This window comes from Streptomyces sp. NPDC005955, assembly GCF_042871255.1.
Classification (GTDB): Bacteria; Actinomycetota; Actinomycetes; order Streptomycetales; family Streptomycetaceae; genus Streptomyces.
In genome coordinates this window covers 1-57,671 of record NZ_JBIAIF010000001.1, presented here as the reverse complement: position 1 = coordinate 57,671, position 57,671 = coordinate 1, and the positions used below count along the sequence as shown (strand labels likewise).

Annotated in this window: 34 protein-coding genes and 1 pseudogene (1 of these 35 running past the window's edge); 20 read left to right on the top strand and 15 right to left on the bottom strand. The window is 70.8% G+C overall.

Features of this window, described 5'->3' with window-relative positions; translation table 11 throughout:
- Positions 1 to 622, top strand: partial view of a Ku protein gene (locus ACFYOU_RS00175; RefSeq protein ID WP_391302291.1) — the 3' portion only. 401 nt of this gene lie to the left of the window's left edge; the window shows 622 of its 1,023 coding nt (coding positions 402–1,023); its start codon lies beyond the left edge, outside the window; it ends in the stop codon at positions 620 to 622.
- Positions 623 to 645: 23 nt separating this feature from the next.
- Here the strand turns inward: ACFYOU_RS00175 and ACFYOU_RS00170 are convergent, their stop codons facing one another.
- Together ACFYOU_RS00170 and ACFYOU_RS00165 are read right to left on the bottom strand one after the other, a co-directional pair.
- The gene (locus tag ACFYOU_RS00170) at positions 646 to 1,209 is read right to left on the bottom strand and encodes a TetR family transcriptional regulator (RefSeq protein ID WP_391302289.1); all 564 of its coding nucleotides are present in this window, start codon (positions 1,207 to 1,209) and stop codon (positions 646 to 648) included.
- Between the two features lie 9 nt (positions 1,210 to 1,218).
- Positions 1,219 to 1,674 carry an SgcJ/EcaC family oxidoreductase gene (locus tag ACFYOU_RS00165; protein ID WP_391302287.1) on the bottom strand — a complete coding sequence of 152 codons (456 nt, stop codon included), beginning with the start codon at positions 1,672 to 1,674 and terminating at the stop codon, positions 1,219 to 1,221.
- 117 nt (positions 1,675 to 1,791) lie between these two features.
- On the opposite strand from ACFYOU_RS00165, the gene ACFYOU_RS00160 reads away from it, so the two are divergent.
- Positions 1,792 to 3,507 carry a glycosyltransferase gene (locus tag ACFYOU_RS00160; protein ID WP_391302285.1) on the top strand — a complete coding sequence of 572 codons (1,716 nt, stop codon included), beginning with the start codon at positions 1,792 to 1,794 and terminating at the stop codon, positions 3,505 to 3,507.
- On the opposite strand, the gene ACFYOU_RS00155 is transcribed toward ACFYOU_RS00160, so the two are convergent.
- The 5 genes from ACFYOU_RS00155 to ACFYOU_RS00135 form a co-directional block, all read right to left on the bottom strand.
- On the bottom strand, positions 3,466 to 4,722 hold the full coding sequence (locus ACFYOU_RS00155) for a hypothetical protein (protein ID WP_391302283.1): 1,257 nt from the start codon (positions 4,720 to 4,722) through the stop codon (positions 3,466 to 3,468). The genes ACFYOU_RS00160 and ACFYOU_RS00155 overlap by 42 nt on opposite strands.
- Positions 4,723 to 4,856: 134 nt before the next feature.
- Positions 4,857 to 4,982: a hypothetical protein gene (locus tag ACFYOU_RS00150; protein WP_389772498.1), complete on the bottom strand. Its 126-nt coding sequence runs from the start codon at positions 4,980 to 4,982 to the stop codon at positions 4,857 to 4,859.
- Positions 4,979 to 5,650 carry an ATP-binding cassette domain-containing protein gene (locus ACFYOU_RS00145; RefSeq protein WP_391302281.1) on the bottom strand — a complete coding sequence of 224 codons (672 nt, stop codon included), beginning with the start codon at positions 5,648 to 5,650 and terminating at the stop codon, positions 4,979 to 4,981. The genes ACFYOU_RS00150 and ACFYOU_RS00145 overlap by 4 nt, the downstream gene beginning before the upstream one ends.
- Positions 5,651 to 5,696: 46 nt before the next feature.
- A complete protein-coding gene (locus ACFYOU_RS00140; protein WP_391302278.1) occupies positions 5,697 to 7,787 on the bottom strand; it encodes a hypothetical protein in 2,091 nt (696 codons plus the stop codon).
- Positions 7,788 to 7,953: 166 nt separating this feature from the next.
- On the bottom strand, positions 7,954 to 8,241 hold the full coding sequence (locus tag ACFYOU_RS00135) for a lactococcin 972 family bacteriocin (protein WP_391302276.1): 288 nt from the start codon (positions 8,239 to 8,241) through the stop codon (positions 7,954 to 7,956).
- Here ACFYOU_RS00135 and ACFYOU_RS00130 point away from each other — a divergent pair.
- Entirely contained in the window at positions 8,240 to 8,368 is a 129-nt protein-coding gene (locus tag ACFYOU_RS00130) for a hypothetical protein (protein ID WP_391302274.1), read from the top strand. The two genes, ACFYOU_RS00135 and ACFYOU_RS00130, sit on opposite strands and share 2 nt — an antisense overlap.
- 339 nt (positions 8,369 to 8,707) lie before the next feature.
- On the opposite strand, the gene ACFYOU_RS00125 is transcribed toward ACFYOU_RS00130, so the two are convergent.
- The 6 genes from ACFYOU_RS00125 to ACFYOU_RS00100 all read right to left on the bottom strand — a co-directional run bounded on the left by ACFYOU_RS00125 (position 8,708) and on the right by ACFYOU_RS00100 (position 15,845).
- Complete coding sequence (locus tag ACFYOU_RS00125; protein WP_391302272.1) at positions 8,708 to 9,319, bottom strand: hypothetical protein; 612 nt, start codon at positions 9,317 to 9,319, stop codon at positions 8,708 to 8,710.
- On the bottom strand, positions 9,316 to 11,376 hold the full coding sequence (locus ACFYOU_RS00120; protein ID WP_391303747.1) for a SulP family inorganic anion transporter: 2,061 nt from the start codon (positions 11,374 to 11,376) through the stop codon (positions 9,316 to 9,318). The genes ACFYOU_RS00125 and ACFYOU_RS00120 overlap by 4 nt, the downstream gene beginning before the upstream one ends.
- 531 nt (positions 11,377 to 11,907) lie before the next feature.
- Positions 11,908 to 12,510, bottom strand: coding sequence for a carbonic anhydrase (locus ACFYOU_RS00115; protein ID WP_389772514.1), 603 nt, complete (start codon positions 12,508 to 12,510; stop codon positions 11,908 to 11,910).
- Between the two features lie 647 nt (positions 12,511 to 13,157).
- Positions 13,158 to 13,817, bottom strand: coding sequence for a response regulator transcription factor (locus tag ACFYOU_RS00110; protein WP_385492005.1), 660 nt, complete (start codon positions 13,815 to 13,817; stop codon positions 13,158 to 13,160).
- On the bottom strand, positions 13,720 to 15,309 hold the full coding sequence (locus ACFYOU_RS00105) for an ATP-binding protein (protein ID WP_391303746.1): 1,590 nt from the start codon (positions 15,307 to 15,309) through the stop codon (positions 13,720 to 13,722). The genes ACFYOU_RS00110 and ACFYOU_RS00105 overlap by 98 nt, the downstream gene beginning before the upstream one ends.
- A gap of 47 nt (positions 15,310 to 15,356) precedes the next feature.
- Positions 15,357 to 15,845: a hypothetical protein gene (locus ACFYOU_RS00100; RefSeq protein ID WP_391302269.1), complete on the bottom strand. Its 489-nt coding sequence runs from the start codon at positions 15,843 to 15,845 to the stop codon at positions 15,357 to 15,359.
- A gap of 537 nt (positions 15,846 to 16,382) precedes the next feature.
- Here ACFYOU_RS00100 and ACFYOU_RS00095 point away from each other — a divergent pair.
- The 9 genes from ACFYOU_RS00095 (at position 16,383) to ACFYOU_RS00055 (ending at position 27,508) form a co-directional block, all read left to right on the top strand.
- Positions 16,383 to 17,402, top strand: a complete 1,020-nt coding sequence (locus ACFYOU_RS00095; protein ID WP_391302267.1) for a DUF5954 family protein — start codon at positions 16,383 to 16,385, stop codon at positions 17,400 to 17,402.
- 384 nt (positions 17,403 to 17,786) lie between these two features.
- Positions 17,787 to 18,638 (top strand): helix-turn-helix domain-containing protein, encoded by an 852-nt coding sequence (locus ACFYOU_RS00090; RefSeq protein ID WP_391302265.1) that lies wholly within the window; start codon positions 17,787 to 17,789, stop codon positions 18,636 to 18,638.
- A 209-nt stretch (positions 18,639 to 18,847) separates the two neighbouring features.
- Positions 18,848 to 19,996, top strand: coding sequence for an ABC transporter substrate-binding protein (locus ACFYOU_RS00085; protein WP_391302263.1), 1,149 nt, complete (start codon positions 18,848 to 18,850; stop codon positions 19,994 to 19,996).
- A 35-nt stretch (positions 19,997 to 20,031) separates the two neighbouring features.
- Positions 20,032 to 21,135, top strand: coding sequence for an iron chelate uptake ABC transporter family permease subunit (locus tag ACFYOU_RS00080; RefSeq protein ID WP_391302261.1), 1,104 nt, complete (start codon positions 20,032 to 20,034; stop codon positions 21,133 to 21,135).
- Between the two features lie 50 nt (positions 21,136 to 21,185).
- Positions 21,186 to 22,256 (top strand): iron chelate uptake ABC transporter family permease subunit, encoded by a 1,071-nt coding sequence (locus tag ACFYOU_RS00075; protein ID WP_391303745.1) that lies wholly within the window; start codon positions 21,186 to 21,188, stop codon positions 22,254 to 22,256.
- Between the two features lie 46 nt (positions 22,257 to 22,302).
- Entirely contained in the window at positions 22,303 to 23,157 is an 855-nt protein-coding gene (locus ACFYOU_RS00070; protein ID WP_391302259.1) for an ATP-binding cassette domain-containing protein, read from the top strand.
- Positions 23,154 to 24,824: an ABC transporter transmembrane domain-containing protein gene (locus tag ACFYOU_RS00065; RefSeq protein WP_391302257.1), complete on the top strand. Its 1,671-nt coding sequence runs from the start codon at positions 23,154 to 23,156 to the stop codon at positions 24,822 to 24,824. Before ACFYOU_RS00070 ends, ACFYOU_RS00065 begins: the two co-directional genes overlap by 4 nt.
- A complete protein-coding gene (locus ACFYOU_RS00060) occupies positions 24,821 to 26,614 on the top strand; it encodes an ABC transporter transmembrane domain-containing protein (RefSeq protein ID WP_391302255.1) in 1,794 nt (597 codons plus the stop codon). Before ACFYOU_RS00065 ends, ACFYOU_RS00060 begins: the two co-directional genes overlap by 4 nt.
- Before the next feature lie 3 nt (positions 26,615 to 26,617).
- Positions 26,618 to 27,508, top strand: a complete 891-nt coding sequence (locus ACFYOU_RS00055) for a siderophore-interacting protein (protein ID WP_391302253.1) — start codon at positions 26,618 to 26,620, stop codon at positions 27,506 to 27,508.
- A 116-nt stretch (positions 27,509 to 27,624) separates the two neighbouring features.
- Here ACFYOU_RS00055 and ACFYOU_RS00050 read toward each other — a convergent pair whose 3' ends face one another.
- Both ACFYOU_RS00050 and ACFYOU_RS00045 read right to left on the bottom strand, forming a co-directional pair.
- A complete protein-coding gene (locus ACFYOU_RS00050) occupies positions 27,625 to 28,107 on the bottom strand; it encodes a hypothetical protein (RefSeq protein WP_391302251.1) in 483 nt (160 codons plus the stop codon).
- Positions 28,108 to 28,202: 95 nt separating this feature from the next.
- Positions 28,203 to 28,814: a GNAT family N-acetyltransferase gene (locus ACFYOU_RS00045; RefSeq protein WP_391302249.1), complete on the bottom strand. Its 612-nt coding sequence runs from the start codon at positions 28,812 to 28,814 to the stop codon at positions 28,203 to 28,205.
- Positions 28,815 to 29,111: 297 nt separating this feature from the next.
- Between ACFYOU_RS00045 and ACFYOU_RS00040 the strand changes: the two genes are divergently transcribed.
- The 8 genes and pseudogenes from ACFYOU_RS00040 to ACFYOU_RS00005 all read left to right on the top strand — a co-directional run.
- Complete coding sequence (locus ACFYOU_RS00040; RefSeq protein ID WP_391302247.1) at positions 29,112 to 30,332, top strand: cysteine desulfurase-like protein; 1,221 nt, start codon at positions 29,112 to 29,114, stop codon at positions 30,330 to 30,332.
- Positions 30,333 to 30,459: 127 nt separating this feature from the next.
- Positions 30,460 to 31,215: an alpha/beta fold hydrolase gene (locus ACFYOU_RS00035; RefSeq protein WP_391302245.1), complete on the top strand. Its 756-nt coding sequence runs from the start codon at positions 30,460 to 30,462 to the stop codon at positions 31,213 to 31,215.
- Between the two features lie 202 nt (positions 31,216 to 31,417).
- Positions 31,418 to 37,015 (top strand): SDR family NAD(P)-dependent oxidoreductase, encoded by a 5,598-nt coding sequence (locus ACFYOU_RS00030; protein WP_391302243.1) that lies wholly within the window; start codon positions 31,418 to 31,420, stop codon positions 37,013 to 37,015.
- A gap of 70 nt (positions 37,016 to 37,085) precedes the next feature.
- Positions 37,086 to 45,881: pseudogene (locus tag ACFYOU_RS00025) on the top strand (amino acid adenylation domain-containing protein); the annotation flags it as partial.
- A gap of 478 nt (positions 45,882 to 46,359) precedes the next feature.
- A complete protein-coding gene (locus tag ACFYOU_RS00020; RefSeq protein WP_391302241.1) occupies positions 46,360 to 46,689 on the top strand; it encodes a helix-turn-helix domain-containing protein in 330 nt (109 codons plus the stop codon).
- Between the two features lie 154 nt (positions 46,690 to 46,843).
- Positions 46,844 to 52,384 (top strand): SDR family NAD(P)-dependent oxidoreductase, encoded by a 5,541-nt coding sequence (locus ACFYOU_RS00015; RefSeq protein ID WP_391302239.1) that lies wholly within the window; start codon positions 46,844 to 46,846, stop codon positions 52,382 to 52,384.
- Positions 52,385 to 52,520: 136 nt separating this feature from the next.
- The gene (locus ACFYOU_RS00010) at positions 52,521 to 53,681 is read left to right on the top strand and encodes an FkbO/Hyg5 family chorismatase (protein ID WP_391302237.1); all 1,161 of its coding nucleotides are present in this window, start codon (positions 52,521 to 52,523) and stop codon (positions 53,679 to 53,681) included.
- 76 nt (positions 53,682 to 53,757) lie between these two features.
- Positions 53,758 to 57,671: beta-ketoacyl synthase N-terminal-like domain-containing protein (locus ACFYOU_RS00005; protein WP_391302235.1), on the top strand; the 3,914-nt coding region annotated here is incomplete at its 3' end.

Genomic DNA, 57,671 nt, shown 5'->3' with positions numbered 1-57,671 from the left:
GAACGTCGCCCTGACGAAGTTCGCCCTGCGGGGCCGCGAGCGGTTGGCGATGCTCCGGGTCGTGGGCGAGGTGCTGTGTCTGCACGCGCTGCTGTGGCCCGACGAGATCCGCTCCACGGACCACGTCGCACCCGAGGGCCGGGTCACCGTCAAGGACGCCGAACTGGACCTCGCGGACGCCCTGATGGACACGCTGGGCGAGATCGACCCGGACTCCGTCCACGACGAGTACCGCACCGCGCTGGACGAGCTGATCACCGCGAAGCTCGCCGGTGAACTCCCCGCGTCGAGCCGGCCGCAGGAGCCGGCGGGGGCGGACGTCATCGATCTCGCGGCGATCCTGGAACGCTCGGTCGAAGCGGCCCGGAAGAAGCCCGGGGCCACACCCCGCAAGGCGTCCGCGAAGAAGTCGACCGGCCCGGCCGCGAAGAAGACCACCGGTCCGGCGGCGAAGGGGGCGTCCGGTCCGGCAGCGAAGAAGGCAGCCAAGAAGGCCCCGAAGAAGGAGACGAAGACCGCCGCGAAGACCGCCGCGAAGGCGAAGAAGGGGACGGCCACGGCTGCGAAGACCGGTGCGGCGACCGGCAAGAAGTCCGCCGCGCCCCGCAAGCGCAGCGCGTAGGCCGTCCGCTGCGGGACGGCTGACTAGCCCGCGGAGTCAGGCCGCTCCGCGGGCAGCAGGGCCGCGGCGATGGTCCGGGCCCGGTGCGCGGCGCGGGCGTCGCGTTCGCGTTGTGCCGTCACTATCGCCCCGTCGACCAGCAGCAGGAACTGGTCGGCGAGTTCGGCGGGACGGGGGGCGCCCGCCGCGGTGAGCAGTCCGGCCAGGTAGCGGGCCACGTCGTCCTTGTGGGCGGCGGCCACCCGGTGCGCGGCGCTCTCCGGGTCCGCGCTCTCGATGATCGTGTTGATCGCCGCGCACCCCCGGTAGTCGTCCCGTGCGAAGCGGTCGGCCAGCGCGTCGAAGACGGCCAGCGGGTGGCCGCCGCGGGCCGCGACGTCCCGGGAGAGCGAGTCGAGGAACCGGACGCCGTACCCCTGGACCACGGCGACGACCAGTTCGTCCTTGCCCGCGAAGTGCCGGTAGAAGGAGGCCCGTCCCACGCCGGAGGCGGAGAGGAGCCGCTCGACCCCGACCGCGCGGACGCCCTCCGCGTAGAACAGCTCTTCGGCGGCGGCCAGGAGGCGGGCGCGTGCGTGCGTCGGCATGCCCCGACTCTAGCCCCGCGGGTGCGCCAGGACGGGTCCGGCCGCCCCGCCCGGGTCGAGCCCGTCCTGGCGCGTGTTGTGGGCCGCGCGGATCAGCCACCTGCCGGTCCGCTGCCTCACCAGGACCAGGGTGACCAGCCCCCGCCGGTCCTCGGGCGCGTCAGCGGACGGTAGGCGCAGGCCCGGCCAGGTCCAGGCCGTGTGCACCAGGGCGACGTCCGGGGTGATGCTCCGGATGCTGACGACCTCCTGCGCGTAGTTCTCTTTCTGGGCGAGGACGACCTCGGGGACGTCCTGGTGCCCCACCACGTTCTGCTGCCGCGAGGTCCACCGGATGCCGCGGTGGGTGATGAAGTCCGACTCCTCGGTGAAGAGTTCGCCCCATTCCTCCATCCTGTGCCGGATCCAGAGCTCGGTGTACTCGGCAAGCAGCCTTCTGACGTCCCGCTCGTCCGTCTCGTCCATGCCGGCAGTCTCGAACCTCAACTCCGGTTGATGTCAAGGCTCTACGCCCCGGGCCGTACGCTCGTGGGTTCGAGCGGACCCCGTGACCGACGCCGACCTGCCAGGAGGACCGCCCCGATGCGTGCGACCCCCCGCTCACCGTTCACCCCGCAACGCCCGTGGGCCTGGCGGGCCGGGCTGCTCCTGGCCGCCGTCGCCGTACTGCAACAGCTCGCCATCGCCGCCGGTGCCGGTGGCTGGTTGCCGGGCTGGCAGCCCTGGCCGTTCCTGCTGCTCGCCGGGCCCCTGCTGTGGTGGGGCGGCCGACCGTCGCGCCGACCGCCCGCCGATCCGGCGGACCCGGGGCCCTGCGCTGCCCCGCGGGTTCCGTCCGGCGCCCTCCTCGCGGGACTGCTGGTCCTCACCGCGGGCGCCTGGGCGGTGCTCCAGGACCACGAATCCCTGATCGGCCACGAGGAGTCCGTCTACGGGAACCGGGCGCGTTCCTGGTCGGGCGCCGGCACGCCCGCCGCCGGCTGGGGTCCCTACCGGCCGCCGTTGCTCCCGCTCCTCGGCAGCTTCGCCCTGCGCGTCCACGAGGACGTGGGGGCGCTGCGGGTCGTCGGGCTGCTGCTGGCCCTGGCGACCGTCACGGTGACGTACCTGGTCGTCGCCCACTGGACCTCTCCCCGACAGTCGGCGCTCGTGGTGCTCCTGCTGCTGGGCGGGCTCGGCTTCCTGCGGCGGTTGCCCCAGTACCTCACCGACATAGGGGCGACGGGGCTGCTCGTCGTGGTCGTGTGGATCCTCGTCCGGGTCCAGGAGAAGCCCGGCTCGCGTGCCCTGTGGGCGCTGCCCCCGGTCGTGCTGGCGGCCTTCTACCTGCGCTACGGGGTGGTGGGCAACCTGCTCGCCATCGCCCTGGGCGCCCTGTTCGCCTACGGTCCGCGCGCCTGGGCGGCGCAGGGCCGCCGGCTCGCAGTCGTCGGTGCGCTCGTCCTGCTCGGCACCGTGCCGCACCTCGTCCAGGCCGTCCGGCTCACCGGCTCCCCCCTGGGGCTGCTCACCTGGGCCACCGAGCAGGCGGAGCGGACGTTCATCGGCGACGGTCTGGTGTACTACCTCGCCATCCTCCCGTACCGGCTGGCCGGTGACCTCGGCGGTCTCTTCCTCGGCATCGGACTGGTCGCACTGGTCGCGGCCGTGCGCCGGACCAGGGCCGGCGACCCCGCCGACCGCGACCGACGCACCGTGTTCCTGGGCTCCGCGTCCGCCCTGACGTTCCTGGTGCTCGGCCTGGCCACCGACGGCGAACCCCGCTTCGTCTACCTGCCGGTGGTGCTGCTCACCGTGCTGGGGGTGCAGACCCTCAGGGGCGCCCTCGCGGTCCGGGCCGTGCCCGTGCTGACGGCCACCGCCGGCATGGCGCTGCTCACCCTGCTCGGCACGGTCCACGTGGTGGCCCACGGAGCCGTGCCCGGGCCGATGGACCAGCACCGTTCCACCGTGCCAGTGGCCCGTGCACTGGCCGCCGCGCCGGGCGAACGGTGTCTGCTGGTCACCGCGTACGAGCCGGAGAACGGCTGGTACGCGCGGTGCGACGCCGTCACCTACGGGCAGTACCGGCGACTGGACCCGGCGCCCGGCACCCGGGTGAGCTTCATACGCTTCACCCGGGGCCGGGAGCAGCCGACCGCCGAGGGGGTGCGCCGACTGGCCGGCGACCACCCGGTCCGCACCCGGCGCATACCCACCGGGGGCTCGCTGGGCACGGCCACCGTCGTCACCCTGGTCGTGCCCGGGGCGTCCGCATCAGGGGGCGGCCCCGTCGAAGGCGCGGACCACCTGCGGTAGGGCGCTGCGCACGCTGCCGTTGTGGTCGCCCGCCACCTCCACGACCTCGTGCTCGACGCCGTTCGCGGTCAACTGGCCGCTACAGTGCCCCGCGTTGGTGAAGGCGACGTCCGCGTCGTCGGGGGAGTGGAAGATGCGTACGGGCACGGCGGGGCGCCAGTCGCAGGTGGTGTCCAGGGCCCGCAGTTGCCGCCGCAGTTCCCCGGTGGGGTGGCGGACCCGGTCCAGGAACTCCGGGGTGAACAGTTCCCTCGACGTCGCCGGGAGCGCGGCGGCCACCTCCGACGACCGGTGGTGGCCGTCGAACAGGGTCTCCACCACCGTGTCGTACGGGGCGCGGAACACCTCGCTCGGCGTGCCGTACAGCCCGTACATCCGCTGCCACGCGGTGGCGAAGTAGGCGAGGTAGAGCGAGGAGCGCACGACCCGGTCGTCCGCGGCGGCGGCCTCGAAGCCGCTGAGGTCGAACGGCCCGCCCACCGGGGCCAGCGCGCCGGGCCGGAAGTAGCGGTCGGCGCCCCGGTGCAGGGCCCGGCCGAGCATCATCGTGGCCGGACCGCCCTGGGAGAAACCGCTGATGAGGACCCGGCGTTCGAGGTCACGGCCGTCCCGCCGGACGAAGGACCGGGTCGCTCGGAGCGCGTCCACCGCGGCGCTGACGGTCCCCTCGGGATGCCCGTACGGGTGGAAGCCGGGGCCCTCGCCCAGGCCCAGGTAGTCCGGCGCGGACACGGCGTGGCCCGCACCGGCGAACAGGAAGGCGGCGGCCCGGTCCGTGGACCGTTCGTTCATCGAGGCCACGTCCCCGCGGAACACCGTGGTGCCGTGCAGCCAGGACACCACGGGCAGGTCGCGCACGCCGTTGGTGGGGACCACGACCAGCTGACTGGCGGTGGTGGGCCGCCCCGTGACGTCGATCGTGCGGTACACGATCCGATGGGCCCGCACCCCGTGGCGGACCTGGTCGGCCTCGATGTGCGCCTGCGCCAGGTGCGCCCTGACCCGGTCGGCGTCCCACTGCGCCACCAGCGTCGCCGAGACCACCGAACCGCGTCCGGCGTGGTGGGGGTGCCCGGCCGTTGCCGCGGCCGCGGCGGCGGGCGGCGCGGCGGCGGCGGAGGCGGCGTGCGCGGTCCCGCCGAGTAAGGACACGGCGCAGGTCAGGGCGATCGTGCTGGAGACGAGGGGTCTTCCGCGGAGCCGTTGGGAGATCATGACGGGAACACTGTCAGTGCGGGTGCCCGTCCCGCAGTATGGTGCGCCCGCCCATCCGGCAGGGGGTTCTCCCCAGGCCCGGACGGGTGGGGCCTGGGGGGAAACGCCGCCCGGCAGGGGGACCTGACGGTGGATCAGAAGATCGCGAGGCCGATCCTGCCGAGGATGATGCCGGTCCGTTCACCGAAGACGGCGAAGACCGCGAGGGTGGCCAGGGCCAGGGTTCCTACGATGACGAACCAGGTACGGCGGGCTTTCACGATGAGGACTGCCTCTCTCTCACTGGTGAGGGACGGACGGCGGAACCGACCGTGAGAACGGTGTCACAGCGGTCGCGCACCGCGTCGTCGTGGGTGGCGATGACGACCGCACAGCCGCCTTCGCTCATGGTGCGTAGGATGTCGACGACCAGCGTGGTGTTGTCCTGGTCGAGGGCGCCCGTCGGCTCGTCCGCGAGGACCAGGGCGGGCTGCTTGACGAGGAGTCGGGCCAGCGCCACCCGTTGTTGCTCCCCGCCGCTGAGGCGGTGCACCTGCTCCTTCTCCCGTCCGCCGAGGCCCACCCGTGCCAACGCCTCCGCGGTGGTGGGGGCCTTGGCACGGGTGCGGCGCGGGCGCACGGCCACGTCGAGGTTGGCGGCGACGGTGGCGTTCTCGATCAACGCGTAGTTCTGGAAGAGGTAGCCGAGGACGTCCCGCCGGTAGTGCCGGGTGGCGCGCGGGCCGAAGCCCGTGATGTCGCGTCCCTCGTGGCGGACGGCGCCGGACGTGGGTCGGTCGAGCAGGCCGAGGCAGTTGAGCAGGGTCGACTTGCCGGAGCCGCTCGGGCCCACCAGGGCCAGCATCTCGCCGCGCGCCACGGTGAAACCGAGGTCGGACCAGAGGGTGCGCGGACCGTGGGACTTGGACAGGAGCTCGATGTCGATCACGGGGCGTCTCCAGCACGGCGGGGGCTTGCAACAGAACGGCGGGGGGTCACGACCCGGTCGCTCCTTCCTTGACGATGCGGCGGTGGAAGACGACCAGGGCCAGCAGGACGGCGGCGACCTCGATCGCGACGAGTCCCCCGGTGACGCCCAGATCGAGTGCGGTGACCTCGGCGGGCGGACGGGGCGAGGGGATGCCCATCGCCGCGTACCGTTCGAGGTCCTGGTTGCGCTGCCACACCTGGAGGGGGAACCAGACGGCCAGCAGCGCCGCCAGGGCCGCCTCGACGACCAGGATCGGGCGGTGGGTGGCGGCGAACGTCCAGCCGTTGATGTGCCGGGCGAAGATCCGCTGGGAGTTCTTCCGGGAGTGCACGATGCAGACCCCCACCCCGGTGATCAGCAACACCGCGACGGCGACGCCCAGGTTGAACAGCTGGAGTCGGAACTCCCCGACCAGCTCCCGCAGTTTGAGCGCGGCGTTCTCCCCGACGGGACTCATCTCGGTGACGTACGCCTCCAGCCCGTGGCGCTCGACGCCGACCGTGACGTCCTGCGGGTCGTGGAAGACGACACTCCGCTGGGAGGCGTAGGCGGTGTAGCTCTTGTCGCTCAGGTACGGCGACCCGTTCGGGAAGACGACCAGGACGGGGTCCGTGACGAACGACTCGTCGGCGCCCGGGTTCTCGTCGGCGTGCGACTGGCCGCGCGGGTTGTAGGTGAACACGCGCTGGTCGGCTCCGGAGCGCACGGTGTCCAGTCGCGCCCGGGCGACCTTGTCCGGATCGCGCGGGTTCAGCAGGCCGGGGACCAGGGCGGCGAGGTCATCGGCGCGCCGGTCGAGCCCTTCGGGAACGATCAGGCGCACCCGGTCGCGTTCCCCGGTGATCGCCTCGATGGGCCGGCCCCCGGTGTCGCGGACGGGCTGTTCGGCGAGGAAGGACTCGTTGACGAGCAGGATGTCCCCGCGCGGCATCCCGCCCCGGGGCGCCGACCGCTGGAGGTCCCGGTGCCCGACCACGAGGAGCTGGCCGTCCCGGTCGGCCCGGCGCAGCCAACTGCCGACCTCCCGGTCGAGGGTCTCCAGCGCCTCCTCGCTGCCGAGGCTTCCGTTGAGACCGAGCGAGGTGGTGTCGCCGATCCGTGCGTACGCCTTGCTGCTGTCCTGCCGGTCGAGGACGTCCTGCCCGGCGACGGCGACGGAACTGGCGATGCCGAGGGCGAGGACCAGGGCGGGCACGCGCACCAGATAGGCCGTGACGGTGGCGGCGCGGGACGGGATCTCGCCCCTGAGCGCCCGTAGGACGTCGGTCTGGGAGGTCAGCCACAGCATGGCGGCGTGGGCGGCGAGGGCGACGGCGCTCAGGGCCGCCGCCACTGCCGCGGTGATCAGGGCGAACCGGCCGGCCCAGGCCAGGCCGTTGTAGAGGCCGAGCAGGGCCAGGGCGACGGCGGTGACCACGGCGAGCGCCGGGACCCAGAACCGTGCCAGTTGCCGTAGGTCGCGCAGCAGGAGGGCGCCGAACGACAGGCCCTGGAGCCGCAGCACCCCGTACGACTTGGCGTTGAGCAGGACACCGGCGCCGGTCATCGTGATCACGGCGAGGGCGACCACCAGGAAGGAGCGCTGGAGTGCGGTGTCCGCGTGGGTGGCGTTCAACTCCGCGACGGAGTGCGGTTGGTGGACCGTGGAGCGCAGTCCCAGCTCGCTGAACGTCCGGGCGAGCGAGGCGGCGGTGTCCTCCGAGCCGAACACGTAGTAGAAGCCGCGCGGATCGCGCTGGCCCAACTCCGCGAAGGGGTGGGTCTCGGTGACGTAGCCGCGGTTGAACGCGGGGTACCCGTCGGCCAGCCAGTCGGTGCGGGGGCCGTCGCCGGTGAGGTACAGGTGCCGGCGCTCGTACGGTTCCTTGAGGTCGGGGACCTCGCGTCCGACGGTCGCGCGGTGCGTCGCGGAGAACTCCCGCACGGTGCGGTTGACGTCCGCCGCGGCGGTCGAGTCCGGGGCGTCGGTCACCCAGACGACGGCGTCGTGGCCCAACACCCAGTCCTCGTCCATGCTGCGCAGGACCAGGAAGGAGAGGACCGCGGAGAACGCCAGCACGGCGGCGTGGACGAACTTGATACCTCGGTGCAGCATCGATGGCCTAGGTCGGCGCGCTGCGGGAGCGCGCGGGGGTGAGGGGGGTGCGCGGGTCGGTGTGCGGGCAGAGGTGCCGCCCGGGGGGCGGCCGCGGCGGAACGGTCCGGTGCCCCCGGGCGGACGTACTGCGCGTGGGGCCGGGTGCCCGGCCCGGCCCCACGGATCAGCAGGTGGTGCGGTAGTAGGTCTGGTTGCCGCTGAGCTTGGCCTGGACCTGGGTCATGGACCAGGTGCCCTTGGCGGCCTCGTCGCTCTGGATCGTCTTGCCCACGGACGTGGAGCCGTGACACTTGTCCTTGTGGTAATAGTCCGACCAGACGTTGGCGGTGCCCGCGCCGTGGTCCCATATGCCTCCGCCGATGTTCTGCACGACGGCGAACGCGGGGGTGGCGGTGGCGGCGACGAGCGCTCCGGCGGCCACGGCGACCTTGATCCGACGCTTGATGGACATGGTGAACCTCCTGATGACACGTGAAACTGCGGTGATCGCCACGGAGAATCGCAAGATCGTCATTGAGCTGTCAACGAGATGGTTGAGCGAAGACGCGCCAAAATGGCTGGTTCGCTTATTGGCGTGACCGTCATGGGCATGACTTTCCTGGTGAGCCCCAAGGGGGGCGCCGCACGGGCCGTTCGTCAGGCTTGGCCGAAAGTTGACCATGATTCAGCCCGGCGGCCTGACCTGCTGAACCCCAGGTCAGGCCGGGTGTGGCGGGTCGCACGGGGGGGCACGGGAAAACCCCTCCACCAGTCAGCGGGGAGGGGAACCCGCCAACCCGGGGTCGGGGAAGACCCGGCGATGGGGGGACACAGAGGGGCGCCGGAGCCCCCATGGGCCAAGGGGGGCTCCGGCGCGGGCCGGTCGGTCGGCGGTGTCCGACCGGCAGGGATGGGCACGTGAGCGGAGGAGGGTCCGCTCAACCCCCGCGTGCCGCTTTGGCTTCGGCTTCCGCCGCTGCCCTGCGGGCCTCCAACCGGGCGGTGGCGCCGGCGCGGTCCCGGGTCGGCAACCCGGTCGCACCGTGTTCGCCGGCCCGGCCGACCGAGCCGGTGGGCGCCGGCTCGGTTGCCGCCGGACCGGTGGCGGCCGGTCCGGCGGCGGTCTCGGTGAGGAACCGCTCCGCGCCCGTGGGGTGCGCAGCGTCCTCGCCCGGGGCCGCCGGCACGGCGGTGGGCCGAACGGCCCCGGGGGTGGAGTGGTGCGCACCACGGGCACAGTGCGGGTGTCCCCCCGGGGCGGTCGCCCCGTGGTGGGGGTGCGCCGAGCGGGCCGACTGGTCCCGGTCCGGATCGGCGGGGTGGGCGGGCACCGGGTGGGGGGTGGTGGAACGGGTGTACGCGTGGGAGTGCGTCGTGCGGTCAGCGGGGGACGGAATGCCGTTCAGCAGGGTGCGGGACGAGCCCTCGGCCTTCAGGTCGGGCCGTAGCTCCGGGCAGTCCTCGTCCTGACAGGCGGTCAGGAAGGTGTGCAGGGAACGGAGCAGCTGGAACAGGCCGTCTTCTTCGTCGGCCGTCAGCCTCGGTTTCATCGCCGGCTCCCCTCGCCGTGGGTCGGGGCGGCCCACTCGCCGTTCGGGTCCCAGTAGGCGCCCGGAGCGGGCTCCGGGTAGACCGGCTGCTGGCCGGTGGTGTCGTGCGGCTGGTACTGCGGACCGGCCGGGTACGGCTGCTGCGGGTAGGCCTGCTGCGGGTACGGGTACGGCTGGTAGTGCGGGGGCGAGTAGTGCAGGTGGTGGTGCACCTGCCCCGGGTGCGTGGCGTACGGCTGGGTCTGCGTGGGGTGCGCCTGCCCCGGGTGGTACTGCGGGTGGTGTCCGGGGTGGGTGTGCTGGGGGTGCGGGCGGGCGTATCCGCCGGCGTGCGTGGGGTGGGCGTGCGGCTGGCCCTGGGCGGTGGAGTGCTGGTACGCGGCCTCCTGGTAGGGCCGGGAGCGCTCGTGCGTCGGGGGCAGGGTGTCCGTGAAGTCCGAGGCGGACGGTGCCGGGTGGGTCCCCGGGTGGGCGCCCGGTCCGACGTTCTCGCCCACGCCGGCTCCGACCCCGTTCCCGCTTCCGGGCAGCTCCGCGGTGACCTCCACCGGGGTCTGCTGGTCGGGGGTCCCGCTCAGCTCGGGCTCGTCGAGCCCGCTGGTCGCGTCGACGTCCTCGGCGTCTTTGGCGCCCTTGGCGTCGGGCAACCGCACGTCCACGTGCAGGGCGCCCGCCTTCTTGCGCTGCTCGCCCCACTCCTCGATCTGACTGCGGCAGGCGAGGTCCAGGTGCGACAGCTTGGTGGCGTCGACGTGCACCCGCGGCAGGTGGGAGATGGCCTCCAGCGCCTCGATCAGCCGGGGCAGGCGCAGGAAGGTCGCGTTGCCGCGCAGCTCCAGCCGGCCGGTGTCACCCTTGATGGTCTCCTTGATGCTCATGTGCGACATCCGCAGCGCCACCAGGACCACGGCGACCGCGAGACCGGCGAGCACGCCCTCCAGCAGGTTGGCGAAGAAGATGGCGGCCGTCGTGATGATCATGACGATGCCCTCGCCGCGGTCCGTCTTCCACATCTTGACGAACGCGGGCGGGTTGAAGAGCTTCCAGCCCGCGTGCAGCAGCACACCGGCGAGCACGGCGATCGGGATGAGGCCCAGCAGACCGGGCAGCAGCAGACCGAAGCCGAGCAGCCAGACACCGTGCAGGATGCGGGAGAGCTTGGTCTTGGCGCCCGCGTTCACGTTGGCCGCGCTGCGCACGATCACCGCGGTCAGCGGCATGGCGCCGACCAGGCCGGAGGCCGCGTTGCCGACGCCCTGGGCGAACAGTTCCTGGTTGTACTTGGTCCGCGGGCCGGTGTGCATCCGGTCCACGGCCGCCGCACTGAACAGCGACTCCGCCGAGGCGATCACCGTGAAGGTGATGATCATGATGAGGACGTCGGGGGCGAAGAGGTGGCCGAGCGCATCGGGGGTGGGGAAGGAGATGGCCTCGATCATGTTGCCGAACTCGACCTTCTTGACGTCGAATCCGGGCATCACGCCCACGACGCAGCCCAGGACCACCGCGATCAGCGGGGCCGGGACCTTGTTCAGCGGGGCGGGCATCTTGTACCAGACGAAGCACAGCACGATGGCCATCAGGCCCAGCACCAGCGCCGCGACCTTCTGCGGGTTGCCCGCGACGGCCGTGGCCAGGTCGCCGAGGCCGCCCACGTTCTTCAACGGGGTGCCGAGCTGCTTGGAGTCCACCAGCGCGTAGATCTGGCTGAGGATCAGCGGCAGGCCGATGCCGGCGAGCATGCCCTGGACCACCGAGAGGGAGATGGACTGGAACAGTCCGCCCGCCTTCAGCACGCCCAGCGCCATCTGGATGAGGCCGCTCATGAGCACCACCGGGCCGAGCAGCTCGACGCCGTGTTCGGTGGTGAACTCCAGGACCAGGACCGCCAGGCCCGCCGCGGGGCCGGACACCTGGAGGGAACTGCCGGGCAGGAAGCCCACGATCAGACCACCGATGATGCCGGTGATGATGCCGAGGGCGGGTGCGACGCCCGATGCCGCCGCGACACCGATGCAGAGGGGGAGCGCGACGAGGAAGACGACGATCGACGCCATGATGTCGGTGCCGAGCGCGTCCTTCATGGAAGGCTCCGCGTTCGACATCTTGGGACCGCTACCGCTGCTCTCGGTGGAGCCGGGGTTGGAGTCGGGACTCCGTCGCGCGTGGCGTCCCGTACTTCCTGCGCGTATTCGGTCAGTTGACACAGCGATCGTTCCTTTCACCGCATCCGGCCGGCCGGTCCGGTGCGCCATGGGGGAGCGCGGGGCCGACGACCAGGTGCGTCCGTGGGGGGTTGGGGTGAGGGAACGGGACCCTGGGGGAGGGGTCCCGGGGACCGGCTCTCGGGCCGGTTCACGAGGTGCCCGTGCGAGGGGTTGTCGCAGGTGTCCGGTACGGGACGGCGCGTCCGCACGTGAGTGCTGTCCGGGCCGTCCGCGCGGGGCGTGGTCCGTCCCGTACCGGTGCGGGGCGCGGGAGCCCCGCCGGAGCCGAGCCGCATCCGGGGTCCTGACGGGCGGACGGGGGGCCTGAGCCCTGGCCCCGCGCCGCGTCCGCCGGGCCCCTGGACCGGCCCGGCTCCGAGCTCAGTGACGGTGGAAGGCGCCGTCGTTCTCGTCGAGTTCGTGGATCTCGGCGGTGTCCACGCGGTAGAACCAGCCGTGCAGCCTCAGCCGCCCGTCCGCCACGGCCGTGTGCACCTCGGGGTAGCCGCGCAGGGTCTCCAGCTGGGAGACGACGTGGGTCTGCACGAAGGTCGACAGCGTCGGGTCCTCGGGCGGGCTGCCGAGGATCGGGGCCAGTCCGGGACGGGCGAAGGACACCCACTCCGCCACGCTCGGCAGGGCGGTGAGGTCCTGCTCCTGGGCGACCGCGGCGATGGCGCCGCAGTGCGAGTGCCCGCAGACGATGATGTCCTGCACCCGCAGCACGTCGATCGCGTACTGGACGGTGGCAGCCTCGCCGGACTGCCGCCCGGGCCGGTACGGGGGGATGATGTTGCCCGCGTTGCGCAGTTCGAAGACCTCGCCCGGCGCGGAGCCCATGATGAGCGAGGGCACGATCCGCGAGTCGGAACAGGTGATGAAGAGGGTCCCGGGACTCTGACCGGCGGCGAACTGCCGGTACATCTCGCTCTCCGGCGCGACACGCTGTTGGAAGGTGCGTGCGTTGTCGAGAAGTTTCTTCATGGGGTGCTCCTGGCTGAACCAGTGGTCGCAGCCTGTGAAAGGCTATGGCCACTGCGGGAGTTGGGACATCCGGGGGTGGATGTCTTGGCCCGGAAGCATGCGGGTAGGTGATGAGTCACCCGTGAGATCGCCGTGAGAGACCTCTCACCGGGCCGACAACGTTGTCAGAGCGGGTGTCCGCCCAGGTGAGTGGGCACGGACATGGGCTGTCCGATGCTGTGCGGTGACGGTGGTTTCGGGGCGGTCCACGGGCCGGGACGCGGTGTTCACGGGGGTCGCGGTGCTCACCGGGGGCCCGGGGGCCGCGGTGCTCACGGGGGCCGCGGGGGGCGAACGTCCCTCGGGGCGCGCGTGGGCGGGCCGGTGCGGGCCGGGGGCGGTGCTTCGGGGGTGCGTCGGCGGACGGGGCCCCTGCCGGGGTCTCCGGGAGGGGCCGCTCCGGTCCGCCGTGACGTGACGGGGAATCACGTTCCGGTGGTGCGAGGGGCACCGGACCCGGACGGTGCCGGGTCCCGGTGGCGTGAGGGGACGGGCCCTTCGGGGGTGGGGTTCGGGCCCTGGTGGGGGTGGAGGTACAGGGGGGTGGTGCAGGGGGGTGAGGGGGTGCGTCGGGACGGGCCCGGCGCGGGGCGGTGGCCCGGGTCCGGTCAGGCCCGCAACCGGTAGCCGACGCCGCGTACCGTCTCCACCCGGTCGGGACCGAGCTTGCGGCGCACGTAGCGTACGTACACGTCGACGATGTTGGACCCGGGGTCGTAGTCGAACCCCCAGACCCGGCTGAGGAGTTGTTCCCGGGTGAGGACCTGGTCCGGGTTGCGCATGAACACCTCCGTCAGCGCGAACTCCCGGGCGGACAGCTCCGCGACCCGTCCGTTCACATGGACCCGTCGGGTGCGCAGGTCCAGGACGAGGTCGCCGGCCCGCAGCAGCGAACCCTCCGGTCCGCCCTCGGCCCGCAGCCGCAGCCGCACCCGGGCGAGCAGCTCCTCGAAGGCGAACGGCTTGGAGACGTAGTCGTCGGCGCCGCCCTCCAGTCCCGCGACGACGTCGGAGACGCTGTCGCGGGCGGTGAGGATCACCACGGGCAGGGTCACCCGTAGTTCGCGCAGCTTCCGCAGCACGGTCAGACCGTCCACCGCGGGCAGCCCGAGGTCCAGGATCATCAGGTCGCAGTTGCCCGCCCTGGCCTGTTCGTAGGCGGACAGTCCGTCACCCACCACGGAGGTAGCGAACCCATATCCCCTTAAGCCTCTTTCCACGAAAGAGGCGATTCCCGCCTCGTCCTCCGCTATGAGAATCCGGTGCATGGTGTCCTTCCTCCCAGGGGTAGTAGGCCGGCAGATCCAGCACGAAGCGGGCGCCGCCGGTCTGGGCGTCCTCCACCCAGGCGGTGCCGCCGTGTGCTTCGGCGATCTCCCGGACGATGGCGAGCCCGAGCCCGATGCCCGTGCCCGCCCGACCGGAACCCGACTTGCCCGCCGCGCCGATCAGATTGGCCTGGGCGAACCTGTTGAAGATCCGTTCCTTGTCCATCGGTCCGACGCCCGGTCCGGTGTCCCGGACCCACAACAGCACCCGGTCGTCCCGGATGGTGGACCCCATTTCGATGAGATCGCCGTCCAGAGTGTGCCGTACGGCGTTCGCGGCCAGTTGGATCAGGGCCTGGGTGAGCCGCTGACCGTCCACCAGCACGGTCTCCTCGGAGACCGCGGCGACCCGCCAGTGGCGGCTGCCGAGCGCCCGGGCCTTGGCGACGACGTCCACGATGAGATCGGTGAGGTTGGTCTCACCCATCGTGAGGAAGTCGGGTCGTTCCGCCTTGGCGAGGGTGAGGAGGTCGTCCACGATCCGGCTCATCCGGTCGAGTTCGTCCAGCACCAGGGCCCGGGTGGCGGCCCGGTCCTCCGGCCCGAGTTCGCGGGGGCCGCCGTTCCAGGGTGACCAGGCGTCGAGCACCGGCACCTGGCCCTCCCAGACGGTTCCGCCGCGGACGCCGCCCGCGGTGACGCCGTCCATCAGTTCCAGGTGTCCGCGCACCACCGTGATGGGGGTGCGCAGTTCGTGGCCGACCTCGTCGAGGAACCGGCGTTGCGCGGTGAACGCCTGCTCCAGTCGGTCCAGCATCCGGTTGAAGGTGTGGGCGAGGGCGGCGACGTCGTCGTGCCCGGCCACGTTCAGCCGCTGGGTGAGGTCGGACTCGCTGATCCGCGCGGCGGTCTGGCGGACCAACCGGACCGGTGCGAGCACCCGTCCGGCGACCAGCCAACTGGCCAGCCCCGCGAAGACGAGTGCCCCGAGCCCGGTGGCCAACAGCATCTTCGCCAGCCGTCGTTGCTCGGACAGCTGCCGGTCGCGGAATTCGAGCAGGACGAGCCGGATGTCCCGGGTGTCCCCGGCGACCCGGACCGGCACCACGCCGTAGCGGACCCGGCCCTTCGAGGTGTCCAGCCAGCCCGTCTGGGTCTTGGCCCCGCTGAGCGAGGCCAGTTTGCTGACCACCTCCGGCTTGTTGTCCAACCGCAGGGGCGGGTCCTTCGGGCTGCGGCGATCGGCCCGGCCGTCGACGATGCTGAAGAACGTCTCGTCCCGGTTGGGCAGGTTGACCGTCATGAACCGCATCAGCAGCACCGAACCGTCGGTGTACTTCTGGCCGTTCTGGTCGCGTTGCTTCGCGAAGTGACGGAGGTTCTCGACCTCGCGCTGCAACTGGTCGTCGAGCTTCGCGTCGAGCTGGGCCTGCCAGACGACGATGAGGCCGACGGTGGGTGCCGCGATCGCGGCACCCACCAGGAGCATCATCCAGCCCACGATCCTCGACCGGGCGCTGGCGGTGTGCCTACGCACTCCTAGTCGTCGCCTCCTTCCTCTCTCTCGCCGATGCTCACGTCATCGTTCTCGTCGCTGTCGCCACGGCCCTCGTCCTCGTCGTCCTCGCTCCGGTCATCGTCGGGGAAGGGGGGTCTGTTGGCGCTGTGCGGTGGAGTGGGGGTGGGTACGGGGCGGCCACCGGGCGGTCCGGTGGCCGAGGGGCTCGATCCGGCACGGTGCCCCGGGGGGAACGGCACCGCCGTCGGGAGCGAGGACGCGCTGGGGGTGGCCCTCACCCCCGTACTACTGGGGTCGGGTAGGGGGGTCTTCGGGCCCTGGGGCGATATGGGGGGCGGCGAGACCGTCTGCGAAGGGGCGACATCGCTGGCTTCGGGTCCACTCACGTCGATCACGGGCCCCAGGTCAAGGGGCTCGTTTCCGTCGACGAGGGCCCGCCCGGCCACCATGCCGGCACCCGCGAGGGCTGCCACCACCGTGATCGCCAGATTGGCCTTCCTGAGTCTCATAGGGAGAGTGTCCAGTCCAATCAAACAGGTGACGGAAAAGAGGAGAGGATTCTCATGTCGTATGCGGCTGAAGTGGACTTTGGGTCATCCGGGAGTTGAGTTTCGGTCGTTGTCGGCAAGGTTTTCGGCTCCGCAACTCCCGGGCGCACGACCTGTGCTGCCAGGAGATACGTGGTGAGCGAGGTATCTGTTCAGTAGGGGCGCGTAGGGGCGCGCGGGGGGTGCAAGGGGCGGACGTGGACCGTGTCCACCTGGGAGGACGGGGGGAGTCGGGCGGGGAATTTGCCGGGAATCAGGGGGTTCTCGGGGTCCGGTGTGAGAGAGGGCTCACCCATTGTTCGAGCCCCACATGAGAGCGCGTCCGGGGCCTCGGGGCGGCCGCGCTCCGGGCGTTCCCGCGCGCCACCCCCCGTGCGCCGGAGCGGGGGTTCGGCCCGCGCCCCCGGGCTGACGTGCGCAGACGAGCACGAGGCGAACAAGTCCGGTCAGTTGCGCCGATATGGTCGGTGGGCCCGCCGACCTCACCACAATGTGCGCATGGGTGACGACTGGAAGCGACAGCTCGACCGGGTGCACGAGGGCCTGGTCCAACGGGACGACCCCGCCGAGTGGGTCACCGAGGCGGATGCGGTGGAGGCGTCCTACCGCTATCCGCACCTGCTCCTGCGGGGGCCGGTCTTCGGGCTCGCCGTGCAGGAACCCGACGGCGAGCGGCGGTGGAGCGTGCTCACGCCGGTGGTCGCGGGCCGCCCGCAGGAGGCCCGGGACTCGCTCAACTCCCATCTGTGGTTCAAGGCCAAGGACGACACCGATGACCCCGCCGCCCGGCGTGAACTCCTCGCCGCGGTCGCGGTGCTGGAACGCGAGCCGGTCAACGAGGTGGCGGCGCTGGGGCGTCGCTACCGGGTCGTCCGCGGGGACGAGTTCGCCCGGGGCGGCGCCGAAGGGCTGGAGCCCCCGCGGTCCACCGACCCCGAACCCGCGGACCGTTCCTGGGAGTTCCCGAAGGACGGCACCCCGCTGCCCGAGGTGGGCACCGCACTCGACCCCGCGGGGGAGCGGGGGCTCATGGCCGAGGCCCTGAAGCTGGCCCTGCGGGACTTCTGCTACCAGGGGACGTCCTTCTCCCGGGGGATGCGCGAGGACAGCGCCCGGGCCGTGCGGACCCATCCCGAGGTGGCGCTGCTCCCGGTCGGGTTCTGCGTGGCCGAGCGGCAGGGCGAGCGGTGGCGGCCCCGGGGTGCGCTGGCGCCGACCCCGCACGATGCGCGTCGGCTCCTGTTCGACGCGCTGCGGGACTTCTGGCCGCGGGCGCTGGGGCTCGACGCGCGGCGGACGGCGGCTTATGCGCGGGCCGCGGAGCGGTTCCGGGCGGCGGCCCGGGCGGACGAGGTGCGGGTCGGGGGGGAGCACTTCCGGGTGTGCCGGATCGAGCGGATGGTGCGGTGGGGGGTGGACGGGCCCGAGGGGCCCCGGGCCTCTGACGTCGATGCGTACGGGCCCGAGCGGATGCATCCTCGGATGGACGAGGACGGGACCGTCCACTTTGACGAGTAGCTGTTGCTGTTGCTGGCGTCGCGCGGTGCGTTGTCCCGTGCGGGTGCGCTGTGGTTGCTCGCGCCGTTCCCCGCGCCCCTTGGGGGTGCCTCCTGCGGTGGGTGCTCGGCTGCGGGTGCGCTGTGGTCGCTCGCGCCGTTCCCCGCGCCCCTTTGGGTGCGTTCACCTGGCGGTGTGTGGTCCTGGGCGGGTGCGCGGTTGCTTTGCGCCGTTCCCCGCGCCCCTGTCGGGGCGCCGCGTCTCGGGGGTGGGGGGAGTGCCCCGAAAGGGGCGCGGGGAACTGCGCAACAGTGGAGCGCACCTGTGCTGGACAACGGAGGCCCACGAACAAGGGCAGCGCACCCGTGGCGGAATCCGTACGGTTACTTAGGTTAACCTAAGTTCATGCCGGTTGCTGCAATCTCAGGACGTCCGTGGGGCGAACCGCCCCCGAGCACCCCGCTCCGCTGGTCCGACCCAGCGATCGGCGGCGCCGAGGTGCCGCCGCCCTACCTCCTGACCACCGCCGTGTTCGACGGGACCGAGCCGAACGGCGCGGCCCGCCCCGGCGTGCACACGCACACCGACGCCCTCCTCGTCTGGCCGCACAGCGGCTCGATGACCCTGTGGACCCCCGCCACCGTGCGCCGGCTCGTGCCCGGCCAAGGCGTCTGGGTGCCGCCCGGCACCCCGCACGCCGCCGCCTCCGACCCCGGCAGCGTCGCCTGCTACACGTACGTGACCCGGTCCGCCGCACCCCGCGACTGGTCGGCGCCGCGCGCCCTGCGGGTCGGGCGGGCGCTCCAGGAGATGCTGCTCCACCTCGACGCCACCGCCATGGACGACGACCTGCGGCTGCGCACCCAACGGGTCGTACTGGAACACCTCCAGGACGACCCGCTGCCCGCCCTCGACGTACCGGTGCCCGAGGACTGGCGCATACGGTCCCTCGCCCACGACGTGCTGGGCGACCCGGACAGCGATCTGTCGCTGGAGGACCTCGCCGCCCGCCACGGGCTGAGCGTGCGGACGGTCACCCGGGCCTTCGCCCAGGACATCGGGATGCCGTTCACCCGCTGGCGCGCCCTGGTGCGGATGTCCGCCGCGATCACCCTGCTCAGCCAGGGCCAGCCGGTGAACCTCGTCGCGCACCGCTGCGGCTACTCCACCACCAGCGCCTTCAGCGCCGCCTTCCGGCGGGTCATCGGGAGCAGCCCCACCGAGTACCTGCGGGCCCTGCCCGCCTCCGCCTCCTGACCCCCCGATCGGCGGGTGGCCGATTCGCGACGCACCCTGGCCGTTGCGCGACGCCCGACGACCGTCCGGTTCCCTAGCGTGGAGCGAAGTGAGGGTTGCCTAACTTGAGGTGCGCGCAGCCGTAGGCACGCGTGTCGCACCGCGGCGTTCGGCTTTCACCATCCGCCCGTCGTCGTGCCGCACCGCGGTGCGCAGTACCGAGGAGAAGCATGTCCCTGCCCACGGCCGCACCGAAGGCCGCCCCCGCCGCCCGCCGACGCGGGGCGTGGACCCGCGTCGCGGGGCTGGCGTTCGCCGCCGCGCTCGTCCTGACCGGGTGCGGAGGCGGTACGACGGATTCCGGCGGCACCGACGGGGAGGCCGGGAAGAAGGACAAGACCGCCGCGGGCTCCGCCGCCTTCCCGGTGACCATCAAGCACGCCCACGGCAGCACCGAGATCACCGAGAAGCCCCAGCGGGTCGTCGCCCTGAGCTGGATGTCCCCGGACGTCGTCGCCGCGCTCGGCGTCGTCCCCGTCGGCGTCGACGAGCAGTGGGGCGGGGACAAGGAAGGCCACACCCCCTGGTTCCGCACCCAGGTCGAGAAGCTCGGCGGGAAGATGCCCGAGGTCCTCAAGCAGGGCGACTCGGGCGAACTCGACTTCGAGCAGATCCTCTCCCTCGAACCCGACCTGATCGTCGGCCTCTACTCGGGCCTCAGCGACGTCGACTACAAGCGCCTGGGCGAGATCGCGCCCACCCTCCCGTACCTGAAGAAGCCCTGGGACGGCGGCACCTGGCAGAGCATGACCCAGACCATCGGCAAGGCCCTCGGCGAGAACGAGAAGGCCGAGGAACTCGTCACCGACGTGGAGGGGCAGCTCGCCGACGTCGCCCGGGACAACCCGGAGTTCAAGGACACCACCTTCGCCTACGGGCTCGGCCTGGCCCCCGGCTCCACCGAACTGGGCCTGTACCTGAACTACGACCCGCGGGTCCGGCTGCTCACCGAGATGGGCTTCAAGAACACCCCCTCGATGCAGCAGATCGCCGACACCGCCAAGGGCACCAACTGGTACGGCGGCGTCAGCCTGGAGAAGCTGGACACCATCGAGGCCGACGTCTTCGTGGCCTGGGCCAACGGCGACGGCGAGGTCAAGCACAGCCTCAAGGACCCGCTGTTCACCCGCTGGGAGCCGATCGAGGCGGGGCGCTACGCCTTCGTCCAGGACCCGACCCTCGGCATGGCGACCAGCGGTCCGAGCGTGCTGTCCATCCCCTGGGCCATCGAGCGCTACGTGCCGATGCTGGCCGACGCGGTCGCCGGCAAGGGAGTGAAGGGCGTTCCCGAGAAGGCCCCCGCCGGCAACGGTTCCTGACCCGCACCCCGCCCCCACCCACGAGGACCCACCCCGTGACGATCACCTCACCCCCCGGTGGGACGGCCCCCGCCCGCGCGGGGGCGGCGTCGGGCCCGCACTCCGGTGCGGGCCCGGCGGCACGCCACCGCCGTCGTCTGCCGGTCCTGCTGGCCGCCGTCGTCCTGCTGCTCGCGACGGCCCTGCTCAGCCTCATGGTCGGCGCCCGCGCCATCGACCCCGCGACCGTCTGGGACGCGCTGGTCGGCGTGGCCCGGGGCGTCGACCCGGCGACGCTGTCCGACGAACACGTCATGGTCCGCGAGGGGCGGCTGCCCCGCACGGTGATCGGACTGGTCGTCGGCGCCGCCCTCGGACTGTGCGGTGCGCTCATCCAGGCGTTCACCCGCAACCCCCTGGCCGACCCCGGAATCCTCGGCGTCAACGCGGGCGCCGGCTTCGCCGTGACCTTCGCCGTCGGCGTGCTCGGCTTCACCGACCCCGCCGTCTTCGTCTGGTTCGCGCTCGCCGGGGCGTTCGCCCTGACCGTGCTCGTCTACGTCCTCGGCTCGCTCGGCCTGCACGGGGCCACCCCCGTCAAGCTCACCCTCGCCGGAGTCGCCCTCACCGCGGTCTTCGGCGGATTCACCTCCGCACTGACCCTCAAGGACACCACCACCTTCGACGCCGTGCGCTTCTGGGACGTCGGCGCCCTCGGCGGACGGTCCCTCGACGTCTTCTCCGTCGCCGGACCCCTGCTGGCCGTCGGCGCGGTCCTCGGACTGATGTGCGCCCGGCCGCTCAACGCCCTCGCCCTCGGCGACGACGCCGCCAAGTCCCTGGGCGCCCGGATCGGCCTGACCCGGGTGAGCGTCGTCCTCGCGGTGACGCTGCTCGCCGGGACCGCCGTCGCCGTCGCCGGACCCATCTCGTTCGTCGGACTGATGGTGCCGCACATCGTGCGCTGGGTCACCGGCCCCGACCAGCGCTGGATCCTGCCGCTCACCGTGCTCGTCGCACCCTCCTTCCTGCTCGCCGCGGACATCGTGGCGCGGGTGGTGCTGCCGTCCGGGGAACTGCGGGTCGGCCTCGTCACCGCCCTGGTCGGCGCGCCCGTCCTCGTCGTCCTCGTCCGGCGCCGGAGGGCGAGCGGCCTGTGACCACCGAACCCGCCCCGTCGCCCGCCGCCGCCCAGGAACCCGAACCCGCCATGACCCGCACCCGCACCGCGCCCCCCACCACCGTGGACCTCGGCCGCGCCAGCTGGACCTGGCGCCGGCTGGGCCTCGCGTACCTCATCGACCGGCGCACCGTGCTGGTCTGCTGCGCGCTGCTCGCCGCCGTGCTCGCCCTCGGCGTCCTGACCCTGGGCACCGGCTCCCGCTCGCTGACCGCGGGGCAGGTGCTGACCGCGCTGTTCGACCCGGACTCCGACCCCCGCAACCGGCTCGTCGTCGTCACCTGGCGACTGCCCCGGCTGCTGCTCGCCCTGCTGTGCGGGGCCGCCCTCGCGATCAGCGGCGCGATCTTCCAGTCCCTCACCAAGAACCCGCTCGGCTCCCCGGACGTGATCGGCTTCTCCGCCGGCTCCTACGCGGGCGCCACCGTCGTCCTGGTGCTGATCGGCGCCACCGACTACCTGTCCGTGGCGACCGGTTCGCTGATCGGCGGGGCGATCACCGCGTTCGTCGTGTACGTGCTCGCCTACCGCGACGGGCTGCAACCGTTCCGACTCATCATCGTCGGCATCGCCGTGGGCGCCGGGCTCGGCTCCCTCACCTCCATGCTGCTGCTGTCCGTCAACGCCAAGCAGGCCATGCTCGCCGCGAGTTGGGCCGCCGGCTCGCTCAGCGGGCTGGGCTTCGAACAGTTCCGACCGGCCGCCGTGGTGTTCGCCCTGCTGCTGGTGTGCGCCGTCTTCGTGGTGCGGCCCCTGACCCATCTGGAGATGGGCGACGACACCGCCCTCGCCCTCGGCGTACGGGGCGGGCGCACCCGGCTCGCCGCGACCGTCGTCGGCGTCGCGCTCACCGCCCTGGTGACCGCCGCCGTCGGCCCCATCGCCTTCGTCGCCCTGGCCGCCCCGCAGATCGCCCAGCGACTCACCCGCAGCGCCACCACGCTGCGCCTTGCGCCGGTCGCGCTCACCGGGGCACTGGTCCTGGTCGCCGCCGACTACGCGGCCCAACGCATCGACCTGCCCGTCGGCGTGGTCACCGTCTCCGTCGGCGGGCTCTACCTCGCCTGGCTGCTCGCCGGCCAGTACGCCCGCCGCCGCTGACCGCGCCCCGACGCCCCCCGTCCCGCCCCCGCTCCGAGGAAGCCGCATGCCCCCGACGACCGACCGCACACCCACCGCCGAGCCGGCGGCCCCCGCCCCCGAGGCACCCGCGGCCCGCCTGGAAGTACGGGACGTGACCCTCGGCTACGCCCGCCACCCGGTCGCCGAACACCTCGACCTGACCATCCCGGACGGCTCCTTCACCGTCATCATCGGACCCAACGCCTGCGGCAAGTCCACCCTGCTGCGAGCGCTGTCCCGACTCCTCGCCCCCGCAGCCGGGCAGGTCGTCCTCGACGGCCGCCCGATCGCCGCCTACCGGGCCAAGGAGGTCGCCCGCCGCCTCGGACTGCTCCCGCAGACCTCCCTCGCCCCGGACGGCATCACCGTCGCCGAACTCGTCGCCCGCGGGCGCTACCCGCACCAGAAGCTCACCCGCCAGTGGACCGCCGACGACGAGCGGGCCGTCGCCGAAGCGATGGACGCCACCGCCGTCACCGACCTGTCCGGCCGGCTCGTCGACGAACTCTCCGGCGGCCAGCGCCAGCGCGTGTGGGTGGCCATGGTGCTCGCCCAACGGACCCCGATCCTGCTGCTCGACGAACCGACGACGTTCCTCGACATCGCCCACCAGATCGACCTGCTGGAACTCTTCACCGACCTGCACCGCGCCGGCCGTACCCTCGTCGCGGTCCTCCACGACCTCAACCACGCCGCCCGCTACGCCACCCACCTGATCGCCCTGCGCGACGGCCGGGTGGTCGCCGAGGGGCCGCCCGCGGACGTGATGACCGCGGAACTGGTGCAGGAGGTGTTCGACCTGCCGTGCCGGGTGGTGCCCGACCCGGAGACCGGCACCCCCCTGGTCGTGCCGCTGGCCCGCCGCCGGGACCCCGCGTGAACCACCCGCCCCACGACGCCCCGGCCCCGGCCCCGCACGACGCAGCCGCCACCCCCGGCGGGCTCTTCCGGCTCGTCCTGCTGCACGGCGGGCGCGGCGTCCGGCTCGCCCTCACCACCCTCGGCTTCATGGCGCACCAACTGTGCGAGGCGCTCGTCCCCATCGTCGTCGGCCTGGTCATCGACCGGGCGATCGCCCCCGGCGACCCGTCTGCACTGCTGCGCTGGCTGACCGTGCTCGCCGGCGTGTTCGTCGTCCTGTCGCTGTCCTACCAGCGTGCCGCGGCGTCCATGGTCACCGTCTACGGGTACGCCGAACACGAGCTGCGCCAGGCCACCGTGACCCGGCTCCTCGACCCGCGCGGGCTGCGCCGCCGCCCGGGCCCCGGCGAGGCGCTGGCCCACGTCACCTCCGACACCTACCGGGTCGCCGGCGTGTCCTGGAGCGTCGTCGAACAGGCGGCCACCCTCACCGCGATCCTCACCGCCTCCGTCGCGCTGCTGCTGATCTCCGTGCCGCTGGGCATCGGCGTGATCGTCAGCACCGTCCTCGTCCTCGTCCTGATGCGTCGGCTGTCGATGCCGCTGGAAGCGCGCGGTCACGCCGAACAGGGCTCCGCGGCCCGGGCGGGCGAGGTCGCCACCGACATGATCACCGGGCTGCGGGTCCTCGTCGGGATGAACGCCCGCGCCGAGGCCGCCGCCCGCTACCGGACCGCCAGCGACTCCTCGCGCCGGGGCGCGGTCGCCGCCGCCCGGGCCGTCCTCGCGTACACCGGGCTGAGCGTGGCGCTGTCCGGAGTGTTCCTCGCCGCCCTGGCCACCGCCGCCGGACTGCTCGCCCTCGACGGGCATCTGACGGTGGGTCAGCTCGTCACCGTGCTCGGGCTCGCCCAGTTCCTCCAGGGCTCCCTGGCCCATGTGGGGACGTTCGCCGCGAACTGGTCCCACAAGCGCGCCTCCGCCCGCCGCCTCGCCGACCTCCTCAACGAACCCCCGGCCGCCCCCGGCCCGGACACCCCCGTCCCCGGCCCGGACGCCCCCGCCGACCTGGTCTGGCACCCGCCCGGCCACGGCACCCCGGTGAAGATACCGACGGGCACCCTGGTCGGCGTCGTCCCCCGGCACCCCGCCCACGCCCGTGACCTCAGCGACCGCCTCGGCCACCGCGTGCCCCCGCCCCGCGGCGAACTCCTCATCGGAGGACGGGACGCCGCCGACCTCGGCCCCGACGGCGTCCGCGCCCACATCACCGCACCCCCGCACCACGGCAGCCTCTTCACCGGCACCCTGCGCGCCAACCTCACCCCGCCCGGCGGCACCCCCGACCCGGCCCTGCTGCGCGCCGCCGCCCTGGACGACGTGCTCGAACACCTCGGCGGACCCGACGCCGAGGTCGGCGAAGAGGGCCGGCGCCTCTCCGGCGGACAGCGCCAACGGCTGCTGCTCGCGCGGGCCCTGCACGCCGACACCCCCGTCCGCGTCCTCGACGAACCCGCCACCGCCGTGGACCCGGTGACCGAACGCCGCATCGCCGAAGGACTGCGCGCACTGATGGGCACCACCGTGCTCATCACCACCAGCCGCATCCTGCTCTCCACCTGCGACCAGGTGATCGACCTCAGCGCCACGCCCGGCGCCCCCGAGCCGAACGGAACACCCCGGTGACGCCCACCCCCCGCACCCCCGCCGGGCCGCTGCCCACCGCCACCCCGCGCCGGGCCCGCCGCGAGACCGCCCGGCGCCTCGCCCGGCACCGGGGGCGCCTGGCGACCACCACCCTCGTCCTGCTCGCCGGCACGGCCGTCACCCTCACCGCCCCACCCCTGCTCGGCCGGCTGGTCGACACGGTCGCCGGAGCGGACGCGGCCGGCACCGACCGCGCCCACGTCCTGACCCTGGGCGCACTGCTGGTCCTGGTCTCCCTGGTCGGCGCCGCCCTCACCTTCCTCGGCGGCCGGATGCTCGTCGGCCTGGTCCAGGACACCCTGGCCACCCTGCGCGAGGACGTGTTCGAGGCGGCGGTGCACCTGCCCGCCGAAACCCTCGAAGCCACCGGCAGCTCCGACGTGGTCTCCCGGGTCACCGGCGACGTGGAAGCCATCTCCGAAGCCGCCTCCGACGTGCTGCCCACCCTCACCGGCGCGGCCCTCACCATCGGGCTGACCCTCGCCGGGCTGGCCGTCCTCGACCCGCGCCTCGCCCTCGCCGGCCTGGTGTGCGTACCGGTCCAGTGGTACGCGACCCGCCGCTTCCTCGCCCGCTCCCACCTCGTCTACGGGGACGTGCGCCGACTGGAGGCCGACCGCGGACAGACCGTCATCGAGGCGGTGCGGGGCGCCGAGACGATCCGCGCCTACCGGTCCCAGGAACACCACCTCACGGAACTCGCGACCCGCAGCACCCGGGCCGTCGTCCGCCAACGGGACGGCGTCGGCCTCGCCAACCGCTTCTACGGCGGCCTGCACGTCGCCGAGTTCCTCGGCCTGTCGACCATCCTGGCCACCGGCTACCTGCTGCTCGACGCGGGGGCCGTCACCCTCGGCACCGCCACCGCCGCCGCCCTCTACTTCCACCGGCTGTTCGGCCCGATCGGGTCCCTGCTCACCAGCCTCGACGACATCCAACGGGCGACGGTCGGCCTCACCCGCCTGATCGGCGTCACCGACCTCGCCCCCGCGCCCCCGCACCCCGCGCCGACACCAGCGAAGGCCGGCGCCGCCCCGCCGCCGGTCTCGGTGTCCGGCGTCTCGTTCACCTACGCGGGCGCGAGCCGCCCGGCCCTGGACGACGTCACCCTGCACGTCCCCGGCGGCGCCACCGTCGCCCTGGTCGGCGCGAGCGGCTCCGGGAAGAGCACCCTGGCCCGGCTGATCGCCGGCACCGGCCGCCCCGACCGGGGACGCGTCACCGTCGGCGCGGACGACGCGTACCGCGCCCGCCGCACCTACCTGGTGACCCAGGAGGTCCACCTCTTCGGCGGCACCCTCGCCGACAACCTCACCCTGGCCGCCCCGACCGCCACCCCCGACGAACTCGCCCGCGCCCTCGCCGAGTCGGGGGCCGCCCGGGCCCTGCCCGAAGGCACCACCGCGGACACCGTCCTCGGCGGCCCGGACGGCACCCCCCTGGACGACGGCACCGTGCAACACCTCGCCCTGGCCCGGGTGCTGCTCGCCGACCCGCCGCTGGTCGTCCTGGACGAGCCCACCGCCGAGTCGGGCCCCGCCACCCGCGCCCTGCTCACCGACGGACTGCGCCGCGTCACCCGGGGCCGCACCAGCGTGATCGTCGCCCACCGCCTCGAACAGGCCCGCGACGCCGACCACATCGTCCTCCTCAACTCCGGACGGGTCGCCGAGGAGGGCACCCACGCGCACCTGCTGTCCCTGGCGGGTGAGTACGCGGCCCTGTGGCAGGCGTACACCCCGTCCCCCGAACCCTCCAAGGAGCACTGAACCATGACGATCCACCGCGCCACCGTGTCCCGCGTCCAGCGCCTCTCCGACAGCATGGTCCGCATCACCCTGACCGGCGGGGACGTGCCGGACTTCGTCTCGACGGGCGTGGGCGACGAGTACGTGCGCCTGTTCTTCCCGCACGGCCCCGACCGCCAGGACCTCTCGCTGCCCGTCACCACCGACACCGGCTGGGAGACCCCCGAGGGCCGCCCCACCGCCCCCATGCGCACCTACACCATCCGCGCGGTGCGCCCCGCGGCCGCCGAGATCGACATCGACTTCGTCATCCACGACCACGGCGTAGCGGCCACCTGGGCGGCGGCGGCCCGGCCCGGCGACCCGCTCGGCCTGAACGCCCCCACCGGCCTCTACGACCCGCCCGCCGACCTCGCCCGCCAGGTCCTCGTCTGTGACCTGACCGGCCTGCCCGCACTGGCCCGCATCCTGGAGGACACCCCGGAGTCGGTCGTCACCCGGGCGGTCGTCGAGATCCCCGACGACGGCGCCCGGCAGCCGCTGCCCGAGCACCCGCGGGCCAAGGTCACCTGGACCCACGGCGGCAACGGCCACGGCCCGAGCCGCCTGGCGGACCTCGTCACCACGGCGCTCCCCGAACACAGCGACCTCACGGGCACGTACATCTGGGTGGCCGGCGAGACCACCGCCCTGCGCAGCGTCCGCAAACACCTGCGCAAGACCCTGGCCCTGCCCACGGACCGCTTCAAGGTCGTCGGCTACTGGGCCCCGGGCGCCGACAGTTGGACCGAGCGCTACGAGGCCCTGCCCGCGGACGTCAAGGCGGAGCTGACGGCGCTGTGGGACGACCCGAAGGGCGATCTGGAGGACGTCACCATCGCCTACGAGGACCGCCTCACCGGCCTCGGCCTCTGACCGACCCGGGTGCCCGACCCGGCCGGGACGACGGGCCCGTGCACGTGGGCCGTACGGCGGGGCCAGGGGGTGTCTGACAATTCCCCGTGACGCCGCGGGGAATTGTCAGACACCCCCTAGTTCACCCCTCCGACCACGGCCCGCCCCGTCGCGCCGGCCGCGGCGAAGAACGGGACGAGGTCGTCGAGGTCGCGTTCCTCCCGCCCCTCGTCCCAGTCGGAGGCCCGCACGGTGCGCGACCACCTCTCGGCCGCCAGGCCCTGCGCGACCTGCCCCACCTCGTCCGGAGGGAGCACGAACGCCGGCCCGTGCCGGAACCCGTACCCCTCGACGACCGCGCACCCCCGTCCGACGGCCCGGGCCAGCCAGGGGAAGGCGGTCGGCCAGTAGCCCGCCCCGTGCTCGACCCGTGCGCGGTCCTCGGCGAGTTCGCGCAGCGTGCGGTGGTCGTGCCCGAACGAGTCGGCGACCGGACGGAAGCCGGGCCGGGCCTCCCCCCGGAAGAACAGCGCGTCGAGCACCGAGGGGCGCGTCCGCACCTCCTCCAGCAGCGACGGCGTGACCTTCACCAGGTGCAGCCACATCGACACGGGCGTCACGCTCCTCACCGTGGCCGCGGGGCGAGGCGGTTTCCCCGCCCCGCGGTCGTCACCGAAGTGACGGAACGAGAACCGTACGGGTCGCCGCCCGCGCCTCAGGCACCGGCCGCCGGACGCGGGGCGCGCCGCATCGGCCACAACGTCGGCCCGCCCCCGGGCAGTTCCGCCCCCGCGAGCACGGTGAAGCCGAAGTGCTCGTAGACGGGGATGTTGGACTCCTTGGAGGAATCCAAGTACACGGGCAGGCCCGCCGCATCGGCCCGGGCCAGCCCCGAACGCAGCAACGCGGACCCGTGCCCCTGCCCCCGGACGACCGGGTCGGCGCCGAGCACGGCCAGGTACCAGTGCGGTTCCGTCGGCGCGTGCGCGGCCGCCCCCTCAAGCGCCTCGCGGAACAGCGGTCCCTGCTCACCGAGGACGTCCACCAGTTCCTGGACGGTCTCCGCGTCGGGCATCGCCTGCGCCCCGGGCGCCACCCAGAACGCGGCCGCCGCACCGGTGCGTTCGCACAGGCCGTGACGGGCGTAGTGCCGGGTGAAGATCGTGGTGAAGTAGCGGTCCAGCCGGACCGCGCGGGTGGCCTCGTCGGGCAGGAACCAGCGCATCATCGGGTCGTCGGCGAAGGCGCCGGCCAGGGTGCGGCTGACCGCCCGGGCGTCGTCGAGCGTGGCCCTCTCGGGGGTGTTCGATATCGGCATACGGGCCATTCTGCACCGGTGATGATCTTCGTCGGCGGCGGGGGGCAGCTCCCGCGCGCGGGATGCCGACGGTCCGGGACTCAAGCCCGGATGGCGTGTGCGGCCCGCCCCGAGCGAGGCGGAGCGGGACGGGTACGAGGACATTCCTCCACTGCTTCTGCCTGTTCACCCCGCCGGGTGCACGTGATGCTCTTGCTAAGGACTGTTGGCGGTGCGTCGGCCAAGGTGATCGCCCTGTGGAGGGCAACTGGTCTTCACTCGTCACGAGTTGCGGGTTGCTGTGTGACGCAGCCCCTGACAGGAGGAGTGTCCGTGACCGAGGTCCACCGATACGACATCGACGCGGTGAGGGCGTCCTTCCCCGCCCTTGCCGCCGGGTCGGCGCACTTCGACGGCCCGGGCGGGACCCAGGTCCCCCAACAGGTCATCGACGCCATTGCCAAAGCGCTTTCCGAGCCCTTGTGCAATCGGGGTGCCCACACCGTGGCGGAGCGCAACGCGGAAGCCGTGGTGGTCGAAGCGCGGCGTGCGTTCGGTGACTTCTTCGGGGCCGATCCCGCGGGAGTGGTCTTCGGGCGGAGTTCCACACAGTTGGCGTACGACTTCTCGCGGACCCTCGCGCAGGGGTGGAATCCCGGTGACGAGGTGGTCGTCACGCGTCTCGATCACGAAAGCAATGTCAGTCCGTGGGTCCAGGCTGCTGCTCGTGCCGGAGCCGTGGTGAGGTTCGCGGGCTTCGACCCCGAATCCGGTGAGTTGCGCCCCGAACACATTCAGGATGCGCTGTCGGATCGGACGCGGCTCGTGGCCGTCACCGCTGCCTCGAATCTGATCGGCACCCGCCCCGACATCCCCGCCATAGCGCGGCTGGTGCATGACGCCGGTGCCGTTCTCTTCGTGGACGGCGCCCAGTACGCAGCCCATGCGAGCATGGACTTCACGAGCATGGGTGCGGACTTCCTGACGTGTTCCGCCTACAAGTTCCTCGGTCCGCACCTTGGTGTGCTGGTCGCCTCCCCCGATCGCCTCGAAGGATTGGATCCAGACAAGCTTTCGGCCTCGACGAACTCGGTCCCCGAGCGATTCGAGTTGGGGATCCTTCCCTACGGGGTGCTCGCCGGGGCCCGGGCCGCAGTCGACTTCTGGGCCCAGCTGAGCCCCCGGGGTACGGGGACCCGGCGTGATCGGCTCGTGGACGCGCTGAGCGCAGTGGAATCCTACGAGGAGGCCCTGCTCCAGACCGTGGAAGGGGGGCTCAAGAGCCTCGACGGCGTCAACGTGTGGTCCCGGGCTACCGTGCGCACCCCCACCTTGCTGGTCACCTTTGACGGGCATGACGCCCATGACGTTCGTGACCACCTCGCCACGCGTGGGGTCGACGCCGGCGCGGGAACGTTCTATGCCCGGGAGGCGTCCAGGGTCATCGGCCTCGGCGACCGGGGTGGACTGCGCCTCGGGCTTGCCCCCTACACCTCCATCGAGGACGTGGACCGCCTGCTGGTGGCGCTTCACGAGTACCTCCGCTGAATCCCGCCGGCCGGTACGTTCCCCGCCGGGAGGCCGCACTCCGCTACCCGGCCCGGCGCCGTGAACGGCGAAGGGGGAATCCGTCGGCCGGTGCTTTCCCAACGTGCACTCCAAAGAAGGAAGTCGGATGGCTAAGGCTGCGGTGAACGAAACCTGGATACGCCGCTTCTCTGACGACGACCGGTCTCTGCCGTTCGTCTGCTTCCCCCACGCCGGCGGTTCGGCGAGCTACTTCCGGCCCCTGTCCCGGGCCCTGCAGGGGAGACTCGACGTCATGGCCGTTCAGTACCCCGGGCGCCAGGACCGTCGCCAGGAGCCGTGTCTGACCACGATCACCGAGCTCGCGGAGGAGTCGTACCGCGCGCTTGAGCCGCTCTTCCGGCATCCCCTCGCGTTGTTCGGCCACAGCATGGGGGCGGTCATCGCCTTCGAGGTCGCCCGACGCATGAAGACCCGGCTGAACGTCGACCCGGTGGCCCTCTTTCTCTCCGGACGCCGGGCCCCCTCCGTACACCGTGAGGGGCGGGTCCATCTGCTCGACGACAGGGACCTCGCCGGTCACCTGCGTGAGACGAGCGGTACCGATGCGCGGATCCTGGAGGACCCGGAGGTGCTCAAGATGATCCTTCCTCCGCTGCGGAGTGACTACCGGGCCATCGAGACGTACCAGTACGAGGCCGGTCCGGAGTTGGACTGTCCGATGGTCACCCTGGTCGGCCAGCAGGACGAGACCGCGGGGGTCGAGGATGTCGCCGCGTGGCAGGACCAGAGCCGTGGGCCCTTCTTCTTGGAGCAGTTCCATGGTGGCCACTTCTACCTCGCGGATCACATGGACGCAGTGGCCGATCTCGTCAGTCAGCGGGTGCTGGTGGGGCCGGGCTGACGTCGTCCGTCGGACGTCTGCCGCGGAGCGGGCCTTCTGCCGTCCCTTCTTCCTGTTCTGCCGTGGTCGTGCCGGAGACACTTGGTGAGGTAACCGACCCCGACCAGTTGTCGGTGAATCCGGTGTCCGGACGGGAACCAACGCAGGGCGGAGCACGCCGTGCCGCACTCCTTCAATCAGGTGACGTAAGGAACGGATTCTGATGAGCGCTGAAGAGCGGCTCCGTAGCTACCTCAAGCGGGTGACGGCCGAACTCCTGGAGACCCGCGAGCGGTTGGCGGCGGCAGCGGCCGAGGAGGACATCGCGATCGTCGGCATGGCGTGTCGGTTCCCCGGGGGGGCGGACTCCCCCGAACAGCTGTGGCAGCTCTTGCTGGCCGGTGAGAACGTCTCCTCGCCTCTTCCCGGGGACCGTGGTTGGGATCTCGCCGGACTTCCGGACGAGCTCGTGAACGGTTCGGACGAACGGCGGTTTGGCGGATTCCTCCGGGACGCCACCGATTTCGATGCTGACTTCTTCGGCATCTCGCCGCGCGAGGCCGCCGCTATGGACCCGCAACACCGCCTTCTGCTGGAGTCCGCCTGGCTGGCCCTGGAGGACGCGGGCATCCCTCCTGATCAGTTGCACGGCACTCAGACCGGCACGTACGTGGGCGTCATCAGCGGAGATCACGCCAGTCATCTCACTGGCGCGCGGCACGACGGCCGGGTCGAAGGCTTCTTCGTTAGCGGGGCAGGCGCCGCTTTCGCCTCCGGACGGATCGCCTACGCGCTGGGGCTGAACGGCCCGGCGCTCACGATCGACACGGCTTGCTCGTCCGCCCTCGTCGCGCTCCACGAGGCGTGCGGGGCCATCCGGCAGGGCGACTGCGAAATCGCCCTTGTGGGCGGGGCTGCCGTCACCTCGACCCTTACGACCCTGCTGGAGTTCCATCGACAGGGCGGCCTGGCACCGGACGGTCGATGCAAACCGTTCGGTGCCCGGGCCGACGGCACTGCCTTCTCCGAGGGCGTGGGGATGCTCGTGCTCCAGCCGTTGTCCGCGGCCCGTCGAGCCGGTCGGGAGGTGCTGGCTGTCGTCCGCGGTTCCGCCGTCAACCAGGACGGCGCATCCAACGGCCTGACCGCACCCAACGGAGCGGCTCAAGAGCAGGTGATCCGCAAGGCGCTGTCCCGAGCCGGCCTGACGCCCGACGACATCGACGCGGTGGAGGCCCACGGCACGGGTACCACCCTGGGCGACCCGATCGAGGCGCAGGCCCTGCTCACGACGTACGGCGGGCGTCGGAACCCGGACCGGCCCCTCCTCGTGGGGTCGGTGAAGTCGAACATCGGGCACACACAGGCGGCCGCGGGCATCGCCGGCGTCATCAAGACGGTGCTCGCCATCCGTCACGGCGTCCTCCCCGCCAGCCTGGGCATCGACGGCCCGACCCCCCATGTCGACTGGTCCTCGGGACAGGTTCGGCTACTGACGGAGGCGACACCCTGGCCGGACACGGGAGCCCCGCGCCGTGCGGGTGTGTCCTCGTTCAGCCTGAGCGGCACGAACGCGCACACCGTCATTGAACAGGCACCCGTCGAACCGGAGGCCAACGAGGCCACCAGCCCCCCTTCCTCCTCCCCCATCACCGTTCCCTGGCTGTTGTCGGCCAGATCCGAGGCCGCCCTACGAACCCAGGCGCAGCGGTTGCTCGGGTATCTGGAGGATGAGCCGGGGGCGTCGTCCGTGGACATCGGATTCACCCTTGCGACGGGACGTGCCACGCTACGGCACCGGGCAGTCGTCGTCGGTTCCGACCGGACGGCACTGACCGCGGGACTGGATGCGCTTGCCGACGGGGGAATCGCACGAGGACTGGTGCGGGACGTCGCCCGCGAGCGGACGAACGACGTGGTGTTCGTGTTCCCGGGCCAGGGGTCGCAGTGGACCGCAATGGGAGCCGAACTCCTGGCCTCCTCACAGGTTTTCGCGCAGGAGGCGGAGAAATGCCTCGCCGAGTTCGACCGCCATCTGGACTGGTCTCTGTCCGACGTGCTGCTCGGGCGTTCAGGAGCCCGGACCCTGGACGAGGACGAGGTGATTCAACCCGCACTCTTCACGATGATGGTGTCGTTGGCTGCGATGTGGCGGTCGAGCGGAGTCGAGCCCACCAGCGTGGTGGGGCACAGCCAGGGGGAACTCGCCGCGGCGTACGTCGCCGGGGCCCTGGACCTGTCGGACGCCGTCCGCACCGTGGTGCTGCGGAGCCGAGTCCTCGCGGCCACGCTACGAGGGCGCGGAGGCATGGTGGCATTGGCCCTACCGCTTCGGCAGAGCGAGGATCTCATCCGGCAGTGGGGCGGACGGCTGGGGATCGCCGCGGTCAACGGCCCGCGGTCCACAGCGGTGTCCGGAGACACGGAGGCGCTGCGGGAACTGCTTGCGGTGTGTGCGCGCAGCGGCACGTCCGCCCATCGCATCCCCATCGACTACGCGTCCCACTCCCACCAGGTGGACGAGATCAAGCAGCAACTCCTCGACGCCCTGGGCACGATCTCCCCGGGTGCGACGTCCGTACCCTTCTTCTCCACGGTGACCGGTGAACAGGTACCCGGGGGCGAGCTGACGGCGTCCTACTGGTTCGAGAACCTGCGTCGCCCCGTCCAGTTCGCCGAGACGGTGAACGGCCTGCTCCACCAGGGATTCACGACCTTCGTCGAGTGCAGTCCCCACCCCGTTCTCGCCTACGGCCTGGAAGACCTCGTGCGGGACCACGGGGGCGACGTCGTGCTCGGTACCACGCTACGACGCGGGGACGGAGGTCCGAACCGGTTTCTGACGTCCGTAGGTGAACTGCACACCAAGGGCGTGCCCGTCGACTGGTCCGCGGCCTTCGAAGGCGCTGCGGCCCGCAGGGTCTCTTTGCCCTCCTATCCGTTCCAGCGCCGACGGTTCTGGTACGACGCCCGGAGCGGTGTGCAAGCCGGGTCGGGGACACCCAACGCCGCACAGCGACCCGGGTTCGCCCCGTCCGCGGTGGAGGTCGCAGATGATGCGAGCGTCGTCCTGAGCGGTCTGGTGGCCCAGCGCGACCACCCCTGGCTCGCGGACCACGCACTGGGGGGAACGGCATTGGTACCAGCCACGGCCTTCGTGGCGCTCGCTCGGCAAGCGGCGGAGCGGGTCCGGGCGGACCGGGTGGAAGAACTGACGCTGCACGCCCCGTGGGTCCTCGCGCCGGGCGAGGAGTATGACCTCCAGGTGTCCGTCGGAGCCCCGGACGGTTCCGGAGGGCGTTCGCTGTCCCTCCACACCAGGGTTCACGGCGAGGTACCGGGGCCGTGGCGCATGCACGCTGACGGGTCGTTGTGCGCTGAACGGCCCGCGGCTGACTCGGGGGCGGCACCGGAGGACCTGGGACCCCTCTGGCCTCCTCCCGGTTCGACACGGCTGGAACTCGACGACGTCTACGCACGACTCGCCCGGAAGGGGTTTCACTACGGCCCGGGATTCCGGGGACTGCGTAACGTATGGCGTCAGGGCGGGGACCTCTTCGCCGAGGTGTCGCTGGAGACGGAACAAGGTCCGGGCGAGGACGGGTTCGATCTGCACCCGGCACTGCTAGACGCCGCGCTACACCCCTTGCTGGCCGACCGTGAAGTCTCCGACCCGAACGACGAGACCATCATGGTGCCCTTCGCCTGGCGGGGCGTCACCGTTCGTTCCTCGGCCACTCGGAGCCTACGGGTCCGACTCACCCCGCTCGCGGAGAACCAGATCGCCCTGGTGGCGACCGATGGATCCGGCGCTCCGGCCCTGTCGGTTGACTCCCTCGTCCTTCGGCCCACCACGGTGGCTCAGCTGCGCGGTTCACTTGTACGCCACGACGACCTGCTCTTCCGGTTGGAATGGCCCGTCGTCGACACGACTCCACCTCTGCGCCCGCCGCGATGTGTTCATCTGGGGGCGCCGGGAGCTTGGGCGCAGGGTCTCGGCTACCCCCTGTCCCCGACCGGCCAGGAAGTAAGTGCGGCAGCGGACTCCGGTGGCGAGGCTCCCGAACTGTTCTTCGCCACGCTGCCGATGCCCGAGCAGGACGGTCTCCCGACATCTGGTGACACTGGACTGACCGAGCTTCTCGACCAGGCGTTGGGGCTGTTGCGCCATTGGTTGGCTGACGACGGGCTCGCCGCCGTCAGGCTGGTGATGGTCACCACCGGGGCGGTGGCCCTCGACGGTGAGGTACCGCCGCATCTGCTGGGCGCGGCCCTGTGGGGACTCGTCCGGGCAGCTCAGTCCGAGCACCCCGGGCGGATCGTGCTCGTCGACACCGACGGCAGTGCTCGGTCGGGTGCCGTGCTTGCCGCGGCCGCCACGGGGGACGAGCCTCAACTCGTGATCCGCGACGGTGTTGTGCGGGCCGCGAGGCTGGGACGGACGGTCGTTCCTCCGGCCTCCGGTCCGAACCCGCCGCCGAAGGGGGGTACGGCCCTGATCACCGGCGGATTGGGGACGCTGGGTGGCGCTGTGGCGCGTCACGCAGTCCAGCAGTGGGGCTATGACCACCTACTCCTGGCCGGTCGTAGGGGGGAGGACACTCCGGGAGCCGCTGCACTCACCGCCGAGCTCAGCGAACTCGGCGCCGTGGTGACGGTGGCCCGCTGCGACGTCTCCGACCGAGTTGCCCTCCGCGACCTCCTCGCAGGGCTCCCCGCTGATCAGCCGTTGAAGGCCGTGGTACACGCGGCAGGTGTGATCGACGACGGCACCGTCGCCGGGTTGTCCACCGACCAACTCCGCAGAGTGATCGAGGCGAAGGCCGAGGCGGCCTGGGCTCTCCACCACGCCACGAGGGATCTGGATCTGGACGAGTTCGTCCTGTTCTCCTCGCTGTCGGGCGTGCTGGGGCGGGCCGGCCAGGCCAACTACGCGGCCGCCAATGCCTTCTTGGACGCGCTCGCCCACTACCGCCACGCTCGTGGCCTACCTGCGAAGTCCGTGGCCTGGGGACTGTGGGACCAGGTCAGTGCCATCACAGGGGCCGGCGATCAGAACCAGGCAGGACGTGTCAACGTGTCCGGCCTGCGCGCGCTGTCCACCACGGAGGGCCTGGCGCTCCTGGACGCGGCCCGTTCCGCTGCCGTGCCGACCTTGGTCGCGGCCCGCTTCGACCTGACGCCGTCCGGAACTGCGGGCTCGTCCGTGATCGGGCTCCCTGTGATGTCGGCGCTGGTGGGCCGTGCCCACCGTGCTCCGGGGGGGAACGAACCGGAGGGTCCCCGGTCTGAAACTGGCTCCCTGCGCCGGGAACTGTCGGGCAGCCCCCTGGGCGAGCGGCGCAAGAAGCTGTTCGCGGAGGTCAGTGCCGCGGTCGTGATGGTGCTAGGTCCGGTGGAGGGCCTGGAGGAGGACCGGACCTTCAGGGAGCTGGGCTTCGATTCGCTCACCGCGGTCGAGCTGCGCAACCACCTCGGTGCGCGGTCCGACCTCAGGCTCCCGGCCTCCCTGGTCTTCGACTACCCGACGCCGGGAGCTCTCACGGACCACCTGCTGACGCAACTGGCAGAGGGTGACCTGGACGACCTCCCCGACACGGTCGGAGAAGTCAAGGAAGTGGTGGAGAACCTCCGCGCGATGGTGTCGGCCCGAACGGCGGGCGACGCGGTGCGCGACGAGGCGGTACGCCAGGTCCGACGCCTGTTGGCGGAGTGGACCGAGGTACCGGGGGAGGCCGTCGCCGAACTGGAGTCGGCCGGCGCCGACGACCTGTTCCAACTGCTGGACCAGCAACTCGGCGCATCCCGACCAAGTGACTGATCACTGCAGCTAGTACGACGACCCAAGTGGGAGTGACAACACGGTGGACACCTCTTCTGACTCGCTGGTCGAGGCGCTTCGGGCATCTCTCATGGAGAACGACAGGCTTCGCCAGGAGAACCGGAGTCTGAAGGACGTCGAGAGCGAACCACTCGCCATTGTCGGGATGTCGTGTCGGCTCCCGGGGGGCGTGACTGGACCCGAAGGTCTCTGGCGGCTCGCCGTCGAGGGCGGGGACGCGATCGGTCCGTTCCCCACGGACCGCGGATGGGACCTCGACGCGCTTCACGACCCCGAGCCCGGTCGGCCCGGGACCTCGTACACGAAGGAGGGTGGCTTCCTCCACCGGGCGGGCGAGTTCGACGCCGCCTTCTTCGGGATCTCTCCCCGTGAGGCCATGGTCATGGACCCCCAGCAGCGCCTGCTGCTGGAATGCTCCTGGGAAGCGCTAGAACACGGCGGGATCGATCCGAAGACGCTCTCCGGCAGTGACAGCGGAGTGTTCTCCGGCGTGATGTACCACGACTACCTGGGGAACTCCAGCGCGGGAAACCTGGTATCGGGGCGGGTCGCCTACACCCTCGGGCTTGAGGGTCCTGCACTGAGCGTGGACACGGCCTGCTCGTCGTCGCTGGTGGCGCTGCACCTGGCTGCCGGGGCCCTGCGCTCCGGCGACTGCTCGCTGGCGCTGGTCGGAGGCGCCACCGTGATGGCGACGCCCCAGGCATTCATCGAGCTGTCACGCCAGCGGGTGTTGTCCCCGGACGGCCGGTGCAAGCCCTTCGCCGCCGGTGCCGACGGAGCCGGTTGGTCCGAGGGCGCCGGCGTCCTGGTCATCGAGCGCCTCTCGGACGCCACCCGTCTCGGGCACCGGGTGTTGGCCGTCGTGCGTGGATCGGCACTCAACCAGGACGGTGCCAGCAGCGGATTCTCCGCACCCAATGGCCCGGCACAGCAGCGGCTCATCAGGAAGGCTCTTGCCGACGCGCGACTCACCAACACCCAGGTGGATGTGGTCGAAGCGCACGGCACGGGCACTCCCCTGGGCGATCCGATCGAGGCCCAGGCACTGATCAGCGCGTACGGCAAGGGCCGTCCGGCCGACCGACCCTTGCTGGTGGGGGCGCTGAAGTCCAATGTCGGGCACACACAGGCCGCTGCCGGAGTGGTCGGTGTCATCAAAACGGTGATGGCCATGCGCCACGGGGTAGTGCCGGGCCTGCCGCACCTGGATCTTCCGAGTCCGCACGTCGACTGGAATGACGGGGGCGTCGAGTTGGTCAAGGAGAACAAGCCTTGGCCTCACACGGGTGAGCCGCGCCGGGCCGCCGTCTCGTCCTTCGGTATCAGCGGAACGAACGCTCACGTGATCCTGGAGGAGGCCCCCGCCCCACAGACGACCGGAGAAGAGGTCACCGAGGACGACCGGCCGACCGCGTGGGTCCTCACCGCCCGGTCCGGTGCGGCACTGCGCGCACAGGCCACGAACCTCCTGGACCTCGTCGAAACCACCCCGGATGTGCCGGCGGCTGATATCGGTCGGGCCTTGGCCAGGCGCTCCCGGTTCGAACACCGAGCCGTCGTGGTGGGCCGTCCCTCGGACGACCTCCCCCAGACGCTGCGTGCCGTGACCGCCGGTGAGGACGCGCCCGGCGTCGTGCAGGGCAAGGCGCGCGGTACGGGACGGACGGTGTTCGTCTTCCCGGGCCAGGGCTCGCAGTGGGTGGGCATGGGGGTCGACCTCCTGTCGAGCGAGCCGGTCTTCGCCCGCAAGATGGAAGCCTGTGACGAGGCCCTGCGCGATCACGTCGATTGGTCGCTGCTGGACGTCCTCAACGGAGCACCAGGTGCACCGGGAATCGACCGGGACGACGTGGTCCAGCCCGTTCTCTTCTCGATGGCGGTCTCGCTGGCGGCCCTCTGGCGCTCCTACGGAGTCGAGCCGGCCGCGGTGGTCGGGCACAGCCAGGGTGAGATCGCGGCCGCCCACGTGGCGGGTGCACTCAGCCTCCGGGACGCCGTGAAGGTCGTTGCCCTGCGCAGCCGGGAGATCGCGCGCACCGTGGCAGGCAGCGGCGGCATGGCGGCCCTGGCTGTCGAAGCCGCGGAAGTCCGGCAGTACCTGGAGTCCTGGCCCGAGCGGGTAACGGTGGCCGCGGTCAACGGTCCGCGTTCGACGGTCGTGTCGGGAGACGCCGCCGCCCTGGACGAACTGGTGCACCGGTGCAAGACGGATGGGCTCCGCGCCCGCCGGATCCCGGTCACCTACGGTTCCCACTCGCCGAGCGTCGACGTGCTGCGCCCCGCGCTCCTCGCCGCACTCACGGACGTCCGACCGCGCCCCTGTGACGTCCCGTTCCACTCCACCGTGACGGGCGACTGGCTGGACGGCTCCGAGATGGGGGCGGACTACTGGTTTACGAACCTGCGTGAACAGGTGCGCTTTGCCGCATCGGTCACGGCGCTTGCTGAACAGGGCTACGACACCTTCATCGAGGTCAGCCCTCATCCCGTCCTCCTGCCCGCGGTCCAGGACACCCTTGAACACAGCGGCATCTCGGGGCAGACGCTGGGCACGTTGCACAACGGGGAGGGCGAGCGGACACACGTACTCGCCGCGCTGGCGCAGGCGTTCGTCAGCGGTGTCGAGGTGGACTGGAGCGCCGCGTTCGCGGAGGGGGAAGAACGCCACGTCGAGTTGCCCACCTACGCCTTCCAGCGCAGCCGCTTCTGGGTGAACACGGTCGGCACCGTGGATTCCACAGCCGACACGGATTTCCTGGAGGCGCTGCCCGAGACGGCCGACGTGGAGGTCGTCCGGGCGAAGCTGTTCTCCGGATCGGACGAGGAACGGCTCGCTGTCGCGATCGACCTGGTCACCACGACGGTGGCCGCCGTGCTGCGGTACGGCCCGCGGGATGAGATGGACGTGGAGAGCACCTTCCTCGACCTGGGCTTCGATTCCCTCACCGCGATGGAGGCCCGGAACCGGCTGAACCGCGCCACCGGTCTCAGCCTGCCGGTGAGCGTGGTCTTCGACCACCCGGATCCCCAAGGGCTCGCCCGGTTCCTCGTTGCGGAGGCCGCGGGGGCGGCCGGGGAGCCGATCGGATCACCGACGGATCTCGTGACGGGTACCGCCCGGCGGTGGCTCGAGAGGACCGGCAGGGCCCGGCTACCACTCTCCTTCGGCCAGCAGCGACTCTGGGCACTGAACCAGATGACGCCGGACAGTCCCGCCTACAACGTGGTGATGGTGCGTGCACTGCCGGGGACGGTGCGTCCGGAGGTGATGGAACGCACCATCAACGAGGTCGTCCGGCGTCATGACGCACTGCGCACCGTGTTCCGCAGCGCGGAGGGGCAGGCATGGCAGGAGATCATGCCCGAACTGAACGTGGGCGTGCCGGTCGTCCTGGTACCGGGTGGGTCCGCGGCCGAGCGGGAGGCGGAGTACGAACGCCTCTTGGCCGAGGAGGCACGCCACGTCTTCGACCTGGCTCACGGTCCGTTGATCCGGGTCACCCTGTTCCTCGTGGGGGACGTCGACTGTCGGATGGTGGTCAACGTCCACCACATCGTCGCGGATGCGTGGTCGGGTGGGGTGCTCGGCCGCGAGATCGCGGTTGTCTACGCGGCACTCCTGGCCGGGACCGTTCCCGACCTTCCCGCTCTGCCGGTCCAGTACGCCGACTTCACCGTGTGGGAACGGGAACGCCTGGACGACGAGCGGCTCTCCGCAAGGCTCGCGCCCCTGAAGGATTCGACAGGCGGCGCCAGGACGGGCGCCCGCGTCCTCACCGATCGGCCCAGGCCGGTCCGCCAGCAGCACCAAGGGGGCGAGGCCAGCTTCGAGATCGACGCGGAGCTCACCCGTACCTTGCGCGACTACAGCGCCGAGCACGGCGTCACACTCTTCACCACCTTGCTGGCAGCGCTCAAGGCGGTGCTCTACCGCCACCGCGACGGCGAGGACGCCGGTGACGTGGTGGTGGGCACCGCCATGGCCAACCGGCAACACGAAGCGGTGCAGAATCTGATCGGCTTCTTCACGAACACGGTGGTCCTCCAGACCCCGCTCGGAGACGATCCCCCCTTTGTCGAACTGCTGCGGAGGGTGGCCCGCACGGTGAGGCGGGGATTCGACCACCAGGACCTGCCCTACGACGCGCTCCTCTCCGGGATGGACCGCGACCGAGGAAGGCCGTCGGAGCACCCCTTCCAGGTGGTGTTCGACCTGAAGCGCCACAGTGGCAAGGACGGACCCGGCGGAGCCGAGTTCGCCCGGGTCACCGAGGTCCACAACGGCACGGCCAAGTTTGACATCGAGATTTCCGTGACCGAACTGCCGCACTCCCTCCTGGTGGACGCCGAGTTCAGCAGCGAGCTCTTCGACGGCACCACGATCGAGCGGTTGCTCGCGGCGTACCGCACCCTGCTCAACGCGCTCGTCGGCTCCCCCGGGGCGAAGATCTCGGAACTGCCGGTACTGCCGCCCGCGCTCGAACAGCGGATCCTGGACCAGTGGAACGACACCGCGCGCGACTACCCCGAGGACCGCGTCCGCTGTCTCCACACCCTCATCGAGGACCAGACCGACCGGGCACCGGGCGCGGTGGCCGTCGTCTTCGAGGGCGAGGCCATCACCTACGCCGAGTTGGACCGGCGGGCCAACCAAGTGGCGCACCGACTGTGGTCCCTGGGGGTCGTTCCTGACCAGCCGGTCGCCATCTCGGTCTTCCGCTCGATCGACATGGTGGTGGGGCTGCTCGGCATCCTCAAGGCGGGCGGTGCCTATCTGCCCATCGACCCCACGTACCCGGTCCAGCGAGTGGCCTTCATGCTCGAGGACGCGGACCCGGGCATCCTGCTGACGCAGGAGCGGCTGGTGGAGGGGTTGCCGGAGCACCGGGCGGTTACGGTCGTGTTGGACCGGCCCGGCGAGTTCGACGAGGAGCCCGTCAGCCGGCCCGACAGCCCGGTCGACATGGACGATCTCGTCTACCTGATCTACACCTCCGGCTCCACGGGACGCCCCAAGGCGGCGATGATGACCCACCGGGGCGTCGTCAATCGGTTGCTGTGGAAGCAGGAGTACTTCGGCCTCACCGCTGGTGACCCCGTGCTCCAGAAGACACCCATCAGCTTCGACGTGTCCGTGTGGGAGTTCTTCTGGCCGCTTCTCGTCGGTGCCCGGATGATCGTCGCCAGGCCGGACGGCCACAAGGATCCCGAGTACCTGTCCCGACTGATCCAGGAGCAGGGGGTGACGACCTTGCACTTCGTCCCCTCGATGCTCCGGGCCTTCCTCCAGCATCCCGGCATAGAACAGTGCCGCTCGATCACCCGAGTCATCGCCAGTGGTGAGGAGCTGCCCCTTTCGTCCGTACGGGAGGTGTACGCCAAACTCCCCGGGGCAACGGTCTTCAACCTCTGGGGAGCCACGGAGTGCTCGGTCGACAGCACCTGCTGGGAGTGCCCGCGCGACATCCCGGATGGAGTCGTGTCCATTGGGACTCCCATCGCCAACACGCAGGTCTACATTCTCGACGCACACCGCAGGCCGGTACCGGTCGGTGTTCCCGGCGAAGCGTTCATCGGCGGTGTCGGGGTGGCGCGGGGCTACCTCAACCGGCCTGAGCTGACGGCGGAGCGGTTCGTCCCGGACCCCTTCAGCTCCGACCCCGACGCCATGCTCTACCGGACGGGAGATCTGGCCCGGTTCCGGCAGGACGGCTCCATGGTCTTCGTCGGGCGGACTGACTTCCAGGTCAAGGTCCGTGGAATGCGCATCGAACTCGGGGAGATCGAGTCGGCGCTCCACGAGCACCCCGCGGTGCGCAGCGCGGTGGTGATGGCTCGTGAACTCGTACCGGGAGCCTCGGACAAGCAACTCGTCGCCTACGTGGTGCCCGATCAGTCCGCCCTCGCCGCACGGGACGGTGCCGAGGTCCGGGAGGGCCGACGGCGCAGCCGTCTGGGGGAGGAGGGCGATCATGGTGCGATCGGGACGAGCCTCACTCCCGCGGAGCGACGCGTGCTGTCCCTTGGGTCGCCCAAGATCGTGGAGATCGGGGTCGGAACGGGCGCGCGACTGCTCCGGCTGGCACCGCACAGCGAGTGGTACCGGGGGACGGACCTGTCGAGCACCGCGTTGGCCTCCGTGCATGAGCGGGTGCTGCCCCGTCTCCCCGATTCGGTTGACGTAAAGCTGTCCCACCAGGAGGAGCACCAGCTCACCGGACCGGACGACGACCGGCCCGACGCGGTGATCGTCAGTGCACCCACCCAGTCGACGGCGGACGCGGGGTACCTGAGGGACGTTCTCTGCACGGCCCTCGCCCTGGTGCGCCCCGGTGGCCTGGTGCTCGTCGACGAGGTGTTGAGCCTCCCTCTGCTCTGGGCCAAGCACACGGAGGTCGAGTCGGCCGCCGAACCAGGCCTGACCGTGGGGGAGCTACGCGATCGCGTGACCCAAAAGGTGGCGAGCGAGGGCGAACTCGCCCTCGCCCCGGAGTTCTTCGCGTCGTTGCGCACGGAGGTGGCTTCCCTCTCGGGCGTCGAGGTGCTCCTGCGGCACGACTCTGGTGCTTCGCGATTCCGCTTCGACGTGGTGCTCCGCGTGGGTGCGGCCGAGCGGGCAACGCCAGCTCCCGTCGAGGTCCGGTGGACCTCGTTGGAAGACCTCCGGCGCGAACTGGCCAGCAGCGAGCAAGAGGTGCTCATTGTCACCGAGATTCCGAATGCCTCGTTCACCTCGGTGAGCGCTGTGCTCACGGCGATGACGAACGGGTCCGACGCCCTCGGTCTCGACGAACTCCCGACGGCGCCGGGCGCCGCGGTAGCGCCCGAAGTGCTCTTGGAACTGGCCGAGGAACTGGGCTACCTGGCCGATGCCGGACCGGAGTGGGGCGCCACGGACGGCCGCTTCCGCGTCACCTTCCGGCGGTCGGGTGACGTCCCCCTCCCTGACGGTGGTGGAGCTCGGGACTGGGTGAGCTCGTGGCGTCAGTACGCGAACGGCCCGCTCCTTCCTGAGCTCGGCCGCTGGTTGACCGCCGAGGCGGCCGACTTCCTGCGCGACAGGGTTCCCGAGTTCATGGTGCCGCCGACGGTCATCGCGCTCGCCGACTTCCCGGTAACGGTCAACGGCAAGTTGGATCGTGAGGCCCTGCCGCTCCCGGCGCGCGAGGTGCCGTTGGGCGTGCAGCATGTGGCCCCGCGCACCCTGCCCGAGCGGCAGCTCGCCGAGATCTGGGCCGAGTTGCTCGATCTGCGTGAGGTGAGTGCGGACCGGGGCTTCTTCGCTCTGGGTGGCGACTCCCTCCTCGGTATCCAGATGGTCAGCAGGGCCATGGCCAAGGGGATGGCGCTCACGCCGCAGGATGTCTTCCAGAGCCCCACCATCATCGAGCTCGCGGCACTGGCCGAATCTCGGGGCCCGGTGCACGCCAGGGCGGGCGTGGAGCGGGATCCGGGGCTCCTCGAGTGGGCGCGGGCTCACCACCCGGACGCGGCGGATGCCTATCCCGCCACTGGTATGCAGAACAGTGCGCTGGAATCCATTGAACGCGCGCCGGACTCCGGTGTGTACGTCACCCACCAGCGATTCCGGTTCTCGGGGCAGCAGTTGGTGCCGAGCGCCCTGGAGACGGCATGGCAGTACACCGTGGACCAGTTCCCGTCGTTGCGCACGAGTTACCTCCGCAACGAGGAGGGGGCTTGGACCCAGGTGGTGCGCACGGATGTTCGTATCGAGTTCGACGTCCATGACCTCCGTGCTGCGTCCGGTGTCGAGCAGGAGCGGCGTATCGCCGCGTACATCGAGGGACAGCGGCGGAGGGGCTTCGCCCAGAGTCCCGTCAAGACCCGGCTGGCTCTGTTCAGGCTGGCCGACGACACGTTCGAGTACGTGCACTTCTTCACGCTGCTCGCACAGGACGGCTGGAGTTCGGCGATGATGGTGCGCACCCTGCTCGACACGTACGAGAACATCGTCGCTGGACGCCAACCGGTCGTCGTACCGCCGGCCTCCGCCTACGGCGATTTCTGCGTGGAGCAGAGCGAGCGCGACATCAGCGGGGCTGAGGAGTTCTGGCGTCGCGAACTCCACGGTGTCGAACTTCCCGGAGCGTCCATCGCCCTACCGCCCCAGGAGCGGGAAGAGGGCCTGCCCTACCCGGTCCAGCAGGAGTTCGTGGTGGTGGCGGAGGAGACGGCGCGGGGAATCGCGCGTCTGGCGGGCGAGCGCGGTCTTAGCGTCAACAGCGTGGTGTTCGGTGCGTGGGCGATCATGGTCAGTGCCGTCACGGGGAAGCACGACGTGGTGTGCGGTGCCCTCACCTCGGGACGAAGCACCACGACTGTCGACGTGGACCAGGCGGCGGGCCTGATGTTCAACATCCTTCCGGTAGCGGCACGGGTGGACGTCGAGTCGGGGTTGCTTCCCTGGCTGGCGGGGGTGCAGGAGAAGATCTCCGGGATCAGTGACTACGAGTACTTCTCGCCGGCCGACCTGCGTCGGGTGAGCGGCGTCCCTGTAGGGGACCTGCTGTTCGAGAGCTACGTGGTCAACGAGAACGTCCCCGGCATGACCGCCGGCCTGGGACGGCTCATGTCGGTTTTGGGGGCCGCCGTACCGGTCCAGGTGCTGGCACAGACCGAGCATCCCCTGCGGGTGGAGATCCACTTCACGGACCAGTTCTCGCTGATCGCGGCGAACCATCGGTCCGGATTCTTCCCTGCGGGTGCCGTGGCGCGCTGGATCCAGAGTTACGTCCGACTCCTCGACACCATTGTCGAAGACCCTGACCGTCCGGTCGGAGAATACCTTTCCGAGTGCATCAAATGGACGACTGTTGGTTGACGTTTGAACGTTTGCGAATCTGTCGTCGACGTTGTGAGCGAGCTTTCCTTCGGGTGTACTCGCTGTGGCCGGAAGAGAGGGAAGTGAGTCCGCTCGCGTTCCAGTCTGGCGCGATCGCGCCAGACTGGAACCTGGTGCATGAAGGGGGGTCATGTTTTGATTGTTTTGAACCAACGGGGTTGGCGGGAGCGGTCAAACGGCCGTATCTGCCGCAGGTCGCTCATCTTGTGAGAGGGTGGCCAAATCGGGTAGGCGGGTTCTCTCCTTTTGGTGCCGATGTTTGATTTCTCGACATGTGGCTTCCAGGGAAAGGCCGATTGCGCTGATCGCTGGCTTCGGTGGGATTTGACGGCTGGCGCACGGGGGTGCACTCGATGTCGAATGCTTCTGTAGGGCATGTAGGCAGATACTCGCGTTTGTGTGTTCCCGTAGTTGCTTCCAGTGCGTTTCGCGGAAATGCAACCGGGGGGAATGCGTGATGTCGCGTACTATTGTTGATTCTCGGAAAGCCGGCGAACTCGCATCGCTGCTGCGCGTACTTCGCGAGCAGGCTGGGATGACCCAGGAAGAGCTGGCTGACAGCTCGGGATTGAGCATCCGGGCGATCTCCGACCTGGAACGTGGGAAGACCACCACGCCGCACCGTCGCTCGATCGCCCTGCTGGCCGATGCGCTGTGCGTGCAGGGCGACTCGCTGGAGCACTTTCGCCAGACCGCACGGGGACGTGCCATGGTGCGGTGCCCGTCTTGTTCGGCTGCATGGCAGACGGACCGTGAGGCGATGAGGCAAGTCTCCATGACTGGTTGATTCCGTCCCGCTGTGGTCGCGGGTGATGAATTCGGGGCTGCATTTCGCATTTGATCTTCGTTCGACTATGGAACGCGGAGTCGGTTGGAACGCGTGCAGTTGGATTCATGCCTCCTTTGGGTGTCCGCTTACATGCTTCTTGACGGGGGAAAAGATGGTCGACGAGCAGAAGTATCTTCAGTACCTGAGGCGGGCCACTGCTGAATTGCAGGATCTTCGGCGGCAGCTGCGAGAAGCGCAAGATTCGGTCGATGAGCCCATAGCGATCGTCGGCATGGCATGTCGGTACCCCGGAGGCGTCACCACGCCTGAGGGTCTTTGGGATCTGGTCAACGGGGCGCGCGATGTTATCTCGGAGTTCCCGCGCGACCGCGGATGGGACGTGTCCGGGATTTACGACCCCGACCCGGACGCCAAAGGGAAGAGTTATACGCGGCACGGTGGGTTCATCGATGCTTCGCTCTTTGACGCCGAATTCTTTGACATAAGCCCACGCGAAGCCCATTCGATGGACCCTCAGCATCGACTGCTCCTCGAATGCTCTGCGGAGGCATTCGAGCGTGCGGGCGTCCGACTGGATTCGTTGCGCGGCGCCTCGGTGGGTGTGTACCAGGGAATCATGTCGTCAGGCACGTCGAACGACACCGCCAGTATGGCCGCGGGGCGCGTCTCCTATGCGTTCGGCTTGGAAGGACCGGCCCTCGTCATCGATTCGGCCTGCTCTTCCTCCCTGGTCGCGCTGCACCTCGCAGGCCAGGCGCTCCGGCGGGGCGAGTGCTCACTGGCTCTCGCGGGTGGGGCCACGGTCATGGCGGCACCGGACACCTTCGTCCACTTCAGCAGCCAGCGGGGGTTGGCTCCCGACGGCCGCTGCAAGTCCTTCGGGGCGTCGGCGGACGGCACGGGCTTCTCCGAGGGCGTGGGAGTGCTCCTGCTGGAGCGACTGTCGGACGCGCGTAGGGCGGGCCGTCCCGTGCTGGCCGTGGTGCGCGGCTCGGCCGTGAACCAGGACGGTCGGTCGAACGGCATCACCGCTCCCAACGGACCCGCGCAGCAACGGGTGATCCGCGAAGCGATGAGCAGGGCGCAGTTCACCGAGCGTGACGTGGACGTGGTCGAAGCGCACGGGACGGGCACCGTCTTGGGCGATCCGATCGAGGCCCAGGCGCTCATGGCCACCTACGGATCCGACCGGGCCGAGGGACGGCCTCTCCTGGTCGGCTCGATCAAGTCCAACATCGGCCACACCCAGGCGGCGGCCGGAGCGGCGGGCGTCATCAAGATGGTGCTGGCGATGCAGCGGGGAACGGTGCCCGCCACCCTGCACGCGTCCCCCGTCTCACCACGGATCGACTGGTCCGAGGGCGCAGTCGAGATCGTGTCCGACTCAACGCCGTGGCCCGTCAGCGATCGACCGCGGCGCGCTGCCGTCTCTTCCTTCGGGCTGAGCGGAACCAACGCCCACGTGATCGTTGAAGAGGCACCTGAGATCGAAGTTCCCGAACCTCTGCGGGCAACAGACACGGCACCGTGGATCGTGTCTGCGCGCAGCGAGCGGGCCCTGCAGGGGCAGGCAGCGCGTCTGCGCTCCTGGTTGGACCAGAACGAGAGCGCACACACCCTCGACGTCGCCCGCTCGTTGGCTACCGCCCGTACGGCGATGCCCGTGCGCGCCACGGTGTTCGGGAGGGGCCGCGGCGAGCTGCTTGCGGGGCTGGAGTCCCTGGCCGCCGGCGAGCCTCACGCACAGGTGTTCCGGGCTCCGGCACGTGGCGACCGCACTCTCGCCGTGGTGTTCACCGGACAGGGTGCGCAGCGTTCGCGCACCGGACACGAGCTCTACCTGCGGTACCCGGTGTTCGCCGAGGCGCTTGACGCGGTGTGCGCCGCCGCCGCCCCGTTCGTCTCCCGTCCGTTGCTGTCCGTGCTCTTCGCTCGCCCGGAAACGGCTGACGCCCCGTTGCTCGATCGCACCGAGTACACACAACTGGCAACGTTCGCCCTGGAAGTCGCGTTGTTCCGGTTGTTGGAGAGCTGGGACGTGCGACCGGACATCGTCGCCGGGCACTCCGTCGGCGAACTGACCGCCGCCCACGCCGTGGGCGTGTGGTCCCTCGCCGACGCCACGAAGGTGGTGGCGGAACGGGGAAGGCTCATGGGTGCCCTTCCGGGAGGCGGAGCCATGGCGGCGGTGGCCGCCCCTGAGGCATGGGCACGGGAGCTGATCGCGACCCTTGCGCCTGACGTGGCGCTGGCGGCGGTGAACGGCCCCGCCTCGGTGGTGATCTCCGGCGACCAGGACTCCGTGGCGCGCCTCACCACGGAGTGTCGGGCACGCGGTGTTCGCACCAAACCACTGCGCACCTCGCACGCGTTCCACTCCTCCAGGATGGAGCCGATGCTGGGCGCCTTCGCAGATGTCCTCGCCTCGGTGAAATTCCGGGAGCCGGACCGGCCCCTGCTGTCCCACGTCACCGGCGCGCTCCTGAGTCGGGAGGAAGCCGTCTCTTCGGCGTACTGGCTGTCCCACGCGCGGGAGACCGTCCGTTTCGAGACCGGGGTTCGTGCGCTCAGGGCATGGGGAGCGTCGTCCTTCCTCGAAGTGGGGCCCGACGCCGCCCTGACCGGGGCGATGCGCGACAGCCTCGCGCCGCGGTCCTCCGAAGGGGCGGGCGCTGCTGAGGCCGAGCCGGATGTGGTGACCGCCATGCTGCGGCGCGGTTGGGGGGAGGTGTCGAGCACGCTCACCGCCGTTGCGAAGCTGCACACCGCCGGCATCACGGTCGACTGGGACAGGGTGTTCGCCGATCGTTCGGGACCCCCCGCTGACCTGCCCACCTATGCGTTCCGGAGCACGTCCTACTGGGACCGGGAACCCGGGGACCTGGCAGACCCCGGTCGCCTGGGACTCGACACGCTGGAGCATCCGTTCATCAAGGCCGTGGCCGACTTGCCCGACTCGGAGCGACTGCTCCTGTTCGGGCGCGTTTCGCGCGAGACGCATCCGTGGCTGTCCGATCACGCCTTCTGGGGAACGGCTCTGCTTCCGGGAGCGGGACTGGTGGAACTGGCCGTCCAGGCGGGTCGCGCCGCGGGATGCAGCACCGTCAAGGACCTCGTCCTGCACGCGCCGTTGTCGTTGCCCGCCGAAGCGAGCGTGCGACTGCGCGCCGTCGTGGGGGAGCCCGACGCGGAGGGGGTACGTGCGCTCACCCTGTACGCGCAGAGGGAGGAGCGCTCGACGGAGGAACCGTGGGCCGTCCACGCCTCGGGGACCTTGGGACCCGCCTCGGGCGCGGTGAAGACGTCGGCGGATCTCATCGGAACGTGGCCGCCTGCGGGGGCTGAACCCGTGGACGTGACCGGAGCCTACGAGAACCTGGCGGCGGACGGGTACCAGTACGGTCCCTCCTTCCGAGGGGTGAAGGCGCTGTGGAGGCGCGGCGACGAGGTGTTCGCCGAGGTGGCCCTCCCCCAGGAACGGCGTGCCGAAGCCGGGGCACACGCTGTACACCCGGCCCTGTGGGACGCGGCGATGCACGCCCTGTCAATGGCGGGCGGCGATGACACCGGACCGACCCTCGTGCCCTTCGCGTGCGAGGGCGTGACCGTCAGCACCTGGGGCGCGCACGCACTGCGGGTCCGGCTCGCCCCGGACGGGGACGAGTCCTTTTCCTTGGACGCCGTCGACCCGATCGGCTCCCCCGTGGTCGCGGTGGAATCCGTCCGGCTACGGGCCATGAGCCGGGACCACCTGCTGGTTGGGAACCCGCTCGGGGACACCCTCTTCCACACCGAGTGGACATCCGCCGCCCACTCCGGTCCGTCCGGTGACCCGGTGGACGCTCACCCGCGGTGGGCGGTCGTCGGACCGGATCGTCACGGCCTTGCGATCGCCCTCCAACACGTCTGGGGAGAGGGGCGTTGGCATGCGGACCTGGCCGCCCTGCACCAGGACCTGAACGATGGCGCGCCGGTCCCGTCCTTCGTCTTCCTCGCCCCCCGGCCGGAGGATGGCGACCGTCCAACCGTCGTGGCGCGGGCTCGGGCGGGACTCATGCTCGCAGACCTTCAGTCCTGGTTGGCAGATGAACGACTGACGAACGCGCGCATGGTGGTCATCACGAACGGTGCGGTGAGCGGTCAGGCATCTGACCCGGTGGACCCTGCAGCTGCGACCCTGTGGGGGCTGGTGCGGTCGGCACAGAACGAACACCCCGAGACCTTCCGCCTCGTCGACCTGGACGAGTCCGTGGCGTCAATCCGGGCGCTGGCCCCGTACCTGCGGGGGGACGAGGACCAACTGGTGATCCGAGAGGGATCCGTGCTGGTGCCCCGGTTGAAGAAGGTGGCGGCGGGTGACTCCGCGTCGCTCCGTTTGAACGACGGCGGCACAGTCCTAGTCACCGGCGCGACCGGTGCTCTGGGTGCACATACAGCCAGGCACCTCGTCGCCAAGCACGGGGTGCGCGATCTCCTGCTACTGAGCCGACGCGGCCCCGGGGCGCCGGGCGCCGCCGAACTCACCCGCGAGCTTGAGGAACTGGGGGCAACGGTCTCGACGGTCGCCTGTGACGCCTCCGACAGTGTGGCACTGGCCGCCGTACTGGATGGGATTCCCGCCGACCGACCCCTCATTGGTGTCGTGCACGCAGCGGGTGTGGTGGCCGACGCTCCCGTGCAGAAGCTGACTGAGGGCGCGCTGGACACCGTGTTCAGACCGAAAGTCGACGCCGCCTGGAATCTCCACGAGCTGACGCAGGGTTCCGACCTGCGGTTGTTCGTCATGTTCTCGTCCTTTGCCGGGACGCTCGGGGGTGCGGGACAGGGGAACTACGCGGCGGCGAACGCCTTCCTCGACGCCCTGGCCACGAGCCGTCGCATGGCCGGCCTTCCCGCACACTCCCTCGCCTGGGGAGCGTGGGCGACGGAGAACGGCATGATGGCCGCGCTCACCGGAGCAGCACGAGCCCGGGTGGAACGCATGGGGTTGACGCTCCTGACGCCCGACGATGGACTCGCCCTGTTCGACGCGGCATGCGGGGGCGACCTGCCGGTCGTGGTTCCCGCTGGGCTCGACACCGCGGCGCTCGGACGCGCTTTCGGACGGGCCGGACAGGTTCCGCCGCTGCTGCGCTCGCTCGTCCGTGTGCCCAGGACGAGTCGATCGGACCGGCCGGCTCCCTCGCGGTCCCTGCGCTCCCGGCTTGGCGGGCTGCCTAGGCAGCACCGCGTCGGCGAGGTACTCGCGGTGGTGCGCGAGCAGGTGGCCGCGGTGCTTGGATTCGCCACCGGGACGGAGGTATCGGCCGACCGCGGGTTCCTGGACCTAGGACTGGACTCGCTGACCGGACTGGAGCTGCGGAACAGGCTTGATGCCGTGACGGGGCTGCGTCTGCCGTCGACAACGGTCTTCGACTACCCGAGCCCGCAGGTCCTGTCGGAGTACATCGCGCACCACATCTCGGCCGACGACGACCCGCCGGGCGGGGAACCGACGGTCAGCGACGCCGAGGTCCGCCGCGCCTTGTCATCGGTGACGCCCTCCAGGCTGCGAGCCGCCGGTGTGCTGGACGTACTGCTCCGGCTGGCGGAGGAGGAGCGCGACGAGCAGCACGTGACCGAGGAGGGCAGCGACATCGAGGACATGCCCGCAGGCGAACTGGTGCGGCTGGCTCTCGGCCGTGACCGATGACGAGCATCAGGTAACGGTCGGTAGTTGCGAGGCCGTCTCAGAGGAGCGGGCCGGAAACCGTCCGAAGTAGCTCTACGGGGGTATGGCAATGGCTATTTCATATGTACCTAACGTGTCTTTCCGGAACCTGAAGGACATGAGCGGCGAGACGCTGGAGCGCAATGTCCTCGGTGTGGTGAGGTTCAACACGGAGCCTGCTTCCCCGGTTCTAGACGACGGCTATCCGTCCGTCTCCGTGCACGCCACGGAGACGACCGACGGGGGATTCGCCGAGCTGTGGACCTCTGAGCTCCCCACGGAAGCCGGCCGCCAGGGGTCCGTCTCCTACGCGCACGACGGCGAGTACCTCTTCGCCGCCTGTCGAATACCCGAGATGGCCGACTACACGGCGGCATCAGAATCGACGTACACGGAGGCCCTCCGGCTCGCCGAGGGGCTCGGCTACCCGCACGTGTTCCGCATCTGGCACTACATCAGCCGGTTGAACGACGAGAACGCGTCCGGCCTGGAGGTGTACCGCGAGTTTTGCGTAGGACGGGCCCGGGCACTCGAACGGTTCGCCATCGGGCGGGACATGCCAGCCGCCACCGTGATCGGTTCACGAAGTGGTGGAATCGTCATCTACTTCCTCGCCAACCGCAGCGGCCATCGACGGAACCTCGACAATCCGCGTCAGGTACGGCCGTTCCACTACCCCAGCACGTACGGCCCCAGGTCCCCCAACTTCGCTCGTGCCACCTATCTGACGCAGGGCACAGGCGTCGAACGGATCTTCGTCTCCGGCACGGCGAGCATCCTCGGTCACCGCACCACGAACGTGGGCGACGTGGAGGGCCAATGCCGACTGTCGCTGGACAACGTGGCACACCTTGTGGGGGCGCAGAACCTGGCCGCCCACGGCATCAGTCCTGGGAGCTCCCTGAGTGACCTGCGGAGCGTCAAGGTCTACGTACGCCACCAGAGCGACATCGCCCGGGTGCAGCAGGTGTGCCGCGAAATGCTGTCGCCATCGGCGGACGTGGTGTACGTCAACGCCGACGTCTGCCGCGCGGATCTGCTGGTCGAACTCGAAGGCATCGTCGTACGGAGCCACGCGATCGAGCCGGACGACGCGACCGCACGGAACGATCGATGGAACTTCGGCGAACTGCCCGGACCAACAGCTTCCGCACCCACCACGGAGCGGGTGACGGCTTCCGCCGAAGTCGATGCTCAACCGAGCAGTGACGAAGGGGGCCCGTATCAGTCGCGACTGGATGGCGGGCCGGCCGCGGAGTTGGTCGACCGTGCCCTCTAACGCCGACGAAGGCGTTGCCGTAGGCCGGATGACGGCGGACGGATACCCGGTAGCTCACATCGAAGGACATGCCGACGTGCCGCACAGCGATTTGATGAGGCCCCTGCCGGAGTTGCTCCGCGCCCATGCGACCGATCGGGGTGGCAAGGTCGCCTTCTCCGACTCCCGCCGCAGCGTCACCTATGCCGCACTCGAACGGCGGACCGGGCAGTTGGCGGGCCACCTGCGCGCCCTCGGGGTGCACCGCGGCGATCGCATCGCGATGTACCTGGAGAACAGCGTGGAGATGGTGGAGAGCTACCTCGCTGTCGCGCGCACCAGTGCCATCGGCGTCCCGGTCGGCCCACAGGCCACCGCGGATGAATTGGACCACGTCCTGGTCGACGCCCGCGTTCGGTTGTTGATCACCGATATGCCGCGCCATTCCCTGGTGGCTCGGCTTGTAGCACGGCACCCGAACCTGATCGTCGTAGTGGCGGGAACTCCCCAGGAGGTGCCCGCGGGAGCCGCCTCGTTCGAGCACATGGCTGAGGCCACTCCGCCGGAATCCGCCAGGGACGACCTCGGGCTGGACGACCCGGCCTTCCTCCTCTACACCTCGGGGACCACGGGACGACCGAAGGGCGTGCTGTCCACCACACGCAACTCCCTCTGGGGCACCGCGGTCTGCTACGCGCCGATCCTCGGCCTCGCGGAGACCGACCATGTGCTGTGGACGCTTCCGCTGTCTCACTGCCTCGGCCACCACCTGGGCGTCCTGGGAGTGACCGCCATCGGCGCCAGCGCCCATGTGATGGCCGGCTCCTCAGCTGGCGAAGCGTTGACGCTTCTGTCGGAGCATCAGTTCACCTTTGTCGTAGCGGTGCCGACGACGTATCACCGCGTGGTCGAGGAGGCACGGGCACAGGGTGCCGTGCGAACCTCGCTGCGGATGTGCCTCACTGCCGGTTCCGCTGCGCCGCAGGAGCTGCGGACCGCCGTGTCGGAGGTGTTCGGCGCTCCGCTGCTGGACAGCTACGGCACCACTGAGACCTGCGGGCCGATCACGGCGAACGGTCCCGATGACGATCCCGCACCAGGCTCGTGTGGTCGGCCGCTACCCGGCCTTGAAGTGCGCCTGGTGAGCCGGGAGAGCGGCGACGAGGTTCCGACCGGAGCGGAGGGCGAGGTCTGGGTCAAGGGACCGAACGTCATGCTCGGCTACTACGAGGGGCCTGGGCAACCGGTCACGGCGCCCGTCGGCGGATGGCACCGCACCGGAGACCTGGCCCGCCGTGACGCCCAGGGTGCGCTGACCCTCACGGGCAGGGCGAAGGAACTCATCATTCGGGGCGGCGAGAACATCCACCCTGGTGAGGTGGAGGAGGTCCTGCTCAGGGTTCCCGGCGTACGGGACACCGCGGTCGCCGGCAAGCCGCACGAAACGTTGGGGCAGGTCCCCGTGGCGCTCGTCGTCACCGGTCCTGACGGCCTGGCCACGGACGAACTGCTGCGGACGTGTCACGAGAGCCTGTCGTCCTACAAGGTGCCGACCGAGGTCCACACGGTTGCGGAGATCCCCCGAACCACCTCCGGAAAGATCACGCGTGACGCCCTCCTCAGCCTTCCCCGGCGACTCGTCGGCACGGCGAGCGGCGAGGTCGGAGGGCTCTTCCGGGTCGACTGGGGACCGCTGGCCCCCCTTCAGGGAGCTGAGGAGTCGGGTGACTGGACCGTGTTGGGCGGTGTGACCGAGGAGACCGGAACGCAGCCCACCACGGCTTCGCTCGACCTCCTCGACGGCGTTCGGGCCCGACTGGAAGCAGACCGGACCGGCACGCTGGTGGTCCTCACTCGGAATGCACCGGACCCCGTGTTCCGGGAGGAGACCGGTGACCTCGGCCCCGGACAGCCGTGGGCCCGTCTCCGGGCGCTCCAGGCGACTCACCCTCGGCGCCTGGTACTCGTGGACACGGATGGGGACTCGGTCGCCCACGCGGAGCTCGGCCGACTGGTGCGGGCCGGCGGCCCCGTGACGGTTCTGCGCGACGGAGTACCCCAAGTACCGCTGCTCCGCCCGGCCGGTTCCCCCGCCGATAGCTCTGACCTCCTTGACCGGGACGGGTTCGTGCTCCTCACTACGGGGTCTGGTCCCGTGAGCGCCCCCCTGGCGCGTCACCTGGTGCAGAGCCACGGCGTACGCCACCTCCTGCTCCTCGGCCCCGACGTGGACCGTCAGCCGGCCCTGGTCGCCGAGCTGTCCCTGCTGGGCGTTGAGGTGCGCACGGTTGCCGCGGACCTCAACGGACCTTTCCCCACCCCATTGCTCGACGAGACGAACGGCCGGATCACCGCGGTCGTCCACGGCACAACCGTGGACAACGATCCGTTCGGTGACGTCGAGTGGCTGCGCACCTTGCTCGGCAGGGCGGGGGACGCCGACCTCCCCGTTCTGGTGGTGGTGTCTCCTCTCGCAGCTCTTCGGGGAGCCGCCGGCCCGGACCAAGCTGCGGCAGTGGCCCGTGCGGCGCTCCTGGTCCGGCAGCACCGGGCTGCCGGGGGGCGGGGAACCCTCCTGGCAACTACCCTGGGGGACCAGGACCTGGCTGCGGACGCGTTCCCTCAGATGTGGTTGGACCACTTCGACACCGCGCTCCTGGGGCGCGACGCCCTGCTGATCGCGCCGGGCACCCCGAACGACGACCACTCCTGGGATATGCCGGCGGTCCCGGCGGCGGAGACGGTCGGCTGGTCGGTGGCGGACCGCGGCATCAGGGCCGACTGGAGCCGGCGACTGCGGGCCCTGCCCGACTCCGATCAGCTGATCCTCCTGCTTGAACGCGTGTGCCATGAGGTGGTGCTCACCCTTGGCCGTGAATCGGTGGACACGCTGGACGCCGACCGGTCCTTCAAGGACTCGGGGTTGACTTCGCTCACCGCGGTCCTGCTGCGCAACCGTCTGGTTGAGGCGACCGGCCTTGCTCTGCCCGCGACCACCGCGTTCGACCACCCCACGCCGCGCGCCCTGGCCCGTCACCTCAGGGCCGAGCTCACCGGGGCCACACAGGACGTTCCTACCGTGCCCGCCACCGTGCAGTCCGTGGTGGACGATCCGATCGTGATCGTGTCGATGGGTTGTCGCTATCCGGGGGGAGTGTCCTCGCCCGAGGATCTGTGGCGGGTGGTTTCCGAGGGCACGGACGTGATTTCCGAGTTCCCGGACGACCGGGGGTGGGACCTCACGAAGCTACTCGAATCGGACCCAGACCACTCCGGGACCTCCCACACTCGGTTCGGCGGGTTCCTGGAGGATGTGTCTGCATTCGACGCGGCCTTCTTCGGGATCGCCCCCGGCGAAGCATTGGTGATGGACCCCCAGCAGCGGCTGCTGTTGGAGGTGTCGTGGGAGACGCTGGAGAGGGCGGGCATCGACCCGTTGTCGCTGCGGGGCAGCCGGACCGGTGTCTTCACCGGTCTGATGCACCACGACTACGCGGAGCGGTTCTCCGGCGTCCCCCAGGAACTTGAGGGCTACCTGGGTACGGCGGCTGCCGGCAGTGTGGCGTCCGGCCGCGTGGCCTACGCACTGGGTCTTGAGGGTCCCGCTGTGACGGTGGACACGGCGTGTTCCTCTTCGTTGGTCGCGCTGCACCTGGCGGCCCAGTCCCTGCGGTCCGGTGAGTGCGACCTCGCGCTGGCGGGTGGCGTCACCGTCATGGCGTCTCCCCAAGTCTTCATCGACTTCTCCCGTCAGCGCGCGCTGTCTCCGGATGGTCGCTGCCGTGCGTTCAGTGACGACGCGAACGGCACCGGCTGGTCTGAGGGCGTGGGGTTGGTTGCACTTGAGCGGCTTTCGGATGCGGAACGCAACGGGCACAAGGTGTTGGCGTTGGTCCGGGGCTCGGCCGTCAATCAGGACGGTGCGTCGAATGGTTTGACGGCGCCGAATGGTCCGTCGCAGCAGCGGGTGATTCGTGGTGCGTTGGTGAGTGCTGGTTTGTCGGGTGTGGA

Bases quoted from the DNA above. Each gene is read 5' to 3' on its own strand.
- ACFYOU_RS00045 (WP_391302249.1), bottom strand. From the start codon at position 28,814: ATGGCCCGTATGCCGATATCGAACACCCCCGAGAGGGCCACGCTCGAC.
- ACFYOU_RS00140 (WP_391302278.1), bottom strand. From the start codon at position 7,787: ATGCTGCACCGAGGTATCAAGTTCGTCCACGCCGCCGTGCTGGCGTTC.
- ACFYOU_RS00125 (WP_391302272.1), bottom strand. From the start codon at position 9,319: ATGAAACCGAGGCTGACGGCCGACGAAGAAGACGGCCTGTTCCAGCTG.
- ACFYOU_RS00015 (WP_391302239.1), top strand. From the start codon at position 46,844: ATGGTCGACGAGCAGAAGTATCTTCAGTACCTGAGGCGGGCCACTGCT.
- ACFYOU_RS00160 (WP_391302285.1), top strand. From the start codon at position 1,792: ATGCGTGCGACCCCCCGCTCACCGTTCACCCCGCAACGCCCGTGGGCC.
- ACFYOU_RS00105 (WP_391303746.1), bottom strand. From the start codon at position 15,309: ATGATGCTCCTGGTGGGTGCCGCGATCGCGGCACCCACCGTCGGCCTC.
- ACFYOU_RS00120 (WP_391303747.1), bottom strand. From the start codon at position 11,376: ATGGCGTCGATCGTCGTCTTCCTCGTCGCGCTCCCCCTCTGCATCGGT.
- ACFYOU_RS00155 (WP_391302283.1), bottom strand. From the start codon at position 4,722: ATGATCTCCCAACGGCTCCGCGGAAGACCCCTCGTCTCCAGCACGATC.
- ACFYOU_RS00020 (WP_391302241.1), top strand. From the start codon at position 46,360: ATGTCGCGTACTATTGTTGATTCTCGGAAAGCCGGCGAACTCGCATCG.
- ACFYOU_RS00170 (WP_391302289.1), bottom strand. From the start codon at position 1,209: ATGCCGACGCACGCACGCGCCCGCCTCCTGGCCGCCGCCGAAGAGCTG.
- ACFYOU_RS00110 (WP_385492005.1), bottom strand. From the start codon at position 13,817: ATGCACCGGATTCTCATAGCGGAGGACGAGGCGGGAATCGCCTCTTTC.
- ACFYOU_RS00075 (WP_391303745.1), top strand. From the start codon at position 21,186: ATGACCCGCACCCGCACCGCGCCCCCCACCACCGTGGACCTCGGCCGC.
- ACFYOU_RS00010 (WP_391302237.1), top strand. From the start codon at position 52,521: ATGAGCGGCGAGACGCTGGAGCGCAATGTCCTCGGTGTGGTGAGGTTC.
- ACFYOU_RS00035 (WP_391302245.1), top strand. From the start codon at position 30,460: ATGGCTAAGGCTGCGGTGAACGAAACCTGGATACGCCGCTTCTCTGAC.
- ACFYOU_RS00100 (WP_391302269.1), bottom strand. From the start codon at position 15,845: ATGAGACTCAGGAAGGCCAATCTGGCGATCACGGTGGTGGCAGCCCTC.
- ACFYOU_RS00130 (WP_391302274.1), top strand. From the start codon at position 8,240: ATGGTGAACCTCCTGATGACACGTGAAACTGCGGTGATCGCCACGGAG.
- ACFYOU_RS00115 (WP_389772514.1), bottom strand. From the start codon at position 12,510: ATGAAGAAACTTCTCGACAACGCACGCACCTTCCAACAGCGTGTCGCG.
- ACFYOU_RS00165 (WP_391302287.1), bottom strand. From the start codon at position 1,674: ATGGACGAGACGGACGAGCGGGACGTCAGAAGGCTGCTTGCCGAGTAC.
- ACFYOU_RS00030 (WP_391302243.1), top strand. From the start codon at position 31,418: ATGAGCGCTGAAGAGCGGCTCCGTAGCTACCTCAAGCGGGTGACGGCC.
- ACFYOU_RS00085 (WP_391302263.1), top strand. From the start codon at position 18,848: ATGTCCCTGCCCACGGCCGCACCGAAGGCCGCCCCCGCCGCCCGCCGA.
- ACFYOU_RS00095 (WP_391302267.1), top strand. From the start codon at position 16,383: ATGGGTGACGACTGGAAGCGACAGCTCGACCGGGTGCACGAGGGCCTG.
- ACFYOU_RS00070 (WP_391302259.1), top strand. From the start codon at position 22,303: ATGCCCCCGACGACCGACCGCACACCCACCGCCGAGCCGGCGGCCCCC.
- ACFYOU_RS00090 (WP_391302265.1), top strand. From the start codon at position 17,787: ATGCCGGTTGCTGCAATCTCAGGACGTCCGTGGGGCGAACCGCCCCCG.
- ACFYOU_RS00135 (WP_391302276.1), bottom strand. From the start codon at position 8,241: ATGTCCATCAAGCGTCGGATCAAGGTCGCCGTGGCCGCCGGAGCGCTC.
- ACFYOU_RS00055 (WP_391302253.1), top strand. From the start codon at position 26,618: ATGACGATCCACCGCGCCACCGTGTCCCGCGTCCAGCGCCTCTCCGAC.